Annotated in this window: 52 protein-coding genes (2 of these 52 running past the window's edge); 22 read left to right on the top strand and 30 right to left on the bottom strand. The window is 57.8% G+C overall.

All coding sequences use genetic code 11. From position 1 onward, the window contains the following. Positions 1–139, bottom strand: the beginning of a protein-coding gene (locus G5179_RS10840) for a LysR family transcriptional regulator (protein WP_421258344.1). 734 nt of this gene lie to the left of the window's left edge; the window shows 139 of its 873 coding nt (coding positions 1–139); it begins with the start codon at positions 137–139; its stop codon lies beyond the left edge, outside the window. Between the two features lie 135 nt (positions 140–274). Here G5179_RS10840 and G5179_RS10835 point away from each other — a divergent pair, with 135 nt between their 5' ends. Next, positions 275–1,303 carry an NAD(P)H-quinone oxidoreductase gene (locus G5179_RS10835; protein WP_421258343.1) on the top strand — a complete coding sequence of 343 codons (1,029 nt, stop codon included), beginning with the start codon at positions 275–277 and terminating at the stop codon, positions 1,301–1,303. A 179-nt stretch (positions 1,304–1,482) separates the two neighbouring features. On the opposite strand, the gene G5179_RS10830 is transcribed toward G5179_RS10835, so the two are convergent. Together G5179_RS10830 and tkt are read right to left on the bottom strand one after the other, a co-directional pair. Then, entirely contained in the window at positions 1,483–2,442 is a 960-nt protein-coding gene (locus G5179_RS10830; protein ID WP_421258342.1) for a putative phage abortive infection protein, read from the bottom strand. 229 nt (positions 2,443–2,671) lie between these two features. Next, positions 2,672–4,663, bottom strand: a complete 1,992-nt coding sequence (gene tkt, locus G5179_RS10825; protein WP_005343828.1) for a transketolase — start codon at positions 4,661–4,663, stop codon at positions 2,672–2,674. Between the two features lie 349 nt (positions 4,664–5,012). Between tkt and metK the strand changes: the two genes are divergently transcribed. The 7 genes from metK (at position 5,013) to ruvX (ending at position 10,664) form a co-directional block, all read left to right on the top strand. Next, positions 5,013–6,164, top strand: a complete 1,152-nt coding sequence (metK, locus tag G5179_RS10820; RefSeq protein ID WP_005343827.1) for a methionine adenosyltransferase — start codon at positions 5,013–5,015, stop codon at positions 6,162–6,164. A 68-nt stretch (positions 6,165–6,232) separates the two neighbouring features. Then, a complete protein-coding gene (locus tag G5179_RS10815) occupies positions 6,233–6,760 on the top strand; it encodes a SprT family zinc-dependent metalloprotease (RefSeq protein ID WP_421258341.1) in 528 nt (175 codons plus the stop codon). A 73-nt stretch (positions 6,761–6,833) separates the two neighbouring features. Continuing rightward, a complete protein-coding gene (locus G5179_RS10810) occupies positions 6,834–7,538 on the top strand; it encodes an endonuclease (RefSeq protein WP_421258340.1) in 705 nt (234 codons plus the stop codon). Between the two features lie 120 nt (positions 7,539–7,658). Continuing rightward, on the top strand, positions 7,659–8,390 hold the full coding sequence (gene rsmE / locus G5179_RS10805; protein WP_042055147.1) for a 16S rRNA (uracil(1498)-N(3))-methyltransferase: 732 nt from the start codon (positions 7,659–7,661) through the stop codon (positions 8,388–8,390). A gap of 100 nt (positions 8,391–8,490) precedes the next feature. Continuing rightward, positions 8,491–9,441, top strand: a complete 951-nt coding sequence (gshB, locus tag G5179_RS10800; protein WP_040066605.1) for a glutathione synthase — start codon at positions 8,491–8,493, stop codon at positions 9,439–9,441. A 202-nt stretch (positions 9,442–9,643) separates the two neighbouring features. Then, positions 9,644–10,198 carry a YqgE/AlgH family protein gene (locus G5179_RS10795; protein ID WP_042010750.1) on the top strand — a complete coding sequence of 185 codons (555 nt, stop codon included), beginning with the start codon at positions 9,644–9,646 and terminating at the stop codon, positions 10,196–10,198. A gap of 43 nt (positions 10,199–10,241) precedes the next feature. After that, complete coding sequence (gene ruvX / locus G5179_RS10790) at positions 10,242–10,664, top strand: Holliday junction resolvase RuvX (RefSeq protein WP_005343821.1); 423 nt, start codon at positions 10,242–10,244, stop codon at positions 10,662–10,664. Positions 10,665–10,721: 57 nt separating this feature from the next. Here the strand turns inward: ruvX and dtpB are convergent, their stop codons facing one another. From dtpB to G5179_RS10775, 3 genes are all read right to left on the bottom strand, one after another. Beyond that, on the bottom strand, positions 10,722–12,227 hold the full coding sequence (gene dtpB, locus G5179_RS10785) for a dipeptide/tripeptide permease DtpB (RefSeq protein ID WP_216951872.1): 1,506 nt from the start codon (positions 12,225–12,227) through the stop codon (positions 10,722–10,724). A gap of 712 nt (positions 12,228–12,939) precedes the next feature. Then, complete coding sequence (gene yidZ, locus G5179_RS10780; RefSeq protein ID WP_323913061.1) at positions 12,940–13,902, bottom strand: HTH-type transcriptional regulator YidZ; 963 nt, start codon at positions 13,900–13,902, stop codon at positions 12,940–12,942. A gap of 18 nt (positions 13,903–13,920) precedes the next feature. Beyond that, on the bottom strand, positions 13,921–15,093 hold the full coding sequence (locus G5179_RS10775) for an MFS transporter (RefSeq protein WP_216951873.1): 1,173 nt from the start codon (positions 15,091–15,093) through the stop codon (positions 13,921–13,923). A gap of 355 nt (positions 15,094–15,448) precedes the next feature. On the opposite strand from G5179_RS10775, the gene G5179_RS10770 reads away from it, so the two are divergent. The 3 genes from G5179_RS10770 to G5179_RS10760 are packed head-to-tail and all read left to right on the top strand — an operon-like array spanning position 15,449 to position 19,375. Next, complete coding sequence (locus tag G5179_RS10770; protein ID WP_421258339.1) at positions 15,449–16,378, top strand: AAA family ATPase; 930 nt, start codon at positions 15,449–15,451, stop codon at positions 16,376–16,378. Further along, the gene (locus G5179_RS10765; RefSeq protein WP_421258338.1) at positions 16,378–17,373 is read left to right on the top strand and encodes a DUF58 domain-containing protein; all 996 of its coding nucleotides are present in this window, start codon (positions 16,378–16,380) and stop codon (positions 17,371–17,373) included. Before G5179_RS10770 ends, G5179_RS10765 begins: the two co-directional genes overlap by 1 nt. Further along, positions 17,360–19,375 carry a transglutaminaseTgpA domain-containing protein gene (locus G5179_RS10760; protein WP_421258337.1) on the top strand — a complete coding sequence of 672 codons (2,016 nt, stop codon included), beginning with the start codon at positions 17,360–17,362 and terminating at the stop codon, positions 19,373–19,375. Before G5179_RS10765 ends, G5179_RS10760 begins: the two co-directional genes overlap by 14 nt. 62 nt (positions 19,376–19,437) lie before the next feature. Here the strand turns inward: G5179_RS10760 and G5179_RS10755 are convergent, their stop codons facing one another. Further along, the gene (locus G5179_RS10755) at positions 19,438–20,868 is read right to left on the bottom strand and encodes an alanine/glycine:cation symporter family protein (protein ID WP_421258336.1); all 1,431 of its coding nucleotides are present in this window, start codon (positions 20,866–20,868) and stop codon (positions 19,438–19,440) included. A gap of 701 nt (positions 20,869–21,569) precedes the next feature. On the opposite strand from G5179_RS10755, the gene tal reads away from it, so the two are divergent. Continuing rightward, positions 21,570–22,520: a transaldolase gene (gene tal / locus G5179_RS10750; RefSeq protein WP_005349780.1), complete on the top strand. Its 951-nt coding sequence runs from the start codon at positions 21,570–21,572 to the stop codon at positions 22,518–22,520. A 160-nt stretch (positions 22,521–22,680) separates the two neighbouring features. Next, a complete protein-coding gene (locus G5179_RS10745; RefSeq protein ID WP_005338547.1) occupies positions 22,681–22,863 on the top strand; it encodes a DUF3545 family protein in 183 nt (60 codons plus the stop codon). 286 nt (positions 22,864–23,149) lie between these two features. Here the strand turns inward: G5179_RS10745 and accA are convergent, their stop codons facing one another. From accA to rpsB, 17 genes are all read right to left on the bottom strand, one after another. Then, on the bottom strand, positions 23,150–24,100 hold the full coding sequence (gene accA, locus G5179_RS10740; RefSeq protein ID WP_368226934.1) for an acetyl-CoA carboxylase carboxyl transferase subunit alpha: 951 nt from the start codon (positions 24,098–24,100) through the stop codon (positions 23,150–23,152). A gap of 15 nt (positions 24,101–24,115) precedes the next feature. Beyond that, the gene (gene dnaE / locus G5179_RS10735) at positions 24,116–27,595 is read right to left on the bottom strand and encodes a DNA polymerase III subunit alpha (protein WP_421258358.1); all 3,480 of its coding nucleotides are present in this window, start codon (positions 27,593–27,595) and stop codon (positions 24,116–24,118) included. Between the two features lie 68 nt (positions 27,596–27,663). After that, positions 27,664–28,254, bottom strand: coding sequence for a ribonuclease HII (rnhB, locus tag G5179_RS10730; RefSeq protein WP_421258335.1), 591 nt, complete (start codon positions 28,252–28,254; stop codon positions 27,664–27,666). Positions 28,255–28,372: 118 nt separating this feature from the next. Beyond that, the gene (lpxB, locus tag G5179_RS10725) at positions 28,373–29,512 is read right to left on the bottom strand and encodes a lipid-A-disaccharide synthase (RefSeq protein WP_335816701.1); all 1,140 of its coding nucleotides are present in this window, start codon (positions 29,510–29,512) and stop codon (positions 28,373–28,375) included. Then, positions 29,505–30,296 (bottom strand): acyl-ACP--UDP-N-acetylglucosamine O-acyltransferase, encoded by a 792-nt coding sequence (gene lpxA, locus G5179_RS10720; protein ID WP_421258334.1) that lies wholly within the window; start codon positions 30,294–30,296, stop codon positions 29,505–29,507. The genes lpxB and lpxA overlap by 8 nt, the downstream gene beginning before the upstream one ends. A 5-nt stretch (positions 30,297–30,301) precedes the next feature. Next, a complete protein-coding gene (gene fabZ, locus G5179_RS10715; protein WP_005338559.1) occupies positions 30,302–30,763 on the bottom strand; it encodes a 3-hydroxyacyl-ACP dehydratase FabZ in 462 nt (153 codons plus the stop codon). Between the two features lie 24 nt (positions 30,764–30,787). Then, positions 30,788–31,807 carry a UDP-3-O-(3-hydroxymyristoyl)glucosamine N-acyltransferase gene (gene lpxD, locus G5179_RS10710; RefSeq protein WP_005338561.1) on the bottom strand — a complete coding sequence of 340 codons (1,020 nt, stop codon included), beginning with the start codon at positions 31,805–31,807 and terminating at the stop codon, positions 30,788–30,790. Between the two features lie 3 nt (positions 31,808–31,810). Next, positions 31,811–32,323, bottom strand: coding sequence for an OmpH family outer membrane protein (locus tag G5179_RS10705; protein WP_005338563.1), 513 nt, complete (start codon positions 32,321–32,323; stop codon positions 31,811–31,813). Between the two features lie 149 nt (positions 32,324–32,472). Next, entirely contained in the window at positions 32,473–35,004 is a 2,532-nt protein-coding gene (bamA, locus tag G5179_RS10700) for an outer membrane protein assembly factor BamA (RefSeq protein ID WP_075114987.1), read from the bottom strand. Between the two features lie 34 nt (positions 35,005–35,038). Beyond that, positions 35,039–36,391, bottom strand: coding sequence for a sigma E protease regulator RseP (rseP, locus tag G5179_RS10695; RefSeq protein ID WP_266134120.1), 1,353 nt, complete (start codon positions 36,389–36,391; stop codon positions 35,039–35,041). Beyond that, positions 36,391–37,587 carry a 1-deoxy-D-xylulose-5-phosphate reductoisomerase gene (gene ispC, locus G5179_RS10690; RefSeq protein WP_421258333.1) on the bottom strand — a complete coding sequence of 399 codons (1,197 nt, stop codon included), beginning with the start codon at positions 37,585–37,587 and terminating at the stop codon, positions 36,391–36,393. Before ispC ends, rseP begins: the two co-directional genes overlap by 1 nt. After that, entirely contained in the window at positions 37,587–38,444 is an 858-nt protein-coding gene (locus tag G5179_RS10685) for a phosphatidate cytidylyltransferase (protein WP_216951880.1), read from the bottom strand. Before G5179_RS10685 ends, ispC begins: the two co-directional genes overlap by 1 nt. 27 nt (positions 38,445–38,471) lie before the next feature. Beyond that, on the bottom strand, positions 38,472–39,248 hold the full coding sequence (gene uppS, locus G5179_RS10680; protein WP_421258332.1) for a polyprenyl diphosphate synthase: 777 nt from the start codon (positions 39,246–39,248) through the stop codon (positions 38,472–38,474). A 72-nt stretch (positions 39,249–39,320) separates the two neighbouring features. Beyond that, positions 39,321–39,878, bottom strand: coding sequence for a ribosome recycling factor (frr, locus tag G5179_RS10675; RefSeq protein ID WP_421172796.1), 558 nt, complete (start codon positions 39,876–39,878; stop codon positions 39,321–39,323). Positions 39,879–39,926: 48 nt separating this feature from the next. Then, the gene (pyrH, locus tag G5179_RS10670) at positions 39,927–40,661 is read right to left on the bottom strand and encodes a UMP kinase (protein ID WP_005343782.1); all 735 of its coding nucleotides are present in this window, start codon (positions 40,659–40,661) and stop codon (positions 39,927–39,929) included. A 71-nt stretch (positions 40,662–40,732) separates the two neighbouring features. Further along, the gene (tsf, locus tag G5179_RS10665) at positions 40,733–41,614 is read right to left on the bottom strand and encodes a translation elongation factor Ts (RefSeq protein WP_005343781.1); all 882 of its coding nucleotides are present in this window, start codon (positions 41,612–41,614) and stop codon (positions 40,733–40,735) included. A 104-nt stretch (positions 41,615–41,718) separates the two neighbouring features. Then, on the bottom strand, positions 41,719–42,447 hold the full coding sequence (gene rpsB / locus G5179_RS10660; protein ID WP_005343780.1) for a 30S ribosomal protein S2: 729 nt from the start codon (positions 42,445–42,447) through the stop codon (positions 41,719–41,721). A 371-nt stretch (positions 42,448–42,818) separates the two neighbouring features. On the opposite strand from rpsB, the gene map reads away from it, so the two are divergent. The 4 genes from map (at position 42,819) to G5179_RS10640 (ending at position 47,841) form a co-directional block, all read left to right on the top strand. Continuing rightward, positions 42,819–43,607: a type I methionyl aminopeptidase gene (gene map, locus G5179_RS10655; protein ID WP_005338579.1), complete on the top strand. Its 789-nt coding sequence runs from the start codon at positions 42,819–42,821 to the stop codon at positions 43,605–43,607. Between the two features lie 85 nt (positions 43,608–43,692). Continuing rightward, entirely contained in the window at positions 43,693–46,329 is a 2,637-nt protein-coding gene (glnD, locus tag G5179_RS10650) for a bifunctional uridylyltransferase/uridylyl-removing protein GlnD (protein ID WP_106842373.1), read from the top strand. 174 nt (positions 46,330–46,503) lie between these two features. Further along, positions 46,504–47,331 carry a 2,3,4,5-tetrahydropyridine-2,6-dicarboxylate N-succinyltransferase gene (dapD, locus tag G5179_RS10645; RefSeq protein ID WP_042081110.1) on the top strand — a complete coding sequence of 276 codons (828 nt, stop codon included), beginning with the start codon at positions 46,504–46,506 and terminating at the stop codon, positions 47,329–47,331. Positions 47,332–47,457: 126 nt separating this feature from the next. Next, entirely contained in the window at positions 47,458–47,841 is a 384-nt protein-coding gene (locus G5179_RS10640) for a DUF3461 family protein (protein WP_005338583.1), read from the top strand. Between the two features lie 267 nt (positions 47,842–48,108). Here the strand turns inward: G5179_RS10640 and ptsG are convergent, their stop codons facing one another. The 6 genes from ptsG to G5179_RS10610 form a co-directional block, all read right to left on the bottom strand. Further along, positions 48,109–49,539 carry a PTS glucose transporter subunit IIBC gene (gene ptsG / locus G5179_RS10635; RefSeq protein ID WP_005338586.1) on the bottom strand — a complete coding sequence of 477 codons (1,431 nt, stop codon included), beginning with the start codon at positions 49,537–49,539 and terminating at the stop codon, positions 48,109–48,111. A gap of 423 nt (positions 49,540–49,962) precedes the next feature. Further along, a complete protein-coding gene (locus tag G5179_RS10630) occupies positions 49,963–50,934 on the bottom strand; it encodes a MalM family protein (protein ID WP_421258331.1) in 972 nt (323 codons plus the stop codon). 91 nt (positions 50,935–51,025) lie between these two features. Then, the gene (locus G5179_RS10625; RefSeq protein ID WP_302054505.1) at positions 51,026–52,345 is read right to left on the bottom strand and encodes a maltoporin; all 1,320 of its coding nucleotides are present in this window, start codon (positions 52,343–52,345) and stop codon (positions 51,026–51,028) included. Between the two features lie 530 nt (positions 52,346–52,875). Then, positions 52,876–53,316, bottom strand: coding sequence for a flavodoxin (locus G5179_RS10620; protein WP_421258330.1), 441 nt, complete (start codon positions 53,314–53,316; stop codon positions 52,876–52,878). Positions 53,317–53,406: 90 nt separating this feature from the next. After that, complete coding sequence (truC, locus tag G5179_RS10615) at positions 53,407–54,180, bottom strand: tRNA pseudouridine(65) synthase TruC (RefSeq protein WP_041202291.1); 774 nt, start codon at positions 54,178–54,180, stop codon at positions 53,407–53,409. Then, positions 54,177–54,512, bottom strand: a complete 336-nt coding sequence (locus G5179_RS10610; protein WP_005338596.1) for a YqcC family protein — start codon at positions 54,510–54,512, stop codon at positions 54,177–54,179. The genes truC and G5179_RS10610 overlap by 4 nt, the downstream gene beginning before the upstream one ends. 276 nt (positions 54,513–54,788) lie before the next feature. On the opposite strand from G5179_RS10610, the gene G5179_RS10605 reads away from it, so the two are divergent. The 5 genes from G5179_RS10605 to G5179_RS10585 form a co-directional block, all read left to right on the top strand. Next, complete coding sequence (locus G5179_RS10605; protein WP_159158348.1) at positions 54,789–55,829, top strand: DUF3549 family protein; 1,041 nt, start codon at positions 54,789–54,791, stop codon at positions 55,827–55,829. A 111-nt stretch (positions 55,830–55,940) separates the two neighbouring features. Beyond that, positions 55,941–56,240 (top strand): DUF3301 domain-containing protein, encoded by a 300-nt coding sequence (locus G5179_RS10600; RefSeq protein WP_234603541.1) that lies wholly within the window; start codon positions 55,941–55,943, stop codon positions 56,238–56,240. Between the two features lie 74 nt (positions 56,241–56,314). Continuing rightward, positions 56,315–56,551 carry a DUF2789 family protein gene (locus tag G5179_RS10595; protein WP_005338602.1) on the top strand — a complete coding sequence of 79 codons (237 nt, stop codon included), beginning with the start codon at positions 56,315–56,317 and terminating at the stop codon, positions 56,549–56,551. A gap of 84 nt (positions 56,552–56,635) precedes the next feature. Next, on the top strand, positions 56,636–56,932 hold the full coding sequence (locus tag G5179_RS10590) for a DNA-binding protein (RefSeq protein ID WP_005343755.1): 297 nt from the start codon (positions 56,636–56,638) through the stop codon (positions 56,930–56,932). Positions 56,933–56,935: 3 nt separating this feature from the next. Beyond that, positions 56,936–57,671, top strand: the 5' portion of a protein-coding gene (locus G5179_RS10585) for a Zn-ribbon-containing protein (RefSeq protein ID WP_421258329.1). The gene runs 50 nt beyond the window's last position; only the first 736 of its 786 coding nucleotides appear in the window; the start codon lies at positions 56,936–56,938; the stop codon falls past the right edge of the window.

Here is a 57,671-nt window from a genome sequence, read left to right as displayed (position 1 = left end):
ACGTGGCCGCCAGACGATGCTCCAGTGCGGCAATCCGCCTGCCAATGGTGGCCTGATCGACCCCGACCACACGGGCGGCGCCCCTCAGGCTCCCTTCCCGATGCAACGCCAGAAAAATTTTCGCATCATCCCAGTTCATCACGACTCCCGGTTGGAATGCATTTTTGCATTACAGGTGAGGAATAATACTGCGTTTATTCATCAGCAATCTCCATTATCTTGGTGCTCATCCCACTCGGGGAACCTCATATCACCTCGTTACAAGGAGCCGCTGATGCCTAACGCCTATTCCATTCCCGCCACCATGAGCGCGGTAGAAATTACCCAACCCGGTGGCCCCGATGTCTTGCAACTGACCACCCGCGCCACACCAGAGCCCAAGCCCGATGAGGTCTTGATCCGGCACTATGCGACCGGCATCAATGGGCCGGATGTGATGCAGCGCAAAGGGCTCTACCCGCCTCCGGCAGGGGCATCGGATATTCCCGGGCTGGAGGTCGCCGGGATCGTGGTCGCCAAGGGGGAGCAGGTGGAGCATCTCAAGGTTGGCGACAAGGTCGCCGCGCTGATTTCGGGTGGCGGCTATGCCGAATACAGCGTCGCCCACCAGAGCAATGTCCTGCCCCTGCCGCCCGGATTGAGCTTTGTTGAAGCGGCGGCGCTGCCGGAAACCTTTATGACGGTCTGGTCAAATATGTTTGAACGGGGTCAGTTCAAAAAAGGGGACATTATCTTGATCCATGGCGGTGCCTCCGGCATCGGCACGACCGCCACCATGCTGGCCAAGGCATTTGGCGCCGCCAAAATCATCACCACGGTCGGCTCACCCGAGCAGCAGGCCGCCAGCATCAAGCTGGGCGCGGATGTGGCCGTGCTCTACAAGGAGGAGGATTTTGTCGAGGCCGTGCATGCAGCCACCGATGGCCATGGCGCCGACATCATTCTCGATATCATTGGCGGAGAGTATGTCGCGCGCAACTATGCGGCGGCCGCCATCAATGGTCGCATAGTCCAGATCGGCATTATTGCGGGCGCCGCCCCCAATCTGGATCTGTTTCCCATGCTGCAAAAGCGGCTGACCCATATCGGCTCCACCCTGCGCTCGCGTACTCCGCAGGAAAAAGCCGAGCTGATTGCCCAGCTGCAAACTCATGTCTGGCCATTTATCGAACGCGGTGAGGTCAAACCGCAGGTTTACCAGACCTTCCCGCTGCATGAGGCCGCCGCCGCCCACCATTTGCTGGATTCAGGCCGTCATATCGGCAAGCTGGTGTTAACCATGGCCCCCTTGTCGTCAGATTGATAAGGCCCATAGTGGAGTAGGCCGAGGTGGATGCGGTGATATCCAACGCGGAAAGTACCCCGCAGCAGGCGTAAGGGTTGCAGAAATAAAAAAGAGACCGGCTATATGCCGGTCTCTTTTTAGGTAAAAGGGAGGAATATTATTTTTATGACATCGAAATAAATGACGCGAACGTCCGATTACGCTTCGCTAATCGAACCTACAGGCTGTGGTGATTTTTCTTGATTGCTCTTCGCTTTTAACTTTGCATTGCGTGCAGATATAAATTTCCTAGCTATTTTTATTTGCTTTTTAGACATTGGGATTTTATCTTTACTGGCAACTGCATTTATTTTAACTTCTAAAATCTCTTCAAATATAGTTAAATTAGGCTTAGTAAATCCTTGGCTAAGGATCAACTCTTGAAAAACCATGGACTCGATAAGTAGATTTTTAACATGTTTATTGTCACCATATACAACTGCCTGATAAAATAAATATTTTACCTCATACGCTGTTAGCTGCGATGCTAAAATTCTCCAGTAAGTTTCTTTAATTAGTGGAGCCTTACACTCCTCATCTATAAGGGTAAGGATACTATAGAAAGTACCGATATATCGACTTTGCTTAATAAAAACAGACTTAATAGACCGAATTAGTTCATATTTATAGGCAAGTAGAGCATTCTCTTCACTTGGAAGGGAACGATATCCTTGTGAAGCCCACAATTTATCAAACTTTAAGATTAAGAATCGCAATGCCTCGACACCACAAAGCCGAGTTGATTGCTCTTGGGTTCTGATAGATAAATCTTTAAGATTTTCTTTATATAATTTTAGTAACTGATAAAAAGAATCTTCAAATCTCTGCCTTGCAAAAGTCTGACTCTGTGAAAACATTTCTTTTCTTGTTTCAATCAGCTCTTCTCTCGTTAATTTAAGATCTTCTCTTTGCATAAAGAGAGTCGCTAATATTCCAGAGAATGCAATACCAGTAAAAAATGAAGTTAATACTCCAAAGCTATCCCCAAATGTTCCAGCTTTAGTAATTGAAAGTTCAGAAATTGGCCACACAATCCAAAGTAATGCCGCACCATAGAGAGCAAAAATTAAAAAAATTATTAATAATGATATATAAAATGGCTTTTCGTAACTATTCATATTCAAGCGTACTCGTTAGAATGAATTGTCAAATGTTACTACTGGGCCTCCATAATGACAATAGTGTTGCTTGGGTGTTTTCATGGCTCGAAAAGTATTTAAAAAATAGTTTATATATATCCATAATTAACTGAAATCTTCCTTGAACTCCATAAAAAACGCCCCCCATCTTGCGATGGAGGGCGTTTATTTTCCAGCTATTGGGTCAAGCTGGCCCAATCTTCAGGAATTACAGGGATTCAGCGGTCGCAACCACGTTTTCCACGGTAAAGCCGAATTCCTTGAACAGCAGCTCGGCCGGTGCGGACTCACCGAAGGTGGTCATACCGATGATCTTGCCGCCAAAGCCCACGTACTTGTACCAGTAGTCGGCGATGCCGGCTTCGATGGCCACACGCTTGGTGACGGAGGACGGCAGAACGGACTCTTTGTACTCGGCAGATTGAGCATCGAACACGTCGGTAGACGGCAGAGAGACCACGCGCACGGCACGGCCCTTGGCTGTCAGCTGCTCATAGGCGGCAACGGCCAGTTCCACTTCGGAACCGGTGGCGATCAGGATCAGCTCCGGAGTACCGGCGCAATCCTTCAGCACGTAGCCACCCTTGGCGGTATCAGCCAGCTGCTGGGCAGTACGGTCCATCTGGGCCAGGTTCTGACGAGAGAAGATCAGAGAGGTCGGGCCGTCGGTACGCTCGATGGCGTGTTTCCAGGCGATGGCAGATTCAACCTGGTCACACGGACGCCAGGTGCTCATGTTCGGAGTCAGACGCAGGGAGGCGATCTGCTCAACCGGCTGGTGAGTCGGGCCATCTTCACCCAGACCGATGGAGTCGTGGGTGTAAACGAAGATGGCGCGCTGCTTCATCAGGGCGGCCATGCGCAGGGCGTTGCGGGCGTACTCCATGAACATCAGGAAGGTAGCGCCGTAGGGGATGAAACCACCGTGCAGGGCGATACCGTTCATGATGGCGGACATGCCGAACTCGCGTACACCGTAGTGGATGTAGTTGCCGGAGGCATCGTCGTTGGTCAGGGACTTGGAGCCGGACCACATGGTCAGGTTGGATGGAGCCAGGTCGGCAGAGCCGCCCATGAACTCCGGCAGCAGCTTGCCGAAGGCTTCCAGAGAGTTCTGGGACGCTTTACGGGTCGCAATCTTGGCCGGGTTGGCTTGCAGGGTTTCGATGATCTTGGCGGATTCGGCAGCCCAGTTGGCCGGTAGTTCGCCAGCTGTACGGCGCTTGAATTCGGCAGCCAGAGTCGGGTGAGCGGCTTCATAGGCAGCGAACTTGGCAGCCCAGTCGGCTTCCAGCTTGGCACCCTTCTCCTGAGCGTTCCACTCGGCAGCGATATCGGCCGGGATAACGAACGGGGCGTGGTCCCACTTCAGGAAGGCACGAGCCGCGGCGATCTCGTCGTTGCCCAGCGGTGAGCCGTGGCAGTCGTGAGAACCGGATTTGTTCGGGGAACCGTAACCGATGATGGTGCGGCAGCAGATCAGGGTCGGCTTGCCGGTCTCGGCCTTGGCGGCTTCGATGGCGGCATTGATGGCTTCCGGGCTGTGACCGTCAACAGCCGGGATAACGTGCCAGCCGTAGGCTTCGAAACGCTTGACGGTGTCGTCGGTGAACCAACCTTCTACGTGACCGTCGATGGAGATACCGTTGTCATCCCAGAACGCGATCAGTTTGCCCAGTTGCAGGGTACCTGCCAGGGAGCACGCTTCGTGGGAGATACCTTCCATCAGGCAGCCGTCGCCCATAAAGGCGTAGGTGTAGTGGTCAACGATGTCGTGGCCCGGCTGGTTGAACTGCTCAGCCATGGCTTTCTCGGCGATCGCCATACCAACGGCGTTGGTGATGCCCTGACCCAGCGGGCCAGTGGTGGTTTCAACGCCCGGTGCATAGCCGTACTCCGGGTGACCCGGGGTGCGAGAGTGCAGTTGGCGGAAGTTTTTCAGATCGTCGATGGAGAGGTCATAACCGGAGAGGTGCAGCAGGGAGTACAGCAGCATGGAGCCGTGGCCGTTGGAGAGAATGAAACGGTCGCGGTCGGCCCACTTGGGGTTGTTCGGGTTATGTCTGAGGTGGCTACGCCACAGCACTTCGGCGATATCCGCCATTCCCATGGGGGCGCCCGGGTGACCGGAGTTGGCTTTTTGAACGGCATCCATACTCAATGCACGAATGGCATTGGCAAGCTCTTTACGAGAAGGCATCTGAATCTCCTGCGATTGCTTCATTTGATGGCCAAGATTAAGGCGCGTTATTGTCCCAGCAGGGCGCGCGGCGTGCAAATATTATCTGGATGAATAAAGTGGCTTTGGGAGGACAATCGCTTTTCTTGCCCTCTATTGACCAAAGCAACCAGAGAAAAACGTTTGATCCCCATCCCTTTCGGGATAGGAGATCACCGCTTGTGACCCATTGGACACTGTGCGACAAAATAGTGCTGGCAATCGCGGGGGGCGCTAATTAATATAGACGTCCAGATGTAGATACCTCTACACCATCCCATTCACCCGGTTATTGCTGTGGCGATAACCCAGACAAGCTGAGATTCATATCATGGCAAAGCTGTTTACTTCCGAGTCGGTCTCCGAAGGCCATCCAGACAAGATTGCGGACCAGATCTCCGATGCGGTACTGGACGCCATCCTCAAGCAAGATACCAAGGCCCGTGTCGCCTGCGAGACCCTGGTCAAGACCGGTATGGTCATGGTGGCCGGCGAAGTAACCACCTCTGCCTGGGTTGATATCGAAGAGATCGTGCGTGATACCGTGCGTGAAATCGGCTACACCCACTCCGACATGGGCTTCGACGCTGACTCCTGCGCCGTGCTGAACGCCATCGGCAAGCAGTCCCCGGACATCAACCAAGGTGTTGACCGCAGCGATCCGCTGGAGCAGGGCGCTGGCGACCAGGGCCTGATGTTCGGCTACGCCACCAACGAAACCGACGTGCTGATGCCGGCCCCCATCACCTACTCTCACCTGCTGGTGAAGCGTCAGGCTGAAGTGCGCAAGAACGGCACCCTGCCGTGGCTGCGTCCGGATGCCAAGAGCCAGCTGACCTTTGCCTACGACGACGCAGGCAAGATCATCGGTGTCGATGCCGTTGTACTGTCTACCCAGCACGCTGAATCCATCAGCCACAAGGATCTGGTTGAAGCGGTACGCGAAGAGATCATCAAGCCGGTGCTGCCGGCCGAGTGGGTCAACAAGGACACCAAATACTTCATCAACCCGACCGGCCGTTTCGTTATCGGCGGCCCGATGGGTGACTGCGGTCTTACCGGTCGCAAGATCATCGTCGACACCTACGGCGGCATGGCTCGTCACGGTGGTGGCGCCTTCTCCGGTAAGGACCCTTCCAAGGTTGACCGCTCCGCTGCCTACGCCGCCCGCTACGTTGCCAAAAACATCGTGGCCGCCGGTCTGGCCGATCGCTGTGAAATCCAGATCTCCTACGCCATCGGTGTGGCCGAGCCGACCTCCATCAGCGTCGAGACCTTCGGTACTGCCAAGGTTGCCGAGGATCTGCTGGTCAAGCTGGTACGCGAGCACTTCGAACTGCGCCCGTATGGTCTGATCGAAATGCTGGATCTGAAGCGCCCAATCTATCAGGCCACCGCTGCCTACGGTCACTTCGGTCGCGACGAGTTCCCGTGGGAGCAGACTGACAAGGCCGAACTGCTGCGTTCCGCCGCTGGCCTGTAAGGCTCGCTGTTGTGATAAAAGGGGAGCCTGGCTCCCCTTTTGCTTATCCGCCATTTGACGAGATGTTGATGTCTGCCACCCCTGCCCAGCTTGTCGCCCTGCTGCAACAACGCGTAGAAGCCTGCTTTGCACAGGCAGAAGCGCGCCTTGGCCGCACCTTCCCCCGCCCGCAAGTCCATTGCAACATGCGCGGTCGGGCGGCGGGATCGGCGCGGCTGCAAACCTGGGAGCTGCGCTTCAATCCCGCCCTCTGTCAGGCCAACCAGCAGGCGTTTCTGGCCGAGGTAGTGCCCCACGAGGTGGCCCATCTGCTGGTCTATGCACTGTGGGGGGAAGGTCGCGGCAGATCGCGGGTGCTACCCCACGGCCGCCAGTGGCAATCGGTGATGCGGGAGGTGTTCGGCCTTGAGCCCAGAACCACCCACAGCTTCGATCTGGCGGTTCTGGCCCAGCGCACCATCCCCTATCGCTGCCTCTGTCAGCAGCATCAGCTGTCGGTACGCCGCCACAACAAGGTGGTGCGCGGCGAAGCCCGCTATCACTGCCGACGCTGCAAGCAGCCGCTGGAGCGGGAACGGCCGGAGCCAGAACAGTAAGCCAGCCGGTGTCGCGCTCTTGTGGTAGGGTGCCCGCCATCGTTCGTCTATCATCCCGTTTGCAAGGAATCCCATGCGTTTCATCTCCTCCCTCGCCCTGACCCTGCTGGCCGGTTTGCCGCTGCTCAGCGCGCCTCTGCACGCCCAGACCTTTCGCGAAGCCAAGCAGGATCTGGTCAAGCTCTACCGCAGCCAGCCAGACGCGACCACCTTCTACTGCGGCTGTGACATCAACTATCAGGGCAAGAAGATGAGCCCGGATCTCGCCAGCTGCGGCTATGAGCCGCGCAAGCAGCCCAAACGCGCCGCCCGCATCGAGTGGGAGCACGTGGTGCCCGCCTGGGAGTTTGGCCACCAGCTGCAGTGCTGGCAGGATGGCGGTCGCAAGAACTGCGAAAAAGCGAGTCCCGAGTTCAACAAGATGGAGGGGGATATGCACAACCTCTTCCCCGCCATTGGCGAAGTGAACGGCGATCGGGCCAACTACCGCTTCTCCGACTGGAACGGCAAGCCGGATCAGTACGGCCAGTGCCAGATGCTGGTGGATTTCAAGGATCGTCGGGTGCAGCCGCCCAAGGGGCCGGTACGGGGCCAGATTGCCCGCGCCTACCTCTACATGAGCCAGCAGTATGGGCTGCGTCTGGCAGCGCAACAGCGTAAACTGTTTGAAGCCTGGGATCGCCAGTACCCGGCAGAGGGCTGGGAGTGCGAGCGCAACCGCCACATCGGCAAGCTGCAGGGCAATACCAATCCCTTTATTGAAAAGCAGTGCCAATAACCCCATTTGACCAGGGAGGGGGATCGCCCCTCCTAATTATGAAACCCTTCCCTTCTGCCGCGTGAGCCTTGCTCGCCGCAGGATATAAAGGGTTTCCAAGCAAGAGACTGACAAGCAGCCATGCGCATTCCACGTATCTATGAACCGGCCACCCTGCAAGTTGGCCAGACTATCGCCCTGTCGGAAGACGGCGCCAACCATATCGGCCGGGTACTGCGCATGCAGCCGGGCCAGCAGCTCGAGCTGTTCAACGGCGATGGCAATCAATATCCCGCCACCATCGCCAGCGTCGGCAAGAAGTCGGTGGAAGTGACCATCGACAGCTGCGATACCCAATCGGTGGAGTCACCGCTGGCCATCCACCTCGGTCAGGTGATCAGCCGTGGCGACAAGATGGATTTCACCATCCAGAAATCGGTGGAGCTGGGCGTCACCTGCATCACCCCGCTCTTCTCCGAACGCTGCGGCGTCAAGCTGCCGGCCGATCGGCTGGAAAAGAAGCGCGAGCAGTGGCAGAAGGTGGTGATCAGCGCCTGCGAACAGTGCGGCCGCAACGTGGTGCCAGAGGTGCGCATGCCGATGGAGCTGGACGCCTGGCTGGCGGAAGAGACCAAAGAGCTCAAGCTCAATCTGCACCCGCGCGCCGAGTACAGCATCAACACCCTGCCCGTTCCCGAGCACGGCGTGCGCCTGCTGATTGGCCCGGAAGGGGGCTTGTCGAGCGACGAGATCGCCCGTACCGTGCAGGAAGATTTCAAAGAGATGCTGCTGGGGCCGCGGGTGCTGCGCACCGAAACCGCCGCCCTGACTGCGATCACTGCGCTGCAGTGCCGCTTTGGCGATCTCGCTTGATACTATCGGCCGCATCATGCATCGACGCAGCCTCAAGCGGACGATTACGCTGTGCTAATCGACCCTACAACCCTATCGAGCCATTAAAAAGGAACAGCGGATGACCATTAAACTCGGCATCGTGATGGACCCCATCTCGGCCATCAACATCAAGAAAGATTCCAGCTTTGCCATGCTCGAAGAGGCGCAAAAGCGCGGCTATGAGCTCTTCTATCTGGAGATGAAGGATCTCTACATGGAAGCCGGTCGCGCCTTTGGCACCATGCGCCCGCTCACCGTCAAATATGACTATGCCGACTGGTACACGCTGGGCGAGGTGGTGGATCAGCCCCTCTCCAACCTCGATGTGATCCTGATGCGCAAGGATCCGCCGTTCGACACCGAATTTATCTACGCCACCTACATGCTGGAGCGGGCCGAGGATGAGGGTTGCCTTATCGTCAACAAGCCGCAGAGCCTGCGCGACGCCAACGAGAAGCTCTACACCGCCTGGTTTGCCGAGCACACCCCGACCACGCTGGTGACCCGCCGCGCCGACAAGCTGCGTGCCTTCCACGCCAAGCACAAAGACGTCATCCTCAAACCGCTGGACGGCATGGGCGGCGCCTCCATCTTCCGCATGAAGGAGGATGACGCCAACGTCGGTGTGATTATCGAGACCCTGACCGCCCACGGTAGCCAGTACTGTATGGCGCAGACCTATCTGCCCGCCATCAAGGATGGCGACAAGCGGGTGTTGGTGGTGGACGGTGAGCCGGTTCCCTACTGCTTGGCGCGCATTCCGGCGCAAGGTGAGACCCGTGGCAATCTGGCGGCCGGTGGCCGTGGTGAAGCGCGTCCCCTGAGCGAAGCCGACTGGGCCATCGCCCGCGCGGTGGGCCCGACGTTGAAAGAGAAAGGCCTCATCTTCGTCGGTCTCGACATCATCGGCGATCGCCTGACCGAGATTAACGTCACCAGCCCGACCTGCATTCGCGAGATTGAAGCGGCCTTCGATGTACACATCACCGGCATGCTGATGGATGCCATCGAGCGTCGGCTGGGCAAATAATCGCCAGGCAGGCTAAGCCGGCCTGTTCAGGGGTAACCCGCCCCTGACAAGCCCGGAAACAGAGAGGGTGGCCCGGCGCCACCCTCTCTGTTTCAAGACAATCCGGAAAGGGGCGGGATCTCGCCCAGCCCAAAAAGCGGTTTTTCCCATGGGGATCAACTGCCATAATTGACCTCAAATACCTTTGCACTATTTGGCCTCTATGCAAACACTGCAAAATCACTTCCTGCTTGCCATGCCAAGCCTGACGGATCCCTATTTCGAGCGCTCGCTGGTCTATCTGTGCGAGCACAACGAAGAGGGCGCCATGGGCTTGGTCGTCAACATTCCGGTCGAGATGTCGCTGGAAACCATGCTGACCCAGCTCAAGCTCAATCCGCCCAACAACCCGGAGCTCAAGCAGCCGGTACTGCAAGGTGGGCCGGTTCACGCCGATCGCGGCTTCGTGCTGCACAGCTTCCGCCCCGGTTTCAACTCCACCCTGCAGGTGGGGGATGAGATGATGGTGACCACCTCCAAGGATATTCTGGAAACTCTGGGTACGAGCGAGGCTCCTGCCCATTGGCTGGTGGCCCTTGGCTATGCCGGCTGGAGCGCCGGGCAGCTGGAACAGGAGCTGGTGGATGGCGCCTGGCTGGTGATCCCCCCCAATCCGGCTCTGGTGTTCAAGACGCCCATTCACAAACGTTGGCAGCAAGCTGCCGCCAGCATAGGGGTGAACCCGGTTCACCTCTCCAGCGATATCGGCCACAGCTGATCGGCTGGCCCGCTCCGCTCTCTATTTCGAGGATTTATCAGTTATGTCATCACGCAGCATCATGGGCTTTGACTATGGCACCAAGAGCATTGGCGTCGCCATCGGTCAGGAGCTGACTGGCACAGCCCAGCCTCTGCGCGCCCTCAAGGCCAACGACGGCATCCCCAACTGGGACGAGATTGAGAAGCTGCTCAAGGAGTGGCAACCGGACCTGCTGGTGGTCGGTCTGCCGCTGAACATGGATGGCACCGATCAGGAGATCACGGTACGGGCCCGCAAATTCGGCAACCGGCTGCATGGCCGTTTCGGCAAGCCCGTAGAGTTCAAGGATGAACGACTCACCACCACCGATGCCCGCGCCCGGCTGTTTGAGCGAGGCGGCTATCGCGCACTGGAAAAAGGCAGTGTGGACGGGGTATCGGCGCAGCTGATCGTCGAAGCCTGGATGGAAGAGCAGTACAACTAAGCCATCAACAGCAAGGCAAGGGTCGCCGCCCTTGCCTAGTCTCGCACAATCCCCTCATTACGCCTGTGATTGTCCCGCGACCAGCCCTTCGGCCTCTGTCGGGTTCGCATTCATCATCCGGTTGAGCCAGGGCACCATCAGCCCCATCACCACCGCAATCAGCAGGGTCGCCATCCCGATCTTGCCAAATACGCCGGTGTAAATGGGCAAGGTTTGCAGCGGATCCGTCATCCCTTGCGGCACGGCGGTAAAGGTCGCCACATAGCCACCCAGCAGGGACGCCATCGCCTGAGTCAGGAACCACATTCCCAGAATGAAGCCCATCAGGCGTTGTGGCACCAGCGCGGCGACCATCGCCAGTCCCAGCGCACTGATCATCAGCTCTCCCAGACTCTGGAACAGGTAGATAAGCACCATAAACCAGGGGGAGGTCAGCCCCTGCTCATCGGCAAACCACCAGCCGGATGCCGCCGCCGTCAGAAATCCCAGCGAGCAGAAGAACATCCCGAGGGTGAACTTGAGCGGCATGGTGAGATCCCGCCCCTTGCTGCCCATCCGGGTATAAATCATCGCGAGTACCGGACTCCCCACCACCACCCAGAAGGGGTTGAGCGCCTGGAAGCTGACGGGGTTGACGCTCATGCCCAGCATCTCGTGGTGCATGTTGTTGATGGCAAAGAAGTTTAGAGACGTCGGCATCTGGGCGTACAGCACATAGAAGAGCACCGCCTCCAGCATCAGCACAAAGGCCACATACATCTTGTTGCGGCCCACTGTGTCAAGCCTGAATGCCTCGCGAAAGAAGAAGATCACCACGGCGATGGTCACCGTCATCAACACCATGTTGGCGATCACCACGTGGTGCATCAGCCAGGCGCAAAAGAAGACCATGGCTACCGAGCCCAATATAACCAGCAGCAGCTTGCTGTAATTCAGTGGCAGGTGATCCGGCTCGGAGCCAATATCCTTGACCATATTGCGGCAGGCAAAGAAGGTGAGCAGCGCAATAATCAGCCCCACCCCGCACAGGTTATAGGTCACGGTATAGCCGTAGTGATCGGCAATCACCGGCGCGAGCGAGAGGGAAATAAGGGAGCCAATATTGATCGACATATAGAACAGGGTAAACGCCCCATCCAGCCGCGGATCTTTTGGCTGGTAGCATTTTGACAGCAGGCTTGCCGGATTGGCCTTGAACAGGCAGTTACCGACTGCAATGGTGCCCAGCGCATAGAAAATCAGGTCGGGATTGTAGATAGAGAGGCCGGTCATAAAGTAGCCTATCACCAGCACCACGGCCCCCAGCACCATGGTGCGCTTGGTGCCGAGTACATGGTCGCCGACATAGCCACCGACCGAGATCAGACCATATACCAGCGCCGAGAAGGCACCGAAGGTAATAAAGGATTGCTCTTGGGAAAACCCCAGTTGCTGCACAAAGAAAACCGCCAATATCCCCTGCACGCCGTAATAACCGAAGCGCTCCCAGAGTTCGACGAAAAATATCATAAAGAAGGGTTTGGGCTGTTGTAACAACCCTGTGGGTGCTGTTGCTGGACGCATATCAACCTGCCTTTGCTGAGATTTATTTTTATTAATCTGGTGGTAGCTGCCGCACTATTTTCTCTTCCGTCATTGCCATAACGGGGAGCACAGTCAGCCTGCCAATCTGGCTATTTTCGGGTGCACGGGCCCCGTTCGATGAAAGGTGTTTTTTCATCTAGCCGGTTTCAATTAGGTGTTATCGGGGGATGGTGAGTGGCGTCTCCCGGTACAGTTACTGGCTCCGGGTTCTACCTTTGCTGCATCCCTTTACTCAAGCCAGTTTATCAACCTTGATACTTATTCCCCTCTGCTCCGTCACTCATGGCTGGTGGCCAGATAGCCGGGGCATGGCACGGCCACAGACGACCTGTGGAGCTGGCTCACGCTGCGCTCTACTGGCAGTCACCTACGCAGGCGCTATCTAACCCCGCCATTCCAAGGGGAGTCATGCTATATCACTGCAAATACAGGAACTTAATGGTCGATCACACTTTAAAAGTGACCATCGGTGAAGTTTTCTAATGAAACCACATGAATTTTTTTCGTGAAAAGAGCTTCACTCGAGACGTGCAACCAAGGCCAATCTGTGCATAAAGAGAGTTGAATGGCACACAGCTTGAACCCGAACTCGGCACTTAAGTCGTGCAAAAGCCCACTCATCCGGGCGATACGACAACAAAAAGCCGGAGCAGATGGCTCCGGCTGATCGATGGGCACCGTCACGACCACATTAGCGTGGCGATTCATCGTTGTAGAGTCGCCGGATCTCGTTGCGCAGCCACATCACCTTGGCATCCTGATTATGCCGCTTGTGCCACAGCAAGATGAAGGCGATCTCCAGCTGGGCGTAGAGCTTCTCGGGGAGCGGCAGCGGCATGGCGATCAGATTGCCGTGATGCCGACTGGCATAACCACCGCAGTAGGAAGGAGCCACCGCAATCAGTTCGTGGCTCGACTGGGAGGCAATATGCAGCGCCTGCTCGAAGCTTGAGACCATGATGGGCACCTCCCGCTTCAGCCCCTCGTCCTCCAGCAGACTGTCGAGGGCCCAGGTATCGTTCGCCTCCCACACCATGCTGATCTGGGGGCAGGCCAAAAAATTCTCCAGCGACCACTTCTGCTGGAGCAAGGGGTGATCCTTGCGCAGAAAAACCACCGGGCGATCAGTGAACAGCACCTCGTGATCGATGTAGTAGGGCAAGCGGTTGACCTTGGCTTGGGAGCGGCCATGGGTTTCGCGGGCGCAGAAGCCGAGATCTGCATCGCCATTGACGATGTCGTTGAGGGAGTGGTGATCCCACCCCAGCATCCTGACCACCGAGTTGGGGTACTTCTGGTAGATGGTCATGGGCAGATCGCTCAGGAAGCTGATGTAGAAGGGGGACTCCATCACCAGCGTGAAACGGGCACCGTCGGGGATCGCCTCGCTATTGAGCGAGGTGATGCTGTCGGTGAGCTGGAACCAGACCTTCAGCTCATCCTCCAGAGTCAGGGAAAGGTTGGTGGGCTGCAACCCCTGCCGTACCCGCACAAACAGGGGATCGTCAAACCACTCCCGCAATTTGGCCAGAGACTTGCTCACCGCCGACGGAGTGACACAGAGCTTTTTGGCTGCCCCTGCCACACTGCGCTCCTGCATCAGGTACTTGAAGACCACCAGCAGGTTCAAATCGAGTTCACCCAGATTGCGCATATTCCCTCTCATCTTCCATCAGCCCTGCGACCGCGCTTCACGAAGCGCGAGCCATGGTAACAGCCCTTTGACAGCCAGGTAACTGAGCAATGCCAGCAGCAGGGCGCAGATCAGCATCTCGGACGGAGTAAAGCCAAGTTGACCCAGCAGCCAGATATAGAGGCCGGAGAGGCTGATCTGCATGATGCAGAGCACCGCGCTGGCAAAGGCCACGTTATGCTGACAACCATCGAGCGCCTCCCCCATCGCCACCCCGAAGCCACAGGAGAAGCCGACACAGACCAGCGCAAACCCCGGCAGCAGCAGATGGATATCGCCCCCCGTCTGCCAGCTGCCGATCAGTGAGCACGCCGCCAGCAGATAGGAGAGATGAGACACCGCCAGCACCTTCTGTTTGCCCAGCCAGCGCAGCAGCAGCGGCGTCAGGAAGGAGGTGGACATACTCACGCCGGCCATCACCATCATCACGATGGAGTACTGCTCTGTGGTGAAGCCAAACTCCTTCATCAGGATCAGCGGCGAGACGCTGACATAGACCAGAATGGCGGTCACGCTGGCACTGGTCAGCAGGGAGAGCAGCATAAAGCGCGGGGAGCGCAGCAGGGCAAAGGGAAGCGCCGCGTCACTCCCCGGTTGCCGGGCCGGACGGGTCTCCTTAAGCAGCAACAGGTTGACCAGACCGCTGGCGGCCGCCACCAGCGCCATCGCCACGAAGATCCCGCGCCAGTCAAAATGGGACAGGATGAGGTAACCGAGCACCGGCGCCAGCACCGGGATCACGCAGATGACCCCGTTGATCATCGAGAGCGCCATCGCCAGCCGCTCCTGACTCAGCACATCCCGCAGCACGGTAAAGGTCATGATATAGAGCGCCCCTGCCCCGACTCCCTGCCAGAAACGGCCGAAATAGAACTGGCCAATCCCCTCCGCATTGCCTGCCACCAGCGAGGCGAGGACAAAAATCAGGGCGCCCCCGAGCACCACCCAGCGCCGCCCGTAGCGATCGGCAATCATCCCCCCCAGTAGCACGGTCGCTGCCATGCCAAACAGATAGATAGAGAAGGCGGTGTGGATCTGCGCCTCGCTCGCCTGCAGGGTATCGGCAATCTGGGGCACAGCGACCAGATAGAGATCGATCCCGACCGGATAGAGAATGATCATCAGAAAAGTGCACAACAGGAATACAGGCATGAACGCTCCATAACAGATTGGCGTGCCGATGCCTGCCAGATCACAGTGACAGGCGAACAATGGCGGGGCCAAGGTGGTGACAAAGCTAGCAACGCAGCGCGTCGCAATGGGGCAACTATATGGGCGCCCACCGCTCTCACCTAGTGAAGAGATGGCGATCGGTACATTCCAATCAGGAAATATTGTATTGAGTTACGTGCCATAGCGGCCATATTGAATCAAGCAGACTCAGCAATAAACCGGGTCACCTCCCGCTCATTACCATCCCTGCGCTGCACTTTACCGCCCGTCTGTTATCTGCCTTCGCCCTTGCGGGCGTATAAGCTGTAGGTGCGACGCAATACAGGGAATGTGTATGAAGGGAATGAAGAGAGAAGAGCAGATTGCCGGGCTGCTGGCGGCACTGGAGCAAGTCATTCTGGGCAAGCCGCTACAGCTGAAAATCGCGCTGGTGACCCTGCTGGCGCGCGGTCATTTGCTGATCGAAGATCTGCCCGGCATGGGCAAAACCACCCTGGCCCACGCCCTGGCGCAGGTGCTGGGGCTGGCATGCAGGCGGATGCAGTTCACCGCCGATCTGCTCCCCGCCGACCTGCTGGGGCTTCAGATTTTTGACCCCCAGCAACAAACATTTCGCTTTCACCCCGGCCCCATCTTCACCCAGGTTCTACTGGCGGACGAGATCAACCGCGCCAGCCCCAAAGTACAGAGCGCCCTGCTGGAGGCGATGGCCGAAGGCAAGGTGAGCATCGAGGGCCACACGCACCCACTCCCCGATCCGTTTTTCGTCATCGCCACCCAGAATCCGGCGGATCAGGCGGGCACCTATCCACTGCCGGAGTCCCAACTCGACCGATTCGCAGTGCGACTCTCGCTGGGTTTTCCGCCGCGAGAAGAGGAGCGCCAGCTACTGCGCGGCCACCAGCCGACGGGCCCTTTGCCCGCCATGCTGGATGCCGCCGGACTCGCCACCTTGCAAAGCGAAGGGGATGCCATCCATGTTTCCGATGCCACCCTCGATTACCTGCTGGCGCTGGTGCACCAGAGCCGCTTTGATGGGGATCTGCCACAGCCCCTCTCCCCTCGGGCAGCCCTGACCTTGCTGGCGGTGAGCCGGGCCTGGGCGATGGTAGCCGGGCGGCGCTTTGTCACGGTAGAGGATGTGCAGGCGGTCTTCCCCTATGTGGCCGAGCATCGGCTGCGGGGCTGCTTTGGCGTACAGCACGGCGAAGCCTGTCCCCTGAGCCAGCGGTTGCTGGCCAAGGTCGATCCGGACAATCCCTGATGAGCAAATTGCTAAACCGTTGGCAGCAGTGGCGAGCCCGCTGGCAGCGACGCTGGCTCGACCGCCGCATTCCCCCGGCCCGCCAGATCACGCTGGGTACCCGCAGCCTCTTTATCCTCCCCACCCGCATGGGACTGCTCTATCTGCTGGTGCTGCTCGCCATCTATCTGCTCGGCACCAATTACCAGAACAATCTGGTACTGCTGGTAGCCTACTGCCTCGGCAGCCTGTTTATGGCCGCCATGTGGCTCACCCACCGCAACCTGCTGGGGCTGGAGCTGCTGGGTGGCCCGCTGGTGCTGGGGGAAGCGGGTAGCCAGCTACCTATCCGTATCTTGGTGCAGAGCCCTCGCCCGGTGCAGGCGCTCCGGTTTAGCCTCAACGAAGGCACCCTCTGGCTGGCACAGGCCGACGCTGTGCCCAGCACAGTTATCCTGCCAGTATCGGGCTCGCGCCGTGGGCCACTGCACCTTGGTCGATTGCGGGTCGAGAGCCGCTACCCTCTCGGCCTGTTTCGCTGCTGGTCCCTGCTGGACTTGCAACTGGAAGGCTGGCTCTCCCCCAAACCGGCGTTCGGAGCGTTAAGAGGGGAGCATGCGACCCAAAGCGAGGGTTATCAGGGCCAACCTGCTCCAGCCACTCTCGGTGACTTTGATACCCTGCGGACACATCAGGCCGGTGAACCACTGAGCCGGGTCGCCTGGAAGCAACTTGCCCAAGGGCGCGGCCTGCTGACCAAGCAGTTCCATGAACCGCAGCAGGATGACACTCACCTCACCTTGCAGCGGGTCGCGGGCGGGGATCTGGAACAGCGGTTAGCTGTGCTGGCCTGGTGGTGCGCCGATTACGGCAAGCGGGGCATCCCCTTTACCCTGACACTGGCAAACCAGACGCTGGGGCCCGATAGCAGCGCCGCCTTTGTGCAGCGCTGCCTGCTGGCACTGGCCCAGTTCGATGCCAAACCACCGAAGAGCACACAGGATGCTGCTAAATAACCGCCGTCTGCTGCCACTCATCGCCCTGCAACAGCTGCTGCTGGTCGCGGCACTCTGGCCCCAACTGCAACTCTGGGTAGTGGCAGTAGGCGCCATCACCCTCGGCGTCCGGGCCATGATGCTGTGGCGCGGCTGGCCGCCCCTCCCTGCCCGCGGGTTGGCGCTGCTGGCCATCACAACCGTGCTGTTGCTGGGACTACAATGGCGCGGGCTAGGCACCCTGCTCGCCCTGATCAATCTGCTCTGGCTCGGCTATAGCCTCAAGATGATCGAGGTACGGCGCGAGCGGGATATCGAGCAGGTGCTGCTGCTCGCCTTCTTCCTCATCGCGCTGGCGCTGGTACAACGCCAAAGCATCGGCTGGACAGCCGGGATGGCAGTGGCACTCTGGCTGGCAGTGACCGCGCTGGTGACCGCCGTCGTCCCCGAGCAGAAACGGCCTTGGCGCAGTGCGGGGAGCGCCCTGCTGCTGGCGCTGCCCTTGCTTATCACCCTGTTTATACTACTGCCAAGGCTGCCGCCCCTCTGGCAGATGCCCACCACCAGCCGTGCCCTGTCCGGCCTCTCGGAAGAGCTGGCCCCCGGCGATATCAGCGAACTGGTCAACTCCTCGGAACTGGCGTTTCGGGTCACCTTTGCCGATGGCCCGCCCCCTGTCCGCGAGCGCTATTTTCCGGTGATGCGCCAAGAAGTTTTCGATGGTCAGCGCTGGTTGCTGAGCCCCGAGGTCAAAGCATGGCAGCAGACAGTGCCGGTGCAGACCGGGCTGACCCTTCTGGCATCATCTTCACGGGCAAGCAATCAGCTGGCAGATAGTCCATTACCCGCCGGGAGCTACGAGGTGATCGCCGAGCCCCAGCGCCACCGCTGGGCCTTTGCCCAAAGTGAACCGACTATTCTGACTGGACCAGTGCTGCTCACCCCCATTCACACCCTCTATCGGCAGGGGAGCGGCGAGGTGGCAATCCGCTATCGCATTGGCCGCGGCGAAGCACAGATCGAGGACGACCACCAAGCCGCTCAGCGCAACCTGCAACTGCCAGCCGGAGGCAACCCGAGAGCGCGCGTCCATGGCCAAGTGCTGGCTGTACGCTATCCGGATCGCGCAGAGCTGGTCGCCGCCCTGCTCGCGCAGTTTCGCAGCCAATCCTATTACTACACCCTGACACCGCCACGACTTGGCGGTGACGGGGTGGATGAGTTCCTGTTCGATACTCGGCGCGGCTTTTGCGGCCACTACGCCATGGCGACCGCTTTCGTGCTGCGCGCCGCCGGTATTCCGGCACGGCTGGTCACCGGTTATCTCGGCGGTGAGTGGAATCCCACGGGCAACTATCTGGCGGTACACCAGTTCGATGCTCACGCCTGGGTGGAGTATCTCGATGAAGGAGGAACATGGCGGCGAATCGACCCCACTGCGGCAGTGGCACCGGAGCGCATTGAAGGCGGCGTGAGGGAGGCCCTGAGCGACGAGTTTACCGCCGCCGACCCTCTCGCTCTGCAGCGTTATCGCAACTGGGCCCTGCTCAATCAGCTGCGCTGGTGGGGCAACAATATCGACTACCAGTGGAGTCGCTGGGTGATTGGTTACGATGCGGGCCAGCTCTGGCAGCAAATCGGTCTGCGCTGGCCTGCACTGGCGGGATACACTCCCTGGTTGATCCTCGCCAGCCTGATGCTGGTCGCCCTGCTGGTGAGCTTGCCCCTGCTGTTGCCCGCCCGTCTGCCGCCAGAGCGGCGCATCTGGCAACCCCTGCTCAAACGGGGCAAACGCAGCGGCTATTCCCCAGAGCCTGCCGAGAGCATGGGAGCATGGTGCGAGCGGCTGGCGCGGCTGCGCCCCGACCTTGCCCATCCCCTGCTAAAGAGTGCGTGGCTCTATCGCCGCTGGCGTTATGCCCTCCTCAACGACCGGCAACAAGGGCGCTGCTGGCGCCAGTTGCAACGGCGTATCAGACAGCTCGCCCAGCGCTGGGATCAGCCGCCGAAGAGCGGCTCATAAAAGAAGGGGGAGCCACCGGCTCCCCCTTCAGGTTTTAATCAAGAGGTTTGACTCACCGCTTGTTATTTTTTGGTCGGATTGTCCCAGATCCCCTCTTCCAGCTGGGAGCGGATCTCGGGGTACTTGTTGGCATCAAAGGTGGGCACCTTGCCCAGCCTGAGCTGGTCGTTGTAATCCTTGGCCAGCTTGATGGCAACGCCGGAGAGCAGCAGGATAGCCACCAGGTTGACGATGGCCATCAACCCCATGGAGACATCAGCCATTGCCCAGACGGTCGGCAACTCGCCCACAGAGCCGAACATCACCATGCCCAGCACAAACATCCGGAACAGCATCAGGCCGCCCTTGTGGTTGTGCTCGAGGAACACCAGATTCGTTTCGGCATAGGAGTAGTTCGCCACGATAGAGGTGAAGGCGAAGAAGAAGATGGCCGCCGCGATAAAGATGTTGCCACCGCTGCCAATCTGGGAAGAGAGCGCCCGCTGGGTCAGCTCGACACCGGTCACGCCGGAGCCCGGCTCAAACTGACCTGACATCAGGATGATGGCGGCGGTACAGCTGCAGATGACGATGGTATCCATAAAGACCCCCAGCATCTGCACATAACCCTGGGAGGCCGGGTGCGGCGGATAGGGAGTGGCAGTCGCTGCAGCGTTGGGCGCAGAGCCCATGCCCGCTTCGTTGGAGAAGAGACCACGCTTGATACCGTTGATCATCGCCTGGGAGATGGCATAACCCAGCGCACCCGAGCCAGCCTGCTCAATCCCGAAGGCGGACTTGATGATCACCATGAAGACATGGGGCAACTCGGTGATGTTCATCGCCACGATCACCAGCGCCAGCAGGATGTAGGCCAGTGCCATAAAGGGCACCACCAGCTCGGCAAAACGGGCGATGCCACGAATGCCGCCGAAGATAATCAGGCCGGAGAGCGCCACCAGCGCCAGACCGCTGACCCAGTCAGGAATGCCAAACGCCACCTTCATCGCCAGACTGATGGAGTTGGCCTGCACCGCGTTGAACACCAGACCAAATGCCAGGATCAGGCAGAGCGAGAACACCACCCCCATCCAGCGCATGCCAAGGCCTTTCTCCATGTAGTAGGCCGGGCCACCACGGTAGTTGCCATCCTCATCCTTGACCTTGTAGAGCTGGGCCAGGGTGCTTTCGACGAAGGCAGTCGCCATGCCGATAAAAGCGATCAACCACATCCAGAAGATGGCGCCGGGGCCACCCAGATAGATGGCGACAGCCACACCGGCCAGGTTGCCGGTGCCGACACGGGCGGCAAGGCTGGTACAGAGGGCCTGGAAGGAGGAGATGCCCGCGTTGTCCGATTTACGACTGTTTTTCAGCACGGAAAACATGTGGCCAAAGTGACGGATCTGGATAAAACCCAGGCGGAAGGTGAAAAAGATACCGACCCCGATGAGCAGGTAGATGAGCACGGCTCCCCACATCAGGTCGTTTAGCATCGCAATCAAGGTGTCCATAATTCTCTCGTTGTTATTCACATCCATGGTCAGTCTGCGCTGACCGTTTTCTGTCTGTCGTTTAATTAGCGTTTCGCTAAAGGGGCGGAATCTAGCACAGCGGGAGAGCCCGGAATAGTGATCCCGGTCACGCGAGACACAAAAAACGAACGGTAAAAGCCCATAAAGCTCCATTTAAATCGCAAACTTTCAACAAACTCAATAATTCAAGCAGACAGGCCACCATTAAGCCCCATAAGAGAACCTTTTTGATATATCCCTGATGAGCTATCCGAAAACGCAAACGCTTGCATGAAATGGCTTTCAAACGGAGACATTTCGCCAAACGTTTTCGCTGTAATTAAATTTCAAGTACGTAGCGAGATAATTTATGTGATCGACGACACAAATATGGATATTGGCTAAAAAAGTTCAACTGAAAGCAAACCGGAGCGAGGTCGGGAGGAAATGTAAAAAACCTTACTAATCATATAGTTTCAAGCCATAAAACGGGATAACTCAACAGCCTGAATGTTTAACAACCAAGCGCCCCTATTGCAGGATGCAGCACATCAGTATTAATTAGGCAAGCAATGACGATGGGCCGCCCCCATCGCGCTTTTCTGAGCCTGAGGCACCAAGATCCTGTAATTTTATTTCAGAACCACCGTCTCAAGCCCGCAACCCAGGGATTACTCCCTCATTAAGAGATGATATTCGCTATGGCCGATAAATTAACCCAGCTGAAAGCCCTGACCACTGTTGTTGCCGACACCGGTGATATCGAAGCCATCAAACGCTATCAGCCCATCGATGCCACCACCAACCCCTCTCTGGTTCTGAAGGCCTCCGAGATCCCCGAGTACGCTCCGCTGATCGAAGACGCCATCAAGTGGGCCAAAGCCCAGAGCCAGGACAAGGCACAGCAAATCATCGACGCGGGCGACAAGCTGGCCGTCAACATCGGTCTGGAAGTGCTGAAGATCGTTCCGGGCCGTATCTCTACCGAAGTGGATGCCCGCCTCTCCTTCGATACCGAAGCCAGCATCGCCAAGGCCCGCAAGCTGATCCGTCTTTACAACGAAGCGGGTATCAGCAACGACCGCATTCTGATCAAGCTGGCCTCCACCTGGGAAGGGATCCGTGCCGCTGAAGTACTGGAGAAAGAGGGTATCCAGTGCAACCTGACCCTGCTATTTTCCTTCGCCCAGGCCCGTGCCTGTGCCGAAGCCGGTGCCTTCCTGATCTCCCCGTTCGTGGGTCGTATCCTCGACTGGTACAAGGCCAAAAATGGCCGTGATTACACCGCCAGTGAAGATCCGGGCGTGGTCTCCGTCACCTCCATCTACAACTACTACAAGCAGCACGACTACCCGACCGTCGTGATGGGCGCCAGCTTCCGCAACACCGGCGAGATTCTGGAACTGGCCGGTTGCGACCGCCTGACCATTGGCCCGGCCCTGCTGGAAGAGCTGAGCAAGACCGAAGGCGCCGTGGTACGCAAACTGGACTACACCGGTGAGCGCAAGGCCAAACCGACCCCGATGACCGAAGCCGAATTCCGCTGGGAACTGAACCAGGACGCCATGGCTCACGAGAAGCTGGGCGAAGGCATCCGCATGTTCGCCATCGACCAGGGCAAGCTGGAAACCATGCTGGCAAGCCGCCTGTAATCGGTTCTTTTTTCTGATAAAAACCGGGCCCCTAACAAGGGGCCCGGTTTTTTTTCATGGGCTTTTTTAGCGCTGTCATAGAGTCGTCACGAAAACGTTTTAATTTCAGATTCGTTATGTTATACGGGTGGTGAAAACGATAAAAACCAAGGAGGGAGCCATGGAAATGTTCAACTTCGATTATGACGAGGTGGTTGAACTCGGTTCGCGTAGCCGCGGGACAACGGGAAAAAAACGTAAATGGCGTGAAATCGAGGCGTTGAAAGACAAACATCGCCTGCAGAAGGAGCTGCAATCCATCGATATCGCCTATGAAGGTCTTACAGACGAGATTGAACTGTAATACCGCCAGACACCTGTAAAAGCGCTCCGCACAGCCGGGGCGCTTTTTTATGCCGCAATAGGATGATCACGTGGCTTGTCATGCCATCGCCAGCGATGCCAAAGGATGCTGTAGGCTACTGACAGCCATCACCAACAGCATGGCATACCAACCCTGCCCCTCACCCTAGAAGACTGACCTGCGCTGTTTCAGGGCGCATTGGGGCAATCACCGCAAGACAAGTAATCAACAATAAAAAACCCCCGTCGATGACGGGGGCCTGAATACTCGGGGGTGACGGCTGCGCTTAGCAGTAACCGTAGCCCAGCAGACGCTGGTAGCGCTGCTCCAGCAGTTGCTCGGTATCGAGCGGACGCAGTGCGTCCAGATCCTGCTTGATGCGAGCCTTGAGGTTTTTGGCCATCTTCTCCACATCGCGGTGGGCACCACCGAGCGGCTCGTCGATCACGTGGTCGATCAGCTTGAGCTCTTTCAGACGCTGGGCAGTGATGCCCATCGCTTCGGCAGCTACGGAGGCCTTGTCGGCGCTCTTCCACAGGATGGAGGCACACCCTTCCGGCGAGATGACAGAGTAGGTGGAGTACTGCAGCATGTTGACGCGGTCACCCACACCGATTGCCAACGCACCACCGGAGCCACCCTCACCGATCACGGTGCAGACCACCGGCACGGTCAGACCGGCCATCACTTTCAGGTTGCGGGCAATCGCCTCGGACTGGCCACGCTCTTCGGCACCGACGCCAGGATAAGCGCCCGGGGTGTCGATAAAGGTGATGATCGGCATCTTGAAGCGTTCGGCCATCTCCATCAGACGCAGGGCCTTGCGGTATCCTTCCGGACGCGGCATGCCGAAGTTGCGCTTGATCTTCTCTTTGGTCTCGCGACCCTTCTGGTGACCAATCACCATCACAGGCTCGCCGTCGAGACGGGCGATGCCCCCGACGATAGCCTTGTCATCGGCATAGGCACGATCGCCAGCCAGCTCGTCGAAATCGGTGAAGATATGCTCGATATAATCGAGGGTGTAGGGGCGCTGGGGATGACGCGCCATCTGGGATACCTGCCAGGCCCCCAGATCACCGAAGATCTTCTTGGTCAGCTCTTCGTTTTTCTTCTCCAGCCGGCGGATCTCGTCTTTCAGATCCACGGCGTGATTGCCTTCACTCACATGTTTGAGCTCATCAATCTGCGCCTGCAACTCGGCAATCGGCTGTTCAAAATCCAGAAAAAGACTCATAGGGCCTTAGAACCTCTAATCAAAAACCAACTCGACCCGCTCTCGTCCAAGCAGGACGCGCAAGTCATCTAACAGTTGATCGGTGGGTGTCACCCGCCACTCGGTACCGAGCGTCAATCGCACCCGGGAACCGGGGCGACGATAGTTTACCTGAACCGGACAGACTCCGGCACGGGCGGGCTCCAAAATCTCGCACAAACGCGGAAAAAAGCGATCATCGATACGCTGTTCATCGAGGGAGATGCGGATTGCTCTGGCAAAACGCTCCCTCGCATCATTGATATCCAGTAATTCCCGGGCCGACATTTTAAGGCCACCGGAGAAGTCATCAAAGCTGACCTGTCCAGAAACCACCAAAATGCGGTCTTTTTGCATCAACTCTTCATATTTTTCCAGCGCTTCACTGAACAGGGTCACATCGAGGCGACCGGAACGGTCGTCCAGGGTGAAGATCCCCATCTTGTTGCCACGCTTGGTCACCATGCTGCGGGCCGCAATCACCAGCCCCGCCGCCGTGGTCACGGTATCGCGGGAGGTGGGATGCAGATCGCACAAGCGACCCGAGGTATAACGACGCAACTCGCTGCTGTACTGGTTGATGGGGTGACCGGTGAGATAGAGCCCGAGGGTCTCGCGCTCCCCTTCCAGCCACACCTTGTCAGGCCAGTGCGGCACATTGGCGAATGCCTTCTTGACGTCGTCGATCTCCTCGGTCAGCACGCCAAACATATCGACCTGCCCCACCGCCTGCGCCTTGGCGTGCTGCTCGGCGGCACGCATCGCCTCCTCCAGCGTCGCCATCAGGGCTGCTCGGTGGGGACCGAGCCGATCCATAGCGCCGGAGAGGATCAGCTTCTCCATCACCCGCTTGTTAAGCTTCTTGATATCGACCCGGTTGCAGAAGTCGAACAGATCGCGGAATGGGCCATCCTGATCCCGGGCGCTGAGAATAGCGTCAATGGGGCCTTCCCCTACCCCCTTCACCGCGCCGATGCCGTAGACGATGTGACCATCTTCGTTGACGCTGAAGCGATAGCGACCAGTGTTCACATCCGGCGGGATCACCGTCAGCCCCATCCGCTGGCACTCATCCACCAGGGTCACTATCTTGTCGGTATTGTCCATATCGGCGGTCATGACCGCCGCCATGAACTCAGCCGGGAAGTGGGTCTTGAGCCAGAGGGTCTGGTAGGAGACCAGCGCATAGGCAGCGGAGTGGGATTTGTTGAAGCCGTAGCCCGCAAACTTCTCCACCAGATCGAAGATCTTCATCGCCAGTTCGCCGTCGACACCATTCTTGATGGCACCCTCTTCGAAACCGGCCCGCTGCTTGGCCATCTCCTCGGGTTTTTTCTTACCCATCGCCCGACGCAGCATGTCCGCGCCACCGAGCGTGTAGCCCGCCAGGGTCTGGGCAATCTGCATCACCTGCTCCTGATAGAGGATGATGCCGTAGGTGGGCTCGAGGATGGGCTTGAGGCTCTCGTGTTGCCACTTCTCGTCCGGATAGGAGATGGCTTCATTACCGTGTTTACGGTCGATAAAGTTATCCACCATGCCTGACTGGAGCGGGCCCGGACGGAACAGGGCCACCAGTGCAATCATGTCTTCGAAGCAGTCGGGCTGCAGCCGCTTGATGAGATCCTTCATGCCGCGGGATTCAAGCTGGAATACCGCGGTGGTCTCGTAGCGCTGCAGCAGATCGAATGACTTTTTGTCATCGATGGGGATGGCGGCAATGTCGACCGGCGGTTTGCCCTCTTTGGCAAGACGCGGGTTAATCATGCCGAGCGCCCAGTCGATGATGGTGAGAGTTCGCAGACCCAGGAAGTCGAACTTCACCAGCCCGGCGTACTCCACATCGTTCTTGTCGAACTGGGTGACCGGGTGATGACCCTCGTCATCGCAGTAGAGCGGCGCAAAGTCGGTGATCTTGGTGGGCGCGATCACCACGCCACCAGCGTGTTTACCGGCGTTGCGCACCACCCCTTCCAGGCGGCGGGCCATATCGATGAGGTCTTTGACCTCCTCATCCTGCTCGTAAAGCTCGGGCAGCTTGGGCTCGGCCTCGAACGCCTTGGCCAGCGTCATGCCCGGATCCGGCGGGATCAGCTTGGAGATGCGGTCGACAAAGCCGTAAGCGTGGCCCAGTACCCGGCCCACATCCCGCACCACCGCCTTGGCCGCCATGCTGCCGAAGGTGATGATCTGCGACACCGCCTCCCGGCCATACATGTCGGAGACGTGCTCGATCACCTCGTCGCGCCGATCCATGCAGAAGTCGACGTCGAAGTCGGGCATGGATACCCGCTCAGGGTTCAGGAAACGTTCGAACAGCAGGTCAAATTCCAGCGGGTCGAGGTCGGTGATCTTGAGGGCGTAGGCCACCAGAGAGCCAGCACCGGAGCCCCGGCCCGGGCCAACGGGAATGCCGTTGTCCTTGGACCACTGGATAAACTCCATCACGATGAGGAAGTAACCCGGGAAGCCCATCTGGTTGATCACTTTAAGCTCGATGTCGAGACGCTCGTCATACTCGGGACGGCGCTCGGCACGCACTTGCGGATCCGGGAACAGGAACTCGAGACGCTCCTCCAGACCCTCTTTCGATTTGGCCACCAGAAAATCTTCGGTGGTCATGTCACCGGTCGGGAAGTTGGGCAGGAAATATTCGCCGAGGCGCACCGTCACGTTGCAGCGCTTGGCGATCTCCACCGTGTTCTCCAGCGCTTCGGGGATGTCGGCAAACAGCTCGCACATCTCCTCTTGGCTGCGCAGGTACTGCTGCGGGCTGTAGCGACGGGGACGGCGTTTGTCCATCAGGGTATAGCCGTCGTGGATGGCAACCCGGATCTCGTGGGCGTCGAAATCATCGGCTGAGAGGAATACTACCTCGTTGGTGGCCACAACCGGCAGCTCGAACTCGGTGGCAATGGCCACCGCCATGTGCAGATAGACCTCCTCGTCAGGGCGACCGGTGCGCAGCAGCTCGAGGTAATAGGCATCGGGGAAGTGGGTCTGATAAAAGGCGACGCACAGCTCGGTCATCTGCCGGTTGCCCTTGAGCAGGAACTTGCCCACATCTCCCTCGCGACCGCCGGAGAGGACGATCACCCCCTTGGCATGCTCGGCAAGCCAGGCCTTGTCGATGACCGGACGCCCCTGCACGTGACCGCGCTGATAACCGCGGGAGATGAGCAGGGTAATGTTCTGGTAGCCCTCGTTGTCCATGGCGAGCAGGGTGAGGCGGAACTGCTCGTCGCCAAGCTCGTCACTCTGTACCCAGAAGTCGGCCCCGACGATGGGTTTGATCCCCTTGCCGTGGGCGGCACCATAGAAGCGCACCAAACCGCACATGTTCATCTGGTCGGTCAGGGCAATCGCCGGCATGTTGTCGGCAGCGGCAGCCCCGACGATGGGATTGATCTTCTGCAGTCCATCCACCATGGAGAAGTCGGTGTGGACTCGCAAATGGATAAAACGGGGGTCAGCCATCGTCATGCCCTCTCATTACGCAAGCAGAACCAGCCAAGGCAGAAATCGTTCAGACAGATCAGCATGGATTATTCGAGCCCCAGTGCGCGGCGCACCGGCTTGAAGCTCTTGCGATACTCCGGCAGCGGGCCGCGCTCGGCCAGAATGGTGAGGTGCTCAGCGGTCGGATAACCCTTGTGACGGGCAAAACCATATTCGGGATGACGGCTGTCCAGCTCGGTCATCTCCGCATCGCGGGTCACCTTGGCGAGGATCGAGGCGGCGCTGATGGCGGCCACCAGGCTATCGCCTTTGACCACGGCACGCGCTTCCATCGGCAGCGCCGGACAGCGGTTGCCATCGATAAAGACCAACTCGGGGGTGACCTTCAACCCCGCCACGGCGCGCTGCATCGCCAGCATGGTGGCATGCAGGATGTTGAGCTCGTCGATCTCCTCCGGAGTGGCGCGACCAATGGCCCAGGCGAGCGCTTTCTCTTTGATCTCGTCAAACAGCGCCAGCCGCTTCTTCTCGGAGAGCTTTTTGGAGTCGTTGAGCCCCGCGATCGGATTAGCGGGATCGAGAATGACCGCAGCGGTGACCACGTCACCCACCAGGGGGCCACGGCCCACTTCGTCCACACCGGCAACCAGCTTGTCGTCAGGAATATCGATCATCATCTTGTAGCCTTGAATCAAAACAGGCCCCGTGGGGCCTGACAGGGGTCGACTGGCGCGGCATTACCGCTCGAAAACGAATGAACGGGTAGCGCGGCGCAATCGACGGTCCGAAATAGCGTTATCTGCCGAGCAGATCCGCCACCGCATCGGCAGCCTGCGAGTCGGCATTGCAGCGGATCAGCTGGTGCAGCTCGGTGAAGGTATTGACCAGCGCACTGTTGTCGTGCTCGAAGTACTTGCTCACCTCTTCCACCAGATTCTCCGGGGTGCACTCGTGCTGGATGAGTTCCGGCACCAGCATGCGACCGGCGAGCAGGTTGGGCAGAGAGACAAATTCGGTCTTCACCAGTCGCTGGGCCAGCCAATAGCTGAAGGGCTTGAGCTTGTAACCCACCACCATCGGTTTTTTCACCAGCATGGCTTCGAGCGCCGCAGTGCCGGAGGCCAGCATCACCACGTCGGCGGCGATCATCGCCTCGCGGCCCTGTCCTTCCAGCAGCACCATGTCGAGACCCGGCGCTACCTCGGCCTTGATGGCCATAAACTGCTCGCGCCGTTTCTGGTTGACCAGCGGCACGATGAAGCCGAGATCCGGATAGCGCACCGTCAGGTGTTTGCACGCCTCGAGAAACAGGGGGGACATAAAGCCCACTTCTGCGGTGCGGCTGCCCGGCAGCACCGCCAGCCAGCGGCGATTAGCATCGATACCGAGATTGCGACGTACGGCTGCCTGATCCGGCACCAATGGAATATCATCCGCCATGGTGTGACCGACAAAACGGCAAGGGGCATCGAAGCGGTCGTAAAAGGCTTTCTCGAACGGCAGGAAGGCGAGCACCATGTCGGTGGCGGCCTTGATCTTGTGAATGCGGTTCTGGCGCCAGGCCCACACCGAGGGGCTGACATAGTGAACCGTCTTGATACCGGCGCGGCGCAGTTTCAGCTCCACTCCGATATTGAAATCCGGTGCATCCACGCCGATGAAGATATCGGGCGGATTGGCAATAAAGTGGCGCAACAGTTCGCGACGGACCTTGAGGATGCGCGGCAGACGGCCCAGCACCTCGGTGATCCCCATGACGGAGAGCTCTTCCATCTCGAACAGGGCCTTGACGCCGAGGACCTGCATCCGCGGCCCGGCGATCCCTTCGAACTGCGCATCCGGGTAGCGGGCTTGCAGCTCGCGCACCAGACCGGCAGCCAGAATGTCGCCGGAGACCTCTCCGGCGACGATACCGATACGAACCGGATCAGGCACGGATGATCCCGCGCTCGTTGTCTTTGAGGAAGTCCACATAGAGCTGGACGGCCGGTTCGGCTTGCGCCATCTCGATCAGCACCGGCAGCACCTCTTCGATGGTCTTGCCGGAGCGGAAGATCTCTTTGTAGGCACGCTTGACGGCAGAGATAGCCTCGGCGCTGAAACCGCGGCGACGCAGACCTTCGGAGTTGACCCCGAACGGCTTGGCGTAGTTGCCGGCGGCCATCACGTAAGGCGGCACGTCCTTGTTCAGGGCGGCGCAGCCACCGACGAAGGCGTGGGAACCGACGCGGCCGAACTGGTGAATTGCGGAGAGACCACCGAAGATCACGAAGTCACCGATCACCACGTGGCCCGCCAGGGTCGCGTTGTTGGCGAAGATGCAGTTGTCACCGATGATGCAGTCGTGGGCAACATGAACGTTGACCATGAAAAGGTTGCCGCTGCCGACCTTGGTCAGGGATTGATCCTGAATGGTGCCACGGTGGAAGGTGCAGTTCTCGCGAATGACGTTGTTGTCGCCAATCTCAAGGAAGGTGCGCTCACCAGCGTACTTCTTGTCCTGGCAATCCTCACCGATGGAGGTGTGCTGGAAGATCTTGTTGCCGCGACCAATCTTGGTCGGGCCCTTGATCACCACATGGGAACCTACCCAGGTGTTGTCACCAATTTCCACATCGGCGCCGATGACAGAAAAGGGGCCGATTTCAACCCCTTTACCGATCACGGCAGACTCATGGACGATGGCAGTATCGTGAATGATGGCAGTCTGGTCGATCACGTGTGTTAAACCTCGCGTTTGGCGCACATCAGCTCGGCGGTACAGACCACTTCACCGTCGACGGTGGCGACACCGGTGAACTTGGCAATACCGCGACGCTCTTTCAGGAACTCCACGTCGAGCACCAGTTGGTCACCGGGGCCGACCGGACGCTTGAAGCGAGCGTTGTCGATTGAGGCAAAATAGTAAAGTTCGTTGGGAGACGGCTTGCCCACCATGGTAAAGGCCAGGATACCGGTGGCCTGTGCCATCGCTTCCAGGATCAGTACGCCCGGGAACACCGGCTTGGCCGGGAAGTGCCCCTGGAAGATCGGCTCGTTGAACGAGACGTTCTTGATGGCACGCAGGGTTTTGCGCTCATCGCTGATCTCGTAGTCGTCTACACGATCCACCATCAGAAACGGATAACGGTGGGGCAGCAGATCCATGATTTCCTGGATACCCAGGCTCTTCTTTTCAGTAGTCAAAACAGTACCCTATACCAATCGTGATTATTCTTGATCCAGCTTCTTCTCAAGCTTGCTTAACCGCTTGTGCATCTCTTCGATACGCATCACCCGGGCGGCGGTCTTGCGCCACTCTTTATTGGTTTGCAGAGGGATGCCGGAAGAGTAGACACCGGGCTCGGTAATGGGTCGCATCACCATGGCCATACCGGTAACGGTGGCCTGATCGCAGATCTCCATATGCCCGTTAAAAACGGAAGCGCCACCAATGATACAGTATTTGCCGACCTTGAGACTACCAGCCATCACGGTGGAGCCCGCCACGGCAGTGCCGTAACCAATCTCCACGTTGTGGGCGATCTGGCACTGGTTGTCGATGATGACGTTGTCAGCGATGCGGGTATCTTCCAGCGCACCGCGGTCGATGGTGGTACAGGCACCGATCTCGACCCGGTTGCCGATAGTCACGCCGCCGAGCTGGGGGATCTTGATCCACTCGCCACGCTCGTTGGCATAACCGAAACCATCGGCGCCGATCACTGTGCCGGATTGAACCAGACAGTCGGTGCCCATGGTCACATTGTGATAGAGGGTGACGTTGGCCCACAGCCGGGAGCGGGCTCCCAGCCGGGTGTTCTTGCCAACGAAACAACCCGGGCCAATGCGTACATCATCACCCAGCACGACGCCGGATTCGATCACTGCATTGGCGCCGATGGCCACTCTCTCGCCCAGTTGTACGTCAGCCGCGATAACGGCGCTCGGATGGATATCCGTGGCCGGCTGCGGGGTGGTGTCCAGCAGTTGGGCTACCCGGGCAAAGCCCACATAGGGGTCTTTGAGCACCAGGGCATTGGTGGGACAAAATGGCAGATCCGCTTCTGTAATGAGCACGGCGGTCGCCTTGCTCTGCTCCAGATAGTGCCGGTACTTCTTGTTGGACAGGAAGGTGATATCCCCCTCCCCGGCCTTTTCCAGTGTCGCTACCTTGCGGATTTCCAGGGTTCCGTCGCCATGGACCTGGGCCCCCAGTTGCTGGGCCAGCTGTGCGAGAGTGAATGCCATCAATTAGTTGCTCTTGCTTACCTGAGAAATAACCTGGCCGGAGATGTCCAGCTTGCTGGCGGCATACGGGGCGGCATTGCGCTCCAGCACCAGATCGTAACCATTGCTCTTGGCGATGGAATCGATGGCAGCCTGCACCTTGGTCAGGATCTTGTTGCGCTCTTCGGACTGACGGCGACCGTTGTCCTGCTCAAAGGCTTGACGCTTCTGGTTGAACTCCATCTGCAGCTTGGCCAGCTTCTCCTGGTTCTGCTTCTTCTGCTCGGCGCTCATGAAGGCTTCATCCTTGCGGAACTTCTCGACCAGCTTCTGGCCTTCCTGTTCCAGCTTCTGCAGCTCACGCATGCGCGGCTCGAATTCACCTTTCAGCTTGGCTGCAACGGCTTCACGCTGGGGCAGCTTTTGGAAGACTTCGCCCATATCCACCACGGCGATCTTGGTCTCAGCGAAGGCAGAACCCATGCCGGCAGCCATCAGTGCAAAGCTCAAACCAGCTACTTTCAACGCTTTATTCACACTTACTCCTTGTTCCCTCATGGCGAGGGCTACCTGATTTACCCGATTATGCAAGCGGCGTTAGGACCGTCTTGTTACCTGGTGAGGCACGCATACCGCGCGTCCCATCATTGAAGACCCCCACCGCATGGGTGGGGGCAAAACTCTGCTTAGAAAGTACGACCGATGTTGAAGGAGAAGACTTCGGTGCGATCCCCTTCATATTTCTTGATCGGCTTGGCCAAGGCGAACACCAGCGGCCCCATCGGCGAGAGCCACTGCAGGGAGACACCGGCAGAGACCCGGATATTGCCCGGGTTGGAGTAGTCCTGGCTCAGATAGTTGCAATCAGAACCGGCGGCGCAAGGATATGCTCCGTTGGCAAAATCGGTGCTCCAGACGGTACCAGCGTCCATAAAGACGGTGGAACGGATCTGCGGACGATAGGTCTCGGAGACGAACGGGGTCGGGAAGACCAGCTCCAGTGAGGCGACGGCCAGAGCGTTGCCCCCCACCGAGGTGTCGGAACCTTCGTAGTAGCCAGTTTCACACGGCTGAGAACCCGTGCAACTGCCAGCACCCGGCTTGTTGTAGGTCTTGTAGATCGCCTTGGGACCAATGGTATTGCTCTTGAAGCCACGTACCGTATCGAAACCACCGGCATAGTAGTTCTCGAAGAACGGCAGCATGGAGTCATCGCCATAGCCGTTACCGTAAGAGACACGACCCTTGCCGATCATTACCCAGCTGTGATCCGCATCGAGCGGGAAGTAGTGGGCATCTTCGGCAGAGAGCTTGTAGTACTGCAGCTCCATGCCCGGTACGGTCACCTTGGCGTTGATACGCTGACGATCGCCAGAAGTCGGGAACATCCCCTTGTTCAGGGTAGAGCGGGTCCAGCCAGCGGTGACATCGACGGTCACAAAGTCGAGGTTGGAACCATCCTGTGAGTAAGCATTCCAGAACTGATCCATCTGTACCGACTGGCGGTTATCATTCCACTGATCCCAGCAGTAGGTATTGCCATCAGTATCCGGATTGTCCTTCAGACACTCCTGATAGTTCTGGGCATTGAAGGACGGACGGCTCAGCTTGGTGCTCTCGATACCGGTACTGAAGTCGAGACGGTTGAACTCGTTGACCGGGAAGCCGCTGGAGAGACGGAAACCGATGGTTTCGTTCTCGTAATCAACGATATCGGCATCATCGGCGCGGAACTGGTTGTAGTAGACCCGACCACCCAGGCTGACACCATCCACGGTGAAGTAGGGGTCGTTGTAGCTCAGGTCAACGTTCTTGGAGTAGTCGTTGGTGCTGGCGTTGATGGAGACCTTTTTACCGGTACCCATAAAGTTGTCCTGGGAGATCCCCGCCTGCAGGCTCAGACCCGATTCGGTACCGTAACCGATACCGGCGTTGATGGAGCCTGCTGGCTGCTCCTTGACCTTGAAGTCGAGGTCAACCAGGTCATCGTTGCCCGGCACCCGCTTGGTGTCCACTTCTACACTCTCGAAATAACCGAGACGGTTGAGACGGCTCTTGGACTGCTCGATGTTGTCGGAGGAGAGCCAGGTGCCTTCCATCTGGCGCATCTCGCGACGCAACACCTGATCTTCGGTGGTTGCGTTACCGCTGAAGTTGATGTTGCGCACATAGACACGAGGGCCCGGCTCAACGTTGACGATCAGCTCAACTTCCTTGGTCTTGTCATTGACCTGCGGGAAGGTGACCACTTTCGGATAGGCATAACCGTAACGGCCGAGGAACTTGGAGAGCACCTCTTCGGTATGAGTCACCTGACTGGCAGAGTAGGTGCTGCCGGCAGCAATCGGGATCAATCCCTTCATCTCGCCACCGCGGTCGATCAGGTCACCCTTGAGCTGGACACCGGAGACCTTGTACTGATCCCCTTCCTTGATGTTGAGGGTGACGTAAACGCCCTTCTTGTCGGGGGTCATGGAGACCTGGGTAGACTCCTGCTGGAAGCGGATATAGCCACGATCCATGTAGTAGGAGCGCAGGGTCTCGATATCACCCGCCAGCTTCTGTTTCTGATAGCGCTGATCGGCGGTGAAGTTCCACCAGGGCACTTCGTCGCGCAGGGAGAGCTGGGCAATCAGTTTCTCTTCCGGGAAGACGCTGTTGCCGACGATGTTGATCTGCTGGATCTTGGCCGCTTCCCCTTCCACGAAGGTGAACTTGAGGTCGACCCGGTTGCGCGGCAACGGGGTGACGATGGCCTTGACCTTGGCGGAGTATTTACCCACGCCATAGTAGAAATCTTCCAGTCCCTTCTCGAGGGAGGTGAGCACAGTGCGATCTAGCGGATCGCCCACACGGATGCCGGAGGACTCCAGACTCTGGGTCAGTTGCTCCTCTTTGATATCCTTGTTGCCGGCAAACTCGATACTGGAGATGGTCGGACGCTCCTTGACCATCACCTGCAGCACCTGGCCGTCACGGTAAACCTTCACATCCTCGAAGTTACCCGAGGCATAGAGCTTTTTGATGGCGCTGGCCAGAGCCACGGAGTCGACGGTATCACCGACCCGGATCGGCAGGTTCAACAGTGCGGCACCCAGGGTCACCCGTTGCAGACCTTCGACCTGGATATCTTGCACCACAAAAGAGGCAGGGGCCGCCTGGGCCAGGAAACTGGCACCCAGCAGGCAACTCAACACCAATGCTTTTTTAACAGCCATTTTGTTCTTATGTGTCCTTGTTGATGCTCTGGCCTCAGAGGCGAGCGAAATCGTTAAACAGCGCAATGCCCATCAATAACATCAGAATGGCGGCACCGATCCTGAAACCCACTTCCTGTATTTTCTCTGATACCGGCTTGCCGGTGACCGCTTCGATAAGGAAATAGACCAGATGGCCACCATCGAGCACCGGCAGGGGGAACAGATTGATAATCCCCAGGTTGACGCTGATCAGCGCCAGAAAACTCAAGAAATAGACCAGACCATAGTCGGCACTGCTGCCGGCGCCCTTGGCAATGGAGATGGGGCCGCTCAGGTTGTCCAGCGACACGATGCCACCGATCAACTTGCCAATCATGTCAAAGGTGAGCGTGATCAGGCTCCAAGTCTTGTCCGCGCCATGCCACAGCGCCTGCAAAGGCCCATACTGTAACAGAATTCGATATTCATCCGGTAATGGAACCAGTTGCGGTGAGAGACCGACGAATCCTACCAGCTTGCCCTGCACCTTGCGGCTATCCGGGGTCAGGGTCACGTTGAGATCACTGTTGTTGCGCTCAACCACCACTTGCAGGGGTTCGCCCGGTGCCTGCTGCACCAGTTCGACAAACTGGGCCCACGCGGTAATAGGCTGATCGCCGACCTGTTTGATACGGTCACCGACCTGCAGCCCCGCCTTTTCACTGGCACTCTTGGCCACCACGGCAGCCACGACTGGCAGCACTTTGCCACTCAGGGGGACGATCCCCAAGCTGCCGATGGGCGACTCTTTATCCGGATCAAAAGTCCAGCCGGTCAGCGACAAGGTTTTATCGGTGGCATAGCTGGTATTGGGTGCCTGCACCTTGAGAGTCACTGCATCATCACCCAGATGACTTATAAGAGCGTAGGTGACGCTCTCCCAGTCACCGGTCAGCTCATCGCCGACCCCGACAATCTCCATCCCGGGCAGCACACCCGCCTCGGCCACGATGGATGCCGGACGCACTTCACCGATCACCGGCTTGACGCTCGGCACCCCGATGATAAACATCAGCCAGAGGGCAAACAGGGCAAAGACGAAGTTGGCCATGGGACCTGCGGCGACAATCGCCATCCGCGCCCAGACACTCTTGTGGTTGAAGGCATACTGCTCGTCACCGGGCTTGAGTTCATCGACCCGGCCATCGAGCATCTTGACGTAACCACCGAGCGGGATCAGCGCCAGCACATATTCGGTGCCATCTTTACCCATCCGGCGCCAGATCGCCTTGCCAAAACCGATAGAGAAGCGCTCAACCTTGACGCCACAACGACGGGCCACCCAGAAGTGACCAAACTCGTGCACCGCGACCAGCAGGCCCAGCGCAACAACAAAAGCACCGATATTCCACAACACACCGCCCATCAGCCAAGCTCCTCAATCAAAGTGTGAGCACGGGCTCTTGCCGCACCGTCCAGGGCAAACAGATCATCGAGCGAGCCGACGGCGCTGCTCTCCAGCGCCAGCATCACGGCCTCGTTGATCCGGGCAATATCCATAAAACCGATGCGCCCGGCCAGGAAGGCGGCAACCGCCTCCTCGTTGGCCGCATTGAGCGCAGTAGTCGCCGCTTGTCCCTTCTGGCAGGCATTGATGGCCAGCGCCAGACAGGGGTAGCGATCATAATCAGGCCGGATAAAGCTGAACTCTCCGACACTGAAGAAATCCAAAGGTTCCACACTGGAGGGGATGCGATTGGGATAAGCCAGCGCATGGGCAATGGGGGTACACATATCCGGATTGCCAAGCTGAGCCAGCACGGAGCCATCCTTGTACTGCACCATGGAGTGGATCACCGACTGCGGGTGGATCACCACCTGGATCTGCTCGGGCGCCGCATTGAACAACCAGCGCGCCTCGATGTACTCCAGCCCTTTGTTGATCATGGTGGCGGAGTCGACCGAAATCTTGGCCCCCATCGACCAGTTGGGATGAGCGATAGCCTGCGCCGGCGTCACCTTGGCCAGATCGCTGATCTCGGTGTAACGGAACGGGCCGCCGGAACCGGTCAGCAAAATCTTGCTGATCCCCGCCGCCGCCAGATCACAAAAACCGGGCTGGCGCTGCACGGCAGTCGGCAGACACTGGAAGATGGCATTGTGTTCGCTGTCGATGGGCAGCAGCTCGGCACCATGCTCGCGAACGGCCTCCATGAAGAAAGCACCGGACATCACCAGCGCCTCCTTGTTGGCCAGCAAAATACGCTTGCCGGCACGTACCGCGGCCATGGTCGGGGCCAGTCCGGCCGCACCGACGATGGCGGCCATCACGCTATGGGCGTCGGGGTGAGCGGCAACCTCGCAGAGGGCTGCTGCACCAGACATGACCCGGGTCGCACTGCCGTGCGCTTTCAGACGGGCAGCCAGTTCACGGGCGGCATCCTCATCGACCATCACGGCAAAACGGGGGGAGAATTCGAGGCAGTCCCGCAACATGGCATCCACGTTGCGGGCGGCGGTCAACGCCAATACTTGCCAACTGCCCGGGTTATGGCGCAGCACTTTCAAGGTACTCTGACCAATGGAGCCAGAGGCCCCCAGAATAACCAGTGACTTGTGCATCAAAACTCCTGACTGAGTAGCAGATAACTGAGCAGAAACACCGGCAGGGCGGCGGTCAGGCTGTCGATCCGGTCGAGAATGCCGCCATGACCCGGCAACAGGGTGCCGGAGTCCTTGATGCCCGCCTCGCGCTTGAACATGCTTTCGGTCAGATCGCCGAGTACGGAGGCTAGCACCGCCAGCAGAGAGCAAAACAGCACGGTGATCATCTTGGCAGGAACAAATCCCATCGACCAGGTGACACCGATGGCCAGCAGGCTGGCGGTAAAGAGGCCGCCGCACATCCCTTCGATGGTTTTGCCCGGACTCACAGCCGGTGCCAGCTTGTGCTTACCGAACGCCTTGCCGAAAAAATACGCGCCAGAATCTGCCGCCCAGACCAGTCCCATCACGAACAACAGGATCCAGGCCCCCATCATGGGGTCATGGTAAAAGTTGTAACCACGGATGGCGACCAGCGACCAGAAGAAGGGAACCAGAGTCACCAGACCAAACAGCGACTTGAGCCAGATAGACTCTTTCCACAGCTTGGCGCTTTGGGGATAGCGCAGCACCATCAGCAGACCCAGCAGCCACCAGCTTACCGCGGTCCAGAGCACGCCCATCACGAGGGGGTGCAGGTGAGGCGTCCAGAGTTGCTCCACCGGCAGCCAAAAGAGGCTGGCACCGAGCAACAGACAAAATACGATGGGTAACCATTGCTGCGGAGCAGCAGAGACAAACCCACTCCATTCGCGACTGGCCAACAAAAACACCAGCGCTGCCAACAGGGCAAAAAATTTCAATGGCAGAAAGAAGAGCGCCCCCAACACCAGGGGGATCAACATCAAAGCAGTAATAATTCGTTGTTTTAGCAAAAGAAACCTCTCTCTTGGGAGCGGGGTTTAGCCGGTCTGCTGCTCGGCGATCAATTCCCGTATCTGTTCACCCGTGCAACCGAAGCGACGCTCGCGGGCAACGAAAGAGGCAACCGCCTCACTGAACTCGGCCTCGTTGAAATCGGGCCACAATACCGGGGTAAAATAGAGCTCTGCATAGGCGAGCTGCCATAACACAAAGTTGCTGATGCGATGATCGCCACCGGTACGGATCAGGAGATCCACCGGCGGCAGGTCGGCCATACACACTTCGCGACCAAGCATGGATTCATCGATGTCATCGGCGGCCAGTTCACCGGCAACAACCGCGCGGGCCAGCTTGCGAGCCGCCTGAGCGATATCCCACTGGCCGCCATAGTTGGCCGCAATATTCAGGGTCAATCCCTTGTTATTGGCGGTCAAGGCTTCCGCCTTGGCGATTTTGGCCTGCAACCGATCACTGAAGCGAGCGGTATCGCCAATCACCCTGAGCCGGATCCCGTGACTGTGAAGTTTGTTCACCTCGCGGCCCAGCACGGTAATGAACAGCTCCATCAAGGCGCTGACTTCCCCTTCCGGACGACGCCAGTTTTCGCTGGAGAATGCAAACAGGGTCAATGCCTCGATCTTGGCTCGCGCAGCAAAGGTAACGGCCTCGCGCACTGACTTGACGCCCACCTTGTGGCCATAAACCCGCATCTTGCCTCGGTTCTGGGCCCAGCGACCGTTACCATCCATGATGATGGCGACGTGACGGGGTAAAGACGAGTTGGCACAATCACCCAACGCAGCCAAAAGCGACATGGTTTTCTCCCACAAAGACAAAAGCGCCGTGCAGGGGCACTACACGGCGCTCGTAATATACCTTTCAGGCGCTTAGATTTCCATTAGCTCCTTCTCCTTTACAGCAAGAGCCTCATCGACCAGCTTGATGTAGGAGTCAGTCAGTTTCTGGATCTCTTCCTGGGCGCGACGGTCGTCGTCTTCGGAGATCTCTTTGTCCTTCAGCAGCGCTTTCAGGTCGGCGTTGGCATCGCGGCGAATGTTGCGCACGGCAACACGGGCGTTTTCCGCTTCGGCACGGACGATCTTGGTCAGGTCGCGACGGCGCTCTTCGGTCAGCGGCGGCAGCGGCACGCGCAGAGTCTGGCCATTGCTGGAGGGGTTCAGGCCCAGATCGGAGGTCAGGATCGCCTTCTCTACCGCCTGGATCATGGAGCGGTCAAAAATGGAGATGGAGAGGGTGCGAGCATCTTCTGCCACGACGTTGGCCAACTGTTTCAGCGGAGTGGCAGCACCGTAATACTCAACCTGGATGCCGTCGAGCAGGCTCGGGTGAGCACGGCCAGTACGGATCTTGGACATCTGGGTCTTGAGTGATTCGACACTCTTGCCCATACGCTCCTTGGCGTCGTTTTTAATCTCGTTGATCACAGCGGTTTTCCTTTTGGCGAACGAGCCGCCATGCGGCTCGCATCTATATTATTTGCTGACGTAATGGATCAGGGTACCTTCCGGCTCACCCATGATAACCCGGCGCAAAGCGCCCGGCTTGTTCATGTTGAACACCCGGATCGGCAGATCATGGTCACGTGCCAGAGTAAAAGCAGCAAGATCCATCACCTTGAGCTCTTTTTCAAGAACTTCATCATAACTCAATTCATGGTACAGCACGGCATCCGGATTCTTGACTGGATCTTCGTTGTATACACCATCAACCTTGGTGGCCTTGAGCACTACATCGGCTTCGATCTCGATCCCGCGCAGGCAAGCCGCAGAATCGGTAGTGAAGAAGGGGTTGCCAGTACCGGCAGAGAAGATCACCACTTTGCCTGCACGCAGCTGGCTGATTGCCTCGGCCCAGCTGTAGGAATCACAAACCCCTTGCAGGGAAATGGCAGACATCAGACGGGCATTCACATAAGCACGATGCAGAGCATCACGCATGGCCAGACCGTTCATCACGGTTGCCAGCATACCCATGTGGTCGCCCACCACGCGGTTCATGCCCGCCTTGGCAAGACCGGCACCACGGAACAGGTTGCCGCCACCGATGACCAGACCGACCTGAACACCCAGCTCAACCAGCTCTTTGATCTCTTGGGCCATCCGCTCCAGCACTGCCGGATCAATGCCGAAACCCTCGGATCCTTGCAGGGCTTCACCACTCAACTTCAGAAGAACACGTCTGTATGCAGGTTTGGGATTGGTACTCATGTCACTGATTCCTGGTCATATAAAGACCGCGACATAAGTCGCGGTCTGGGGAAACGGAAAAACCGGTTCGATTAGGCCTTTTGAGCGGCCGCGATTTGGGCTGCAACTTCAGCAGCGAAATCGGTCTCTTGCTTCTCGATGCCTTCGCCCACTTCGAAACGGGTGAAGGAGACAACGTCAGCGCCTTCTTTCTTCAGCAGCTCGGCAACAGTCATGGAAGGATCTTTCACGAACGGCTGACCAGTCAGGGAAACCTCACCGGTGAACTTCTTCATGCGACCTTCAACCATCTTCTCGGCGATCTCTTTCGGCTTGCCGGAGTTGATGGCGATGTCGATCTGGATTTCGCGCTCTTTGGCAACGACTTCAGCAGATACATCTTCAGGCTTGACGAATTGCGGGCTGTTGGCTGCAACGTGCATGGCCAGATCTTTGGCCAGTTCGTCGGAACCACCGGTCAGCTTGGTGATAACACCGATGCGGGAACCGTGAACGTAGGTGCCCAGGTTGTCACCTTCAACCAGCATCACGCGACGCAGGTTCATGTTCTCACCGATCTTGGCGATCAGGTTGGTGATGGTCAGCTCTACGGATTCGCCGTTGCCAAAATCAGCGGCTTTCAGCGCATCAACGTCTGCGATCTTCTGGGTAGCTGCGATCTCGACGATCTTCTGACCCATGGCCAGGAAACCGGCATCCTTGGAAACGAAGTCAGTCTCGCAGTTCAGCTCGATCATGACGGCAACGTTGCCTTCGGTACGGGCGAAAATCACACCTTCAGCGGCGATACGGCCAGCTTTCTTGGCGGCTTTGGCCTGACCGGATTTACGCATGTTCTCGATGGCCAGCTCGATATCGCCGTTGGCCTCTTCCAGTGCTTTTTTGCAATCCATCATGCCAGCGGCGGTGCGCTCGCGCAGTTCTTTTACCAGGGCGGCAGAAATGTTTGCCATGTCCAGTATCCTCGGTCTTGAATTGACAAGAAACAGGGGCCACAAGGGCCCCTGCTAACCAATTACATCAGCTTGGTTAATAAGGGCTTTGCAGACCTTATCAATTACTCAGCTTCAACGAAGCCATCTTGTTCGGCTTGAACAACGATGTCCTGCTCGCGAGCTTCCAGTACGGTGTCAGCAGCAGCATTCAGGTACAGCTGTACGGCACGGATAGCGTCGTCGTTACCCGGGATGACGTAATCAACGCCGTCCGGGTTGGAGTTGGTATCAACGATGGAAACTACCGGGATACCCAGGTTGTTGGCTTCTTTGATAGCGATGTGCTCGTGGTCGGCATCGACAACGAACAGAACGTCAGGCAGGCCGCCCATGTTCTTGATACCACCCAGGCTCTTCTCCAGCTTTTCCATTTCGCGAGTACGCATCAGCGCCTCTTTCTTGGTCAGCTTGTCGAAGGTACCGTCTTGGCTCTGGGTTTCCAGATCTTTCAGGCGCTTGATAGACTGACGAACGGTTTTCCAGTTGGTCAGCATACCGCCCAGCCAGCGGTGGTTTACATAGAACTGGTCGCAACGCTCAGCGGCTTCTTTTACGGCTTCAGACGCGGCACGCTTGGTACCAACGAACAGTACCTTGCCTTTCTTGGCAGCTACGGAGCTGATGAAGTTCATGGCATCGTCAAACATCGGAACGGTTTTTTCCAGGTTGATGATGTGAACTTTGCTGCGGGCACCGAAGATGTAGGATTTCATTTTCGGGTTCCAGTAACGAGTCTGGTGACCGAAGTGAACGCCGGCTTGCAGCATGTCGCGCATAGAAACTTTAGCCATTTTATACCTCTGTATTGGGGTTAGGCCTCCACACATCCCATATAACCGACCCGTTAAGGCACCCCGGCATATGTGTCGATGTGTGTGTGTTGTTTAAGTAAGGGTGATGAAATCGGGACGCAAGTTCCCCATTCCGGCGCGCTTTATACCATAACTTTGTTCAGGACACCACCGGCCGACACCCTAAACAGGTGTAAATATGGATCCCGCCAGAGGATGCTGCGACGCCGATTTGACGTTGTGATGACAATCACACTGGAAGTACGCGGGGGTTGCGGATAAAATTTTGCCCTGATTGCAAACGCATCTATTTTTCATTACCTGTCCTGTCTGCCCTCGCAGGCCCAGTGGCAGGCCGCAAGAGAGATCCCATGTCCATTAAAATCAAGACACCGGAAGAGATTGAAAAGATGCGCGTTGCCGGCCAATTGGCCGCCGATGTGCTGGTCATGATTGCGCCCCATGTCAAAGCTGGCGTCACCACAGACGAACTGAACACCCTCTGCCACGACTATATTGTCGACGTACAACAGGCGGTTCCAGCTCCGCTCAACTACCACGGCTTCCCCAAATCCATCTGCACCTCGGTGAACGATGTGATCTGCCACGGCATCCCGAATCACAAGAAGCTGCGCGATGGCGACATCATCAACCTGGATATCACCGTCATCAAGGATGGTTACCACGGCGATACCTCGGCCATGTTCATCGTGGGTGAAACCACCCCGCTGCGCCGCCAGCTCTGCAAAGTTGCGCAAGAGAGCCTCTACGCCGCCATCAAGAAGGTGCGTCCGGGTGCCTGCATCACCGAAATTGGCGCCGTGATCCAGCCCATCGTCGAGAAGGCCGGCTTCTCCGTGGTGCGTGACTACTGCGGTCACGGTATCGGTGCCGAGTTCCACGAAGAGCCGCAGATCCTCCACTACCGCAACAGTGGCAAGCTGGAGCTGAAAGCGGGCATGTGCTTCACCATCGAGCCGATGGTCAACAGCAAGAAGTATCACTGCAAGGTCAATCCGAAGGATGGCTGGACCGTGACCACCAAGGATGGCGGCGACTCCGCCCAGTGGGAACACACCCTGCTGGTGACCGAGGATGGCTGCGAGGTGCTCACCCTGCGCCCCGATGACACTATCGACCGCTTCATCAAACACAGCTAACATCGAACCCCGGCCCTGAACTTCCAAAGCGCCGGGGTTTTTACTTCTGTTTCAGCCGTTTGCCTGCCACTGTGTGTGAGATGCCATGGACGCCAGCCTGCTTTCCCCCCATTTGTTACCCGATGACCAGCTCACTCGCGACAACTGCAAAGAGTACCTGAGCCGCTTTCTCGGCTGGCTGCACGCCCGTTTTGATGCCGGCGACAACATCATCGAGCTGGTCGCCACCCGCTCCGAGTACATGGATCAGTTGCTCTGCCGGTTGTGGCAGAAGTTTGGCTTTGACAAGAGCGATCTGACCCTGATCGCGGTGGGGGGCTATGGCCGCGGCGAGCTGCACCCCCACTCCGATATCGACCTGCTGATCCTCTATGACGGCGACGAACTGGACGAGGTGTTGGGACTGCGCATCGGCGAGTTCATCACCTTACTGTGGGATCTCAAGCTGGAGGTGGGTCAGGCGGTGCGCAACGTGGCGGAGTGCCTCGAGCAGGGGCGCGCCGATATTACGGTCGCCACCAACCTGATCGAGGCACGCTACATCACAGGTCGCCAGGAGGGCTTTCGGCAACTGAAAGAGGCCACCGGCCCCCAGCACTTCTGGCCGAGTGAAGCCTTCTTTCGCGCTAAACGGCAAGAGCAGGCGGAGCGTCATCAGCAGTTTCTCGGCACCGCCTACAAGCTGGAGCCCGATCTCAAGAGCAATCCGGGCGGCCTGCGGGATATTCAAACCCTCGCCTGGGTCGCCCGCCGCCACTTTGGCGCCACTACCTTGTTCGAAATGACCAGCCACGGCTTTCTCAATCGCGCCGAGTACCGCGAACTGCTCGACTGCCAGAATTTTCTCTGGAAGGTGCGTTTCGCCCTGCATATGGCCATCAACAAGGGAGATAACCGCCTGCTGTTCGATCGCCAGCGCACTGTAGCCCAAATGTTGGGGTTCGAAGGGGAAGGCAACACTCCGGTCGAGCAGATGATGAAGCGCTTCTACCAGACGGTGCGGCGGGTCTCGGAGCTCAACGAGATGCTGCTGCAGCTGTTTGACGAGGCGATCCTCGGCAACACCGCCATGGATGTGCGCCGCCTGTCCGACGAGTTCCAGCTTCGTGGCCGCCTCATCGATGCGGTGGATGCGGAGCTGTTTAGCCGTGAACCAGCCGCCATCCTGCGCCTCTTCTATCAGATGGCCCAGCATCCCGAGATTGCGGGCATCCACTCGGCCACCTTGCGCCAACTGCGCGAGGCGCGCCGCAAACTCAACTGCTGGTTGCAGGACTTGCCTGACTGCCGTCGCCTCTTTATGGCGCTGCTGCGCCACCCCAACGGCATCGGCCTGCCGCTCACCCTGATGCACAAGTACGGCATTCTGGCGGCCTATCTGCCCCAGTGGAACCTGATCGTCGGCCAGATGCAGTTCGATATGTTCCACGCCTACACGGTGGATGAGCACACCCACAGGCTGCTCAAGAACATTCATCAGTTTCCCAATCCGGCCAGTCGCCAGAGCCACCCGCTCTGCCACGAGGTCTTCACCCGGCTGCGCAAACCGGAGCTGCTCAGCATCGCCGCCCTGTTCCACGATATAGCCAAGGGACGGCGTGGCGATCACTCGGAACTGGGCGCCGTCGATGCGCTGGAGTTCTGCCAGCTGCACGGTCTGGATCGCTACGAGAGCCGACTGGTCGCCTGGCTGGTGCGCCACCATCTGCTGATGTCGGTTACCGCCCAGCGCCGCGATATCTACGATCCCGACGTGGTCACCGACTTTGCCCAGAAGGTGCGCGACGAGCAGCATCTCGACCTGCTCTACTGCCTTACCGTGGCTGATATCTGCGCCACCAACGACACCCTGTGGAACGACTGGAAGGGCACCCTGCTGCGGGAGCTCTACTTCGCGACCCAGAAGGCGCTGCGCCAAGGGTTGGAGAACCCGCCCGACATGCGGCTGCGCATTCGCGAAAACCAGCGTCAGGCCAAGCAACTGCTGGCGCAACGGGATGTATCGGAAGAGGCAATCAACCTGCTCTGGGCCGATTTCAAGGCCGACTACTTCCTGCGTCACAGCCCGGAGCAGATCGCCTGGCACTGCCGCCATATCATCGAGCATGGCGACAATCCGGCACCGCTGGTGATCATCGGCAAACACCCGACCCGCGGCGGCAGCGAGGTATTTATCTACTGCCGCGATACCCCGAATCTGTTTGCCACCGTGGCCTCGGCGCTGGATCAGAAAAACCTTAACATCCACGACGCCCAGATCATGAACTCGCGCAGCAACTATGTGCTCGATACCTTCGTGGTACTGGAGCCAAGCGGCGAACCCATCAGCCCCAACCGCACCGCCACCATCAAGAAAGCGCTGGAGAAGGCGCTGCAGGAGCCGGGCAAGCTGGTGCTGCGCAACAAGCCGCTGTCGCGGCGCCACCGCCAGTTCAGCGTACCGACCCGGGTAGTCTTTCTGCCCCATAAAGGGGAAAGCCGTCACACCCTGATGGAACTGACTGCCCTCGATACCCCCGGCCTGCTGGCGCGGATCGGTGCGGTTTTCCAGCAGTGTGGACTGTCGCTGCACGCCGCCAAAATTGCCACTTTCGGTGAGAGGGTCGAAGACTTTTTCAGCCTGACCAGCCTCGATGGCGAGCCATTGACCGCCGAGCAGCAAAAACAGCTGGAAGAGCGACTGGTACACCAGCTCAATCCCCAGCAGTCGGTACTGGATTAAGCGAAGAGTGATTCGAAAGAGGCTGATTGTCGGGCGTTTTTTGCTATGCCAAACAACTGGTTGGCGCACACTGGATGAAGAAATGGCCACTGGCTGGAAGAATTCCGGTCAACCCCTTAAAAACAGTCGGAAAAGTGTGATACAACAAACAGAATTTTTTAAAGGAAACCTGTCATGACCGAGTTGCAACAGATCATTGAAGCGGCCTTCGAGCGCCGCGACACCATTACTCCGGGCTCCGTGGATAGCACCACCAAGTCCGCCATCCTGCAAGCCATCGACCTGCTGGACTCCGGTAAGGCCCGGGTTGCCGAGAAGATTGCCGGTGAGTGGGTTGTCCATCAGTGGTTGAAGAAAGCGGTACTGCTCTACTTCCGCATCAACGACAACGGCATCATCAAGGGCGACGATGCCCAGTACTACGACAAGGTTCCCCTCAAGTTCTCCAACTACACCGCTGAGCAGTTCAAGGAAGCGGGTGTGCGCGTGGTGCCGCCGGCGACCGCCCGCAAAGGCTCTTTTATCGCCCCTAATACCGTGCTGATGCCCTCCTATGTCAACATCGGCGCCTTCGTTGACGAAGGTACCATGGTCGATACTTGGGCTACTGTCGGCTCTTGCGCCCAGATCGGTAAGAACGTCCACCTCTCCGGCGGCGTCGGCATCGGCGGCGTACTGGAGCCGCTGCAGGCCAACCCGACCATCATCGAAGACAACTGCTTTATCGGTGCCCGCTCCGAAGTGGTTGAAGGGGTGATCGTCGAGGAAGGTTCCGTCATCTCCATGGGCGTCTTCATCGGCCAGTCCACCCGCATCTATGACCGTGAAACCGGCGAGATCCACTACGGCCGCGTACCGGCTGGCTCCGTGGTCGTCTCCGGCTCCCTGCCCTCCAAGTGCGGCAAGTACAGCCTCTACGCGGCGGTGATCGTCAAAAAGGTCGATGCAAAAACCCGTGCCAAAGTCGGCATCAACGCCCTGCTGCGCTCCATCGACGAGTAATCAGCATTGCTGTGATGAAAGGGCGCCTGATGGCGCCCTTTTCATTTTGGCGCCCCTGTCACAGGCAAGCCATGAGGCATCGGTTAAGATGGATGGGACAGGATCGTTTCAAACCGAGGAAGCCTGATGTACGAGAATCTGAAGAGCCTGGGGATCCAGGATCCCGCCTCCGTCGACAGCTATACCCTGCGCCAGGAGGCCAACCACGACATCCTCAAGATCTACTTCAAGAAGCAGAAAGGCGAGTTCTTCGCCAAGAGTGTCAAATTCAAGTATCCACGCCAGCGCAAGACCATGCTGGTCGATTCCGGTACCCATGAGTACAAGGATGTCACCGAGATCAATGCCAACCTCAAATATGTGGTGGATGAGCTGGACAACCTGACCCAGGGCGTCCATCAGCAGGCCGACCCGGACATCAAGCAGAAGATCCTGCGCGACCTGCGCCATCTGGAAAAAGTGGTGCAGAACAAGATCAGCGAAATCGAGCGGGATCTGGAGAAACTCTAGCCCCACCGATTCGACAAAAGAGCGCCTTGGTGGCGCTCTTTTTATTGGCTCACTTTATATGGGTTTATCTGGTGATGGCGTGCGATAAGGCGAGCGAGGCACACCAGCAGTTGTGCCGACATAGGGCATCCCGTTACGCATCGCCTTTTGGGCAACATGACACTTGCCGAGATCGACCTGATGCGACTCGCACGATCTATAACCAGAAATAGCAAGAGGGAGACTTTCGCCTCCCTCTTCAAACACGCTGATATTCAGGCAACAGAATTAGTTGCTCTTCATCCAGATGTCCATGTCGGTTTTCAGGTTGTCGGACTTGGTACCGAAGATGGCTTGAACGCCGGAACCAGCCACTACCACACCGGCAGCACCCAGTTTCTTCAGACCAGCCTGGTCAACTTTGGCAACATCTTTCACGCCAACACGCAGACGGGTGATGCAGGCATCCAGAGAAGCGATGTTCTCTTTACCACCGAAGGCGGCAACCAGAGCAGCAGACATCTCGTCTTTGCCTTGGCCAACGGCCTCTTCAGCAGTCTCGTCTTCACGACCCGGGGTTTTCAGGTTCATGGCACGGATAACGAAGCTGAATACCACGTAGTAGATGGCCGCGTAAACCAGACCCAGACCAACCAGCAGCAGCATGTTGTCGGCACGCGGTGATTGCACCACGAAGTCGATGAAGCCATTGGAGAAGGTGTGACCGTGTACGATACCCAGAGAGTTGGTCAGCACATAAGCCAGACCAGCCAGTACAGCGTGGATTGCGTACAGAACCGGAGCGATGAACAGGAAGGAGAACTCGATCGGCTCGGTGATACCGGTCAGGAAAGAGGTCAGGGCTGCAGAGGCCATGATACCAACGATCTTGGCGCGGTTTTCCGGCTTGGCAGCGTGAGCAATGGCGAACGCAGCAGCAGGCAGACCGAACATTTTGAACAGGTAGCCACCAGCCAGCTGACCAAAACCGTTACCGGCAGCGCGGGAAGCGTCATCAGCAGTCAGGAAGCAGGTCATGATACCGTGAACAGTTTCACCGGCACCGTTGACGCAGGTACCAGCCTGATAGAAGAACGGTACGTTCCAGATGTGGTGCAGACCGAACGGGATCAGGGAGCGCTCAACCACGCCGTAGATACCGAAGGCAAGTACCGGGTTCTGGTTGGCAGCCCAGTCAGAGAAGGCACCAATGGCGCCACCCACTGGCGGCCAAATCACGGACAGGATCACACCCAGACCGATGGAGAGGAAACCGGTGATGATGGGTACGGCACGCTTGCCCGCGAAGAAGCCCAGGTACTCTGGCAGCTGGATCTTGTAGAAGCGGTTGAACGCCCAGGCTGCGATACCACCGGCCAGGATACCACCCAGCACGCCGGTTTCGATGGTTTCAACACCCATCACAGGTGCCATGACCTTCAGGGTTGCGACCATGATGCCGTAGCCAACGATGGCTGACAGACCGGATACACCGTCGTTATTGGTAAAGCCCAGAGCAACACCCACTGCGAACAGCAGGGCCATCTGGCCAAATACAGAACCACCGGCTTGCTCCATCAATTGGGAGACAATTTCCGGCATCCAGCTGAAGTGGGCAGCACCCACCCCCAGCAGAATACCTGCGACTGGCAAGACTGATACTGGCAGCATCAGCGCCTTACCAACCTTTTGCAGATTAGAGAAAGCATTTTTGAACATTGTGTGCGCTCCTGAATGGATTGTCGTCCCTGAACGATCTATCTGGATGAAATAAGCACTGATTCATTCAGATATCTTCGAGTCGGGCTTGTTTATTTTGACCATCAGAATATAACCCAGCGGGTCATAAATTGCTGCTTTCGAAGGCGGGGGAATATTGAATTTGGAGGGAAGATCACAACTTGTTTAGCGGCTAAAAAACGCATCTAATAGAAATTAATAATCCGCATTATCACTCTATTACAAAGACATATAAATAGCAGTTTCACTTTGTATTTTAATAATGCCATTTACATCAAATAGCAACTCACTGTAACAGAATGTAACGGCGTGATTTTTATTTATTACAGTCTACCGATTAAAAAGGCCTCCAACAAGGGAGGCCTCAATAAATATATCTGACCAGCAAACGGTCGTATTACTCTATTGTTGCGAGCGCTTGACCGCATCAATAAACACGCTTTTTGCCTTGGTTGAACCGGCCCGCTCGGCCTCGTTCACCAGCTTCATCGCCTTGTCGATATCCCCCGCCTTGACCGCTTTTTCGATCTGGCTCTGGTAGAAGGCTTCTGTTTCACTCAGCATGGCAGGAGCAGGTTTGGCTGCGACCGCAGCTGTTGCAGTTGTGGTAACGGCTGCGGTAGTCGCTATCGCTGCAACCTGCTGACCCTGGCTCATAGCCACCTTGTCGGCATATTCGGGTTTGAATACCGCTTCAAGACCACTTCCACGGGCCATATCTTTGACTTTGATCTGCACCAAACCCCACGGGGAGTGCGGGATCACCGGATCCTTGATATCAGGCTCAACGGTACCATTAGCGCGAGCAAATGCTTTTGATGGATGCAGGATTGTTGTGCTGCCTGAGAGCTTATCCGCGGGCGCATAAACGATCATGTATGTTTCGCTGGCCGGGTTGCCAGGCATGCTGCGGTCAACAAAAACACGTCCTTCGATACGGTCGTTATCGAGCAAGTGAGCAGGCTGATAGCTGAATACTGACTCACCCAGGACCCGAGTCACCTTGAACTCGGCATCCAGCATAATGACCTTGGGCACCATCACGGTTTTGCTCACCTGTGATGCCAGGTTGATCGCCAGATTGCCGGTGTTGGTCGGCAAGCGATAAGCAGCAAAGTAACTCATCCCCTCATCAAACTGAAAAGTGGGTTGCTTGCCATCAATGGCCAGCAAGGTCTCACCTTCAGGCAAGGGGGCATAACTGAAATCTTTAAACGCCACACAGCAGCTTGAGGCTTTGGCCAACGCTTGCTTGGCTTGATCTGCATCGCTCAAGATCGAGCCATGTTCTTGCAGAGGAACAACCATGTTTCCGGCACAACCGGTTAATAGCGCAGTGATTACGGCTGCAATAGACATCTTTACCCGTTTCATTTTTCTTATCTCCATAATCCGGTGGCCGTGATCCGGCGAAACAAAACTGCCCCCATAAGGGGGCAGTCACTAACTTAACTTAAACTTTTGCTTACCACCAAGCTTCTGCTTGCACACCAAACTGGTAGGTGTCTTTGGAGGTATTGCCTTCGAAGACTTTCTTGTCTTCGTCGTTAGCCAGGTAGGAGGCGAACACACGGATTTCCGGACGGGCCCAGAAGCTGGAACCAGCAGACCAGGCTTGAGCCAGGGTCAGCTTGTAGCCGGCATCTTTGTCTTCGCTGCCATTGGTGGACTTGTTGTTGTCCTTGAAGTAACCGCCTTCAAAGATGGTCTTGTTGAAGTCATCCCACTTGTACATCGGGCGAACAACAACAGACATGGTTTCCCACTTGTCGTTGCCGTCCCACATTTCGTTGCCTACACCGTAAACCAGCTGGTGACCCATCTCCCAGGAGTTGCCCATCGGAACAACGCCCCAGTTGATGATACGGAAACCGTCAGCACCGTCTTTGGCTTCAGCGCCGTACCAGGAACCATCGCCATAGAAAGCCATGGTCTTGGAGTAACCTTCGGTACCGTATTGCAGCACGGTTTTGTTGAAACCACCGAGGATGCCAGCGGTCAGTTCAGCAGTCAGCATCACGCCATCTTGCGGATTCTTTTTCAGTGCTTTCTGATCGTTGGTCTCATTGACCAGAGCATAGTCAACGCCCAGTTCCAAGGACGCATCGGTCCACAGCGGGATGCCGGCATAACGCAGATCCAAGGTGTTAACGTTCAGATCTTCATTCTTCTGATAGGTCGGGTTACCGTTGCCATCCACTCCGGTTTGGGTGTACTGGCCAAACACATCGGCAGCGCTGCGATCGTTGCGTACCCATGCGAAAGATACTTTACCCGGACCAGCCTGGATGCCTTCGATACCAGCACCGGCACCGGAGATGTTCCAGTAGTAGAAGTCGGAGATGTGGATGTCATGGCGTTGATAGTAACGCTTACCAGCCCACAGGGTTGCTTCAGGAGCAAAGTTCAGCAAGCCTTTGGCTTGTACGTTGAACTGACGCAGAGCGAAGTCGGAATCACCATTGCACTGCTTGGCATCGAAGTTACAAACAGTACCGGTACCTTCCCAGTCGTTTGAACCGTTGGAAGCCATGGCAAACATGGAATCAACATAGAAAGTCTTGCCATCTTTGTTGAATACTTCCTGACCCAGTTGCACTTCACCGTAGGTATCATTTTCGTTACCAAGACGGCCAACTTTATTGACGTTGTATTTAACCATGTCGCCGTCGCCGGAAACACCGACGCCGGAACGGAAATAACCGTGGAAATCTACGGCAAAGGCGGCTTGGGAAGCCAGGGCGGCAGTAACAGCTGCTGCAATCGGGAGCCACTTCATTTTCATTGTCATATTCCTTATTTCCCGCAGTGAGGAGTGTGATCCTGAATATTCAACTTCTTATCACCATGTAATCCTGTTGGTGATAACCGAGGTTGATTATAGGGAGCGTATTTCACGACAAATATGAAGCGACTCACAAAATGGCGACAAATCGCTCGGCAAACGATCTCCACAACAACAACAAGTAAAAAAGCCATCAGCCGCGCAATTAAAATCCAGAAAAAAAGAAAAACACACAACAACAACAACCCTGAAAGCGTTATCATTAATTAATTCGCGATAGAACTAAAGTCATTATTTTACGTTCGAATGACAAAAACATGACTGAGATCGCTTTCAAGATGGAACTTTTATTTGGATGACGGGTCTGCGGTGCGCGTGAAACCATTACGGCAATGGAATGCTAAAAGGGGAAAATACCCCTCCGCCATCAGGGGAAATATGCGTTGCAGAGTGAGATGGTTTTTGTGCAAATAACAATCCCCTGCTACTTAAGGCTCAGGGGATTGATATGGCTCTATTTCAGAGAATATTCAGGGCTGAATATCCCACTTTTTCAGCCAGCTGAGTGCCACCTGTTCGGGTTCATCGTGCACGGTAGCATCTAGCTCCAGCGGGGGAATCACTCGCGTGGCGCCCAGCTCTTGCAGCAATCCGTCCAGCCGACGGCCCGCGCCACAAAAATGGTCATAGCTGCTGTCGCCCATGGCAATCAGGGCATACCGCAGCCCCTTGAGCCAGGGCGCCTTGTCAGCCAGCTCGCTGGCAAAGGGCTGCAGATTGGGAGGAATGTCCCCCTGCCCTGTGGTGGCACTGACCAGCAATAAAAAACGGCCGGGGTCGATGTCCACCAGCCGTGCTTCTTCGTGCAGGGTGCAGTAATGCCCCTTGCGTTCCAACTCATCTGCCAAGGTCTCGGCCACCAGCATGGCTGCGCCGTAGACAGTTCCTATCACGATATCGATCTGCGCCATTCTCCGCTCCCCGCGTGAGTCACTCTTTTGAGCAACTCTATCAGCAAGCTGGCGTCAGATGCCACCGGTTCAAGGCTGAGGATCAGGCGCTTAGTAGTCGCTCTCGCTGGCGGGCCAGCCCAGCTCGGCAAACAGGCGCAGCACATCCTGACCGAGCGGAGCCTGGATCCGCATCGGCACCTTGAGCACAGGATGGGTAAAGCTCAGGGTGCGGGCCACCAGCAGCAGCCGTTCGCAGCCAAAGTGCTCGCGAAAGAAACGGTTGTGGCGCCCATCCCCGTGGGTGGTATCCCCGACGATGGGGTGGAACAGGTGATCCATATGGCGGCGCAACTGATGCTTGCGACCGGTCTTCGGGAACAATCTGACCAGACTGTAGCGACTGGTAGGGTGCTTCTTGGAGACCGCGTGGGGCAGCTCGACCTGATGCAGGCGACGGAAGGTGGTGACGGCATCCTGCGCCGGGCGATCCGGGTTGCTCATGGCATCGGCAATCTTGTCCAACTGCTCCTTGAGGGGATAGTCGATCACCCCCTGCTCGGGCGCCCAGCCACGCACCAATGCCAGATACTCCTTGTGCACCTGACGTTGGGTGAAGGCTTCAGTGAGTGCGCGGGCAATCACCGGATCGAGCGCAAACAGCAGCACGCCTGAGGTGGGACGGTCGAGGCGATGCACCGGATAGACATGGCGACCGCCGATGAGATCCCGGGTCATCTGCATGGCAAAACGGGTCTCGCCCTTGTCGAGCCAGCTGCGATGCACCAGCAGACCGGACGGCTTGTTGACCGCCACCAGCCACTCATCCTGATAGAGCAGGGTCAGCTTCAGGTCACTCTCTTCTCGGGTTTGATCTGGCATCATTGTTCTATCACTTTGCCGGAGAGCAGCAGATCGAAGCGGGCGATCAGGCGCAGCAGCGCTTCAGCTTCGGCCAGATCTTCTTTGTAGACTTCGCTGGCCATGGGATAAAGGGAGACGCTGGTGGGCAGCGGCGCCTGCAACATCACCAGCTGCTCCATGCGCGGGATCAGCACGAACTGCAGCCACTGATCAAAGCTCAGGGTATCGACACAAAAAGGCAGGGTGCTTGCCAGGGCTTCGTCACCGGGATGGTCAGCTTGCCAGCGCTCAAGGCGCTGCAACTCGGCGGTGAGTTCCCCCAACAGGCCAGCTACCAGCAAATATTGATTCATCTCGCTCTCTTCCTCATAACCACAGATTGATCCGCTGACCCGACAGGGTCAGCCAGGATGCCGATACATTCGGTCGCGCAGCACCGGCGATTAAGCCTGCTCGTCGACATACACGGCAGCCAGCGCGGCCTGCCGACTTTAAAAAAGGGCGATACTATACACCTCCCCCCGCATGGCTGCCATGTTGATATCTGCCGCAACGCGCGTCTGCTGCCACTGGCTATCCTCGGCAAGGGCCTTATAATCGGCCCGCATCACCATTAGCCGGATCTCACCATGTCTGTGACGCCTACTGCCATCAATACCTTGACCGAATTTCTGACTCAGGCTGGCACCCAGTTCCAGCTGTTTGACATGGGCCGCCAGGTGCGGCCACTGGCCAGCGACACCTTTGTGCGCATCGAACAGCAGCAAGAGCCCTACCCCTGGCCGCTGCAACAGCACGCCTGGTTGGGTGTGCACTTCTTCCAGCCGAGCGAGTCTCGCCACTACCTCTGGTTCCTCAAGTTTGCCCTCGATGAGCGCGGCCTGCTGATGTCAAATGGCCCCAAGCTGTTCATGGATCAGGTGGTGGAAACCCTGGGCTACAAGCTCACCGGCGATCTGGATGAAGAGAAGGCCCAGCGCTTGGCCGACAATCCCTACACCTTCCGCCCGGCGGAGGCAAAAATGGCCAGTCTGCACGCCAAGCTGGCGCGCCAGCTGGAGCAGGCCCCTTCCGCCTATTACGATGCCCTCTGCCACTATCTGGCCGCCCCCAACGACACCGGTTGGCAAACGCTGGGGCTGCAGGGCTTTGCCGATCTGGCCGAGCGACTCCATGATGAGCGCAATCTGGCGCTGATCTGCAAGGCGCTGCCCAAACTACCGCAAGAGCCGCTCTATGCACTCTGCCAGAGCCTTGAAAACGCCCCGCTGCCGCCGGCAGTACAAGGCGCCCTGCTCGAGCGGATCGGCAAGGAGCAGGAGTGCGCCGCCCCCAACCCGGAGACCCTGGCCTACCTCTGCCGCGCGATGGCCTCCTGTCCCGGCAGCTCTTTGCGCACCAACAAGCTGCTGACCCTGTTGCAAACCCAGCCGAGCCCGGCGCTGCTGCTCGCCATTGCTGGCCGGCTCTGGCCCGACCTGAAAGATGCCAATCTGCTCAGCCACTATCTGGAACAACTGGCACTGCAACCGACCCAGTTCTTCAATCAGGTTTTTGCCGAGTTGGTCACTTTACCGGCCCTGCGCAATGATATGCTGGCCAGACTGCGTGACCCCAACCGCAGCGATGCGCTGGGCAAGGCCATCGGCCGTCTGTTCGCCTCGGCCTGACCCCTCGCCTCACCCTCACGCCACGAGGCAACACGGCGGGAAATAGAAAAGGAGATCGGGAGTACCGAGCAGGACTCCCGGTTATCGACATCACGATAAGGAAGCCCGCCTATGGGAGAGATGCTCGGAATTTTGTTGCTGATTGCCGTAGCCGGCCTGTTCTGGCTGCAACGCCAACAGGCAGAAGTGGCCTGGCAATACATGCGCCGCTACTGCCAGCACCATGATCTGCAACTGCTGTCGCTGGCCCGCAACCGGCGGGAGCTGGCCCGCAATCCCCTGCGGCTGCTGACCCACTATCAGTTTGAATTCTCCAGCGATGGCGAGAGCCACTATCAGGGCACCCTCAAGATGCAGGGGCTGCACATCGTGGGCGTTGATCTGCCACCCCATCGCATCCCCTCTGCCTGATCCCCAATCTCGTCTCTGCGCCCGATGGCTGTGCCTGTCTATAATCTCAGGGATTAAACAAAGGGAGAGACGAGATGGAACCCCTTGTCCACGATCTGCCAGCCCTGTTTGCCCAGCTCGGGATGGCCAACGACGAGCTGAGCCTGCACCGCTTTGTGCACGACCATCACCTCGACAATGAAACCCTGCTGCCGGAGGCCGGTTTCTGGAATGCCGCCCAGGCCAGCTTCCTGCGCGATGCCCTGTGGAACGACTCCGACTGGTGCGAGGCGATCGACCAGCTCGATGTGATGCTGCGCCAGCCCCGCTAAGCCGCCCGCCCCTTTCCTCCCCTGCCGGCTTTGGTTAAGATCCCGCCCCGATATCGATCCCCCCTTCTCACCCAGAGCATGCTTATGTCCGCCCACGAGATCATCCGAATTGCCAACGAGCTGGCCGCCAAGGGCCTGACGCCCACCACTGCCATGATCAAGGCCCGCCTCACCCAGCCTGTGCCGATGGCCGAGCTGCTGAAAGTGCTGAGCCAGTGGAAGCAGCAGCCAGTTGCGACCGCCGAGAGCGAGATCCTGCCAGAGGCTGTGCCTCAGCCAGCACCGGAGCTCACCCTGCAGCAACTCGCCGAACAGCTCGCGCGCATCGAACAGAAGGTGGATCGCCTGACCGACCTGCTCCTCCAGCAGGGGCAAGGCTGAACCATGTATATCGTCGAACTCTGCTTTGAGTGTTACCGCGATACCTCCCTTGGCGAAGCCGAGCGGGCCATCGTCAACTACCTCGACATGCTGCGTTATCAGGGCCAGATCCTCGGGCGGGAATTCCCCACCAGCATGCATGACGGCTATTTCGTCAGTCGGGTAGTCTGCCCGGAGCAAGATAGCCTGCACCCCGACAACCAGAGCGAGCAGGTCAAACTGGCCGAACAGCAGCTCAATCAGGCCGGGTTATTGGCGCCAAAGCTCCATCTTCAAGGGGCGGATCTGCTCTCCGACAGCACCGACCCTTGCGGCACACAGGGCGAGCGCCCCAGCTGGATGATGCTCTATACCAGCTTCCTGCATACCTGCTCGCCGCTGCGCTGTGGTGACCACTTCGCCCCCATTCCGCTCTACCAGCTGCCCGCGGTCGCCAACGGCGATCAGAAACAGATCATCAAGTGGCAGGAGGATTGGGAGGCATGCGATCAGCTGCAGATGAACGGCTCCATCGCCGAACATGCGGCGCTGCACGAAATCGGCGAAGTGGGCAGCCGCCTCTACCGGCGCGGCACCGATTTGGCCAAACGGTTGGAAGTGCTGAGCGGCATCCCCACCTACTACTACCTCTACCGAGTGGGCGGGTTGAGCGCGGCCGAGGAGAAGGCGCGCCCCTGCCCCAGCTGTGGCGGTGAGTGGGCGCTGGCAGAGCCACTGCACGAGATCTTCGACTTCAAGT

The sequence above is a fragment of the Aeromonas sp. 600886 genome (assembly GCF_049174935.1).
In the GTDB taxonomy this organism is placed as follows: Bacteria; Pseudomonadota; Gammaproteobacteria; order Enterobacterales; family Aeromonadaceae; genus Aeromonas; species Aeromonas veronii_A.
The sequence above is the reverse complement of the archived record's forward strand: the minus strand, read 5'-3'. Positions and strand labels throughout refer to the sequence as shown.

Excerpts from the sequence above, each read along its gene's own strand:
- dtpB (WP_216951872.1), bottom strand. The coding sequence starts at position 12,227 with ATGCGTCCAGCAACAGCACCCACAGGGTTGTTACAACAGCCCAAACCC.
- G5179_RS10625 (WP_302054505.1), bottom strand. The coding sequence starts at position 52,345 with ATGAAAATGAAGTGGCTCCCGATTGCAGCAGCTGTTACTGCCGCCCTG.
- G5179_RS10595 (WP_005338602.1), top strand. The coding sequence starts at position 56,315 with ATGGAACCCCTTGTCCACGATCTGCCAGCCCTGTTTGCCCAGCTCGGG.
- uppS (WP_421258332.1), bottom strand. The coding sequence starts at position 39,248 with ATGTCGCTTTTGGCTGCGTTGGGTGATTGTGCCAACTCGTCTTTACCC.
- rseP (WP_266134120.1), bottom strand. The coding sequence starts at position 36,391 with ATGGGCGGTGTGTTGTGGAATATCGGTGCTTTTGTTGTTGCGCTGGGC.
- rnhB (WP_421258335.1), bottom strand. The coding sequence starts at position 28,254 with ATGATGATCGATATTCCTGACGACAAGCTGGTTGCCGGTGTGGACGAA.
- G5179_RS10835 (WP_421258343.1), top strand. The coding sequence starts at position 275 with ATGCCTAACGCCTATTCCATTCCCGCCACCATGAGCGCGGTAGAAATT.
- G5179_RS10630 (WP_421258331.1), bottom strand. The coding sequence starts at position 50,934 with ATGAAACGGGTAAAGATGTCTATTGCAGCCGTAATCACTGCGCTATTA.
- G5179_RS10600 (WP_234603541.1), top strand. The coding sequence starts at position 55,941 with ATGGGAGAGATGCTCGGAATTTTGTTGCTGATTGCCGTAGCCGGCCTG.
- G5179_RS10755 (WP_421258336.1), bottom strand. The coding sequence starts at position 20,868 with ATGGACACCTTGATTGCGATGCTAAACGACCTGATGTGGGGAGCCGTG.
- G5179_RS10590 (WP_005343755.1), top strand. The coding sequence starts at position 56,636 with ATGTCCGCCCACGAGATCATCCGAATTGCCAACGAGCTGGCCGCCAAG.
- gshB (WP_040066605.1), top strand. The coding sequence starts at position 8,491 with ATGACCATTAAACTCGGCATCGTGATGGACCCCATCTCGGCCATCAAC.
- G5179_RS10760 (WP_421258337.1), top strand. The coding sequence starts at position 17,360 with ATGCTGCTAAATAACCGCCGTCTGCTGCCACTCATCGCCCTGCAACAG.
- rpsB (WP_005343780.1), bottom strand. The coding sequence starts at position 42,447 with ATGGCTAAAGTTTCTATGCGCGACATGCTGCAAGCCGGCGTTCACTTC.
- tsf (WP_005343781.1), bottom strand. The coding sequence starts at position 41,614 with ATGGCAAACATTTCTGCCGCCCTGGTAAAAGAACTGCGCGAGCGCACC.
- tal (WP_005349780.1), top strand. The coding sequence starts at position 21,570 with ATGGCCGATAAATTAACCCAGCTGAAAGCCCTGACCACTGTTGTTGCC.
- dnaE (WP_421258358.1), bottom strand. The coding sequence starts at position 27,595 with ATGGCTGACCCCCGTTTTATCCATTTGCGAGTCCACACCGACTTCTCC.
- lpxD (WP_005338561.1), bottom strand. The coding sequence starts at position 31,807 with ATGGCATTCACTCTCGCACAGCTGGCCCAGCAACTGGGGGCCCAGGTC.
- metK (WP_005343827.1), top strand. The coding sequence starts at position 5,013 with ATGGCAAAGCTGTTTACTTCCGAGTCGGTCTCCGAAGGCCATCCAGAC.
- G5179_RS10640 (WP_005338583.1), top strand. The coding sequence starts at position 47,458 with ATGTACGAGAATCTGAAGAGCCTGGGGATCCAGGATCCCGCCTCCGTC.
- dapD (WP_042081110.1), top strand. The coding sequence starts at position 46,504 with ATGACCGAGTTGCAACAGATCATTGAAGCGGCCTTCGAGCGCCGCGAC.
- G5179_RS10795 (WP_042010750.1), top strand. The coding sequence starts at position 9,644 with ATGCAAACACTGCAAAATCACTTCCTGCTTGCCATGCCAAGCCTGACG.
- G5179_RS10620 (WP_421258330.1), bottom strand. The coding sequence starts at position 53,316 with ATGGCGCAGATCGATATCGTGATAGGAACTGTCTACGGCGCAGCCATG.
- rsmE (WP_042055147.1), top strand. The coding sequence starts at position 7,659 with ATGCGCATTCCACGTATCTATGAACCGGCCACCCTGCAAGTTGGCCAG.
- tkt (WP_005343828.1), bottom strand. The coding sequence starts at position 4,663 with ATGCCTTCTCGTAAAGAGCTTGCCAATGCCATTCGTGCATTGAGTATG.
- truC (WP_041202291.1), bottom strand. The coding sequence starts at position 54,180 with ATGATGCCAGATCAAACCCGAGAAGAGAGTGACCTGAAGCTGACCCTG.
- glnD (WP_106842373.1), top strand. The coding sequence starts at position 43,693 with ATGGACGCCAGCCTGCTTTCCCCCCATTTGTTACCCGATGACCAGCTC.
- yidZ (WP_323913061.1), bottom strand. The coding sequence starts at position 13,902 with ATGCGCAATCTGGGTGAACTCGATTTGAACCTGCTGGTGGTCTTCAAG.
- G5179_RS10770 (WP_421258339.1), top strand. The coding sequence starts at position 15,449 with ATGAAGGGAATGAAGAGAGAAGAGCAGATTGCCGGGCTGCTGGCGGCA.
- G5179_RS10745 (WP_005338547.1), top strand. The coding sequence starts at position 22,681 with ATGGAAATGTTCAACTTCGATTATGACGAGGTGGTTGAACTCGGTTCG.
- pyrH (WP_005343782.1), bottom strand. The coding sequence starts at position 40,661 with ATGAGTACCAATCCCAAACCTGCATACAGACGTGTTCTTCTGAAGTTG.
- ruvX (WP_005343821.1), top strand. The coding sequence starts at position 10,242 with ATGTCATCACGCAGCATCATGGGCTTTGACTATGGCACCAAGAGCATT.
- ptsG (WP_005338586.1), bottom strand. The coding sequence starts at position 49,539 with ATGTTCAAAAATGCTTTCTCTAATCTGCAAAAGGTTGGTAAGGCGCTG.
- G5179_RS10610 (WP_005338596.1), bottom strand. The coding sequence starts at position 54,512 with ATGAATCAATATTTGCTGGTAGCTGGCCTGTTGGGGGAACTCACCGCC.
- G5179_RS10815 (WP_421258341.1), top strand. The coding sequence starts at position 6,233 with ATGTCTGCCACCCCTGCCCAGCTTGTCGCCCTGCTGCAACAACGCGTA.
- ispC (WP_421258333.1), bottom strand. The coding sequence starts at position 37,587 with ATGCACAAGTCACTGGTTATTCTGGGGGCCTCTGGCTCCATTGGTCAG.
- map (WP_005338579.1), top strand. The coding sequence starts at position 42,819 with ATGTCCATTAAAATCAAGACACCGGAAGAGATTGAAAAGATGCGCGTT.
- G5179_RS10810 (WP_421258340.1), top strand. The coding sequence starts at position 6,834 with ATGCGTTTCATCTCCTCCCTCGCCCTGACCCTGCTGGCCGGTTTGCCG.
- G5179_RS10605 (WP_159158348.1), top strand. The coding sequence starts at position 54,789 with ATGTCTGTGACGCCTACTGCCATCAATACCTTGACCGAATTTCTGACT.
- G5179_RS10830 (WP_421258342.1), bottom strand. The coding sequence starts at position 2,442 with ATGAATAGTTACGAAAAGCCATTTTATATATCATTATTAATAATTTTT.
- bamA (WP_075114987.1), bottom strand. The coding sequence starts at position 35,004 with ATGGCTGTTAAAAAAGCATTGGTGTTGAGTTGCCTGCTGGGTGCCAGT.
- accA (WP_368226934.1), bottom strand. The coding sequence starts at position 24,100 with ATGAGTCTTTTTCTGGATTTTGAACAGCCGATTGCCGAGTTGCAGGCG.
- G5179_RS10775 (WP_216951873.1), bottom strand. The coding sequence starts at position 15,093 with ATGCCTGTATTCCTGTTGTGCACTTTTCTGATGATCATTCTCTATCCG.
- G5179_RS10765 (WP_421258338.1), top strand. The coding sequence starts at position 16,378 with ATGAGCAAATTGCTAAACCGTTGGCAGCAGTGGCGAGCCCGCTGGCAG.